The 57,671-nt window shown below is 47.8% G+C and carries 49 protein-coding genes and 2 pseudogenes (2 of these 51 only partly in view); 28 read left to right on the top strand and 23 right to left on the bottom strand.

Translation table 11 applies throughout. From position 1 onward, the window contains the following. The 4 genes in view from M1D30_RS08745 to M1D30_RS08730 are tightly spaced (at most 39 nt apart) and all read right to left on the bottom strand, a layout consistent with a single transcriptional unit that may run on beyond the window. Nucleotides 1-490, bottom strand: the start of a protein-coding gene (locus M1D30_RS08745) for an asparaginase (RefSeq protein ID WP_248503061.1). 590 nt of this gene lie to the left of the window's left edge; only the first 490 of its 1,080 coding nucleotides appear in the window; its start codon is at nucleotides 488-490; its stop codon lies off the left edge, out of view. Nucleotides 491-529: 39 nt separating this feature from the next. After that, nucleotides 530-1,576 (bottom strand): porin, encoded by a 1,047-nt coding sequence (locus M1D30_RS08740; protein WP_248503059.1) that lies wholly within the window; start codon nucleotides 1,574-1,576, stop codon nucleotides 530-532. 29 nt (nucleotides 1,577-1,605) lie between these two features. Continuing rightward, complete coding sequence (rlmD, locus tag M1D30_RS08735) at nucleotides 1,606-3,039, bottom strand: 23S rRNA (uracil(1939)-C(5))-methyltransferase RlmD (RefSeq protein ID WP_248503057.1); 1,434 nt, start codon at nucleotides 3,037-3,039, stop codon at nucleotides 1,606-1,608. Nucleotides 3,040-3,066: 27 nt separating this feature from the next. Further along, complete coding sequence (locus M1D30_RS08730; RefSeq protein WP_248503052.1) at nucleotides 3,067-3,372, bottom strand: Dabb family protein; 306 nt, start codon at nucleotides 3,370-3,372, stop codon at nucleotides 3,067-3,069. 210 nt (nucleotides 3,373-3,582) lie between these two features. On the opposite strand from M1D30_RS08730, the gene ppdK reads away from it, so the two are divergent. From ppdK to M1D30_RS08695, 7 genes are all read left to right on the top strand, one after another. After that, complete coding sequence (ppdK, locus tag M1D30_RS08725; RefSeq protein ID WP_248503050.1) at nucleotides 3,583-6,306, top strand: pyruvate, phosphate dikinase; 2,724 nt, start codon at nucleotides 3,583-3,585, stop codon at nucleotides 6,304-6,306. Between the two features lie 412 nt (nucleotides 6,307-6,718). Further along, on the top strand, nucleotides 6,719-8,182 hold the full coding sequence (locus M1D30_RS08720; protein ID WP_248503049.1) for a phage integrase SAM-like domain-containing protein: 1,464 nt from the start codon (nucleotides 6,719-6,721) through the stop codon (nucleotides 8,180-8,182). 422 nt (nucleotides 8,183-8,604) lie between these two features. Next, nucleotides 8,605-11,745 carry an InlB B-repeat-containing protein gene (locus M1D30_RS08715; RefSeq protein ID WP_248503047.1) on the top strand — a complete coding sequence of 1,047 codons (3,141 nt, stop codon included), beginning with the start codon at nucleotides 8,605-8,607 and terminating at the stop codon, nucleotides 11,743-11,745. A 5-nt stretch (nucleotides 11,746-11,750) separates the two neighbouring features. Continuing rightward, nucleotides 11,751-11,918, top strand: coding sequence for a hypothetical protein (locus tag M1D30_RS08710; RefSeq protein WP_248503044.1), 168 nt, complete (start codon nucleotides 11,751-11,753; stop codon nucleotides 11,916-11,918). A gap of 282 nt (nucleotides 11,919-12,200) precedes the next feature. After that, nucleotides 12,201-13,172, top strand: a complete 972-nt coding sequence (locus M1D30_RS08705) for a hypothetical protein (RefSeq protein ID WP_248503041.1) — start codon at nucleotides 12,201-12,203, stop codon at nucleotides 13,170-13,172. Next, complete coding sequence (locus M1D30_RS08700) at nucleotides 13,160-13,945, top strand: hypothetical protein (protein ID WP_237795333.1); 786 nt, start codon at nucleotides 13,160-13,162, stop codon at nucleotides 13,943-13,945. Before M1D30_RS08705 ends, M1D30_RS08700 begins: the two co-directional genes overlap by 13 nt. Further along, nucleotides 13,942-14,703 carry a metallophosphoesterase gene (locus M1D30_RS08695; RefSeq protein WP_248503038.1) on the top strand — a complete coding sequence of 254 codons (762 nt, stop codon included), beginning with the start codon at nucleotides 13,942-13,944 and terminating at the stop codon, nucleotides 14,701-14,703. The genes M1D30_RS08700 and M1D30_RS08695 overlap by 4 nt, the downstream gene beginning before the upstream one ends. A gap of 1,296 nt (nucleotides 14,704-15,999) precedes the next feature. Here M1D30_RS08695 and M1D30_RS08690 read toward each other — a convergent pair. The 7 genes from M1D30_RS08690 to M1D30_RS08665 form a co-directional block, all read right to left on the bottom strand. Next, complete coding sequence (locus M1D30_RS08690) at nucleotides 16,000-16,893, bottom strand: AraC family transcriptional regulator (RefSeq protein WP_248503036.1); 894 nt, start codon at nucleotides 16,891-16,893, stop codon at nucleotides 16,000-16,002. Between the two features lie 37 nt (nucleotides 16,894-16,930). Beyond that, nucleotides 16,931-17,440: a hypothetical protein gene (locus tag M1D30_RS08685; protein WP_248503034.1), complete on the bottom strand. Its 510-nt coding sequence runs from the start codon at nucleotides 17,438-17,440 to the stop codon at nucleotides 16,931-16,933. Between the two features lies 1 nt (nucleotide 17,441). Beyond that, nucleotides 17,442-18,188 (bottom strand): SDR family NAD(P)-dependent oxidoreductase, encoded by a 747-nt coding sequence (locus tag M1D30_RS08680; protein ID WP_223928262.1) that lies wholly within the window; start codon nucleotides 18,186-18,188, stop codon nucleotides 17,442-17,444. A 128-nt stretch (nucleotides 18,189-18,316) separates the two neighbouring features. Further along, nucleotides 18,317-18,493, bottom strand: coding sequence for a helix-turn-helix domain-containing protein (locus M1D30_RS13810; RefSeq protein WP_371874188.1), 177 nt, complete (start codon nucleotides 18,491-18,493; stop codon nucleotides 18,317-18,319). A gap of 1,380 nt (nucleotides 18,494-19,873) precedes the next feature. Next, a complete protein-coding gene (locus M1D30_RS08675) occupies nucleotides 19,874-20,149 on the bottom strand; it encodes a hypothetical protein (RefSeq protein ID WP_248503031.1) in 276 nt (91 codons plus the stop codon). A 279-nt stretch (nucleotides 20,150-20,428) separates the two neighbouring features. Next, complete coding sequence (locus M1D30_RS08670) at nucleotides 20,429-21,310, bottom strand: hypothetical protein (protein ID WP_248503030.1); 882 nt, start codon at nucleotides 21,308-21,310, stop codon at nucleotides 20,429-20,431. A gap of 213 nt (nucleotides 21,311-21,523) precedes the next feature. Beyond that, nucleotides 21,524-22,159: a porin family protein gene (locus tag M1D30_RS08665; RefSeq protein ID WP_248503027.1), complete on the bottom strand. Its 636-nt coding sequence runs from the start codon at nucleotides 22,157-22,159 to the stop codon at nucleotides 21,524-21,526. Nucleotides 22,160-22,326: 167 nt separating this feature from the next. Here M1D30_RS08665 and M1D30_RS08660 point away from each other — a divergent pair, with 167 nt between their 5' ends. The 3 genes from M1D30_RS08660 (at nucleotide 22,327) to M1D30_RS13805 (ending at nucleotide 24,433) form a co-directional block, all read left to right on the top strand. Then, nucleotides 22,327-22,809 carry a hypothetical protein gene (locus M1D30_RS08660; RefSeq protein WP_248503025.1) on the top strand — a complete coding sequence of 161 codons (483 nt, stop codon included), beginning with the start codon at nucleotides 22,327-22,329 and terminating at the stop codon, nucleotides 22,807-22,809. Continuing rightward, nucleotides 22,725-23,258 carry a VapE domain-containing protein gene (locus M1D30_RS08655; protein WP_248507792.1) on the top strand — a complete coding sequence of 178 codons (534 nt, stop codon included), beginning with the start codon at nucleotides 22,725-22,727 and terminating at the stop codon, nucleotides 23,256-23,258. Before M1D30_RS08660 ends, M1D30_RS08655 begins: the two co-directional genes overlap by 85 nt. Nucleotides 23,259-24,322: 1,064 nt before the next feature. Then, on the top strand, nucleotides 24,323-24,433 hold the full coding sequence (locus M1D30_RS13805; protein WP_371874059.1) for a smalltalk protein: 111 nt from the start codon (nucleotides 24,323-24,325) through the stop codon (nucleotides 24,431-24,433). A gap of 209 nt (nucleotides 24,434-24,642) precedes the next feature. Here the strand turns inward: M1D30_RS13805 and M1D30_RS08650 are convergent, their stop codons facing one another. The 4 genes from M1D30_RS08650 to M1D30_RS08635 are packed head-to-tail and all read right to left on the bottom strand — an operon-like array spanning nucleotide 24,643 to nucleotide 28,240. Then, the gene (locus tag M1D30_RS08650; RefSeq protein ID WP_371874058.1) at nucleotides 24,643-25,785 is read right to left on the bottom strand and encodes an alpha/beta hydrolase; all 1,143 of its coding nucleotides are present in this window, start codon (nucleotides 25,783-25,785) and stop codon (nucleotides 24,643-24,645) included. An 18-nt stretch (nucleotides 25,786-25,803) separates the two neighbouring features. Next, a complete protein-coding gene (locus M1D30_RS08645) occupies nucleotides 25,804-26,340 on the bottom strand; it encodes a flavodoxin family protein (protein ID WP_028911694.1) in 537 nt (178 codons plus the stop codon). Further along, nucleotides 26,337-26,915, bottom strand: a complete 579-nt coding sequence (locus tag M1D30_RS08640; RefSeq protein ID WP_248503020.1) for a cyclophilin-like fold protein — start codon at nucleotides 26,913-26,915, stop codon at nucleotides 26,337-26,339. The genes M1D30_RS08645 and M1D30_RS08640 overlap by 4 nt, the downstream gene beginning before the upstream one ends. A 2-nt stretch (nucleotides 26,916-26,917) precedes the next feature. Then, entirely contained in the window at nucleotides 26,918-28,240 is a 1,323-nt protein-coding gene (locus M1D30_RS08635; RefSeq protein ID WP_248503018.1) for an amidohydrolase family protein, read from the bottom strand. Between the two features lie 187 nt (nucleotides 28,241-28,427). Here M1D30_RS08635 and M1D30_RS08630 point away from each other — a divergent pair, with 187 nt between their 5' ends. Next, a complete protein-coding gene (locus M1D30_RS08630; RefSeq protein WP_248503016.1) occupies nucleotides 28,428-29,348 on the top strand; it encodes a response regulator transcription factor in 921 nt (306 codons plus the stop codon). A 404-nt stretch (nucleotides 29,349-29,752) separates the two neighbouring features. On the opposite strand, the pseudogene glmM reads toward M1D30_RS08630, so the two are convergent. Together glmM and M1D30_RS08620 are read right to left on the bottom strand one after the other, a co-directional pair. Beyond that, nucleotides 29,753-31,123, bottom strand: a pseudogene (gene glmM, locus M1D30_RS08625) (phosphoglucosamine mutase); the annotation flags it as partial. A 56-nt stretch (nucleotides 31,124-31,179) separates the two neighbouring features. Further along, on the bottom strand, nucleotides 31,180-32,085 hold the full coding sequence (locus M1D30_RS08620) for an AraC family transcriptional regulator (protein ID WP_248503013.1): 906 nt from the start codon (nucleotides 32,083-32,085) through the stop codon (nucleotides 31,180-31,182). Between the two features lie 200 nt (nucleotides 32,086-32,285). Between M1D30_RS08620 and M1D30_RS08615 the strand changes: the two genes are divergently transcribed. From M1D30_RS08615 to M1D30_RS08605, 3 genes are all read left to right on the top strand, one after another. Continuing rightward, complete coding sequence (locus M1D30_RS08615; protein ID WP_248503011.1) at nucleotides 32,286-33,449, top strand: hypothetical protein; 1,164 nt, start codon at nucleotides 32,286-32,288, stop codon at nucleotides 33,447-33,449. Nucleotides 33,450-33,498: 49 nt separating this feature from the next. Further along, a complete protein-coding gene (locus M1D30_RS08610) occupies nucleotides 33,499-34,086 on the top strand; it encodes a hypothetical protein (RefSeq protein WP_248503008.1) in 588 nt (195 codons plus the stop codon). Between the two features lie 542 nt (nucleotides 34,087-34,628). Continuing rightward, nucleotides 34,629-35,249, top strand: a complete 621-nt coding sequence (locus M1D30_RS08605; RefSeq protein WP_248503006.1) for a flavodoxin family protein — start codon at nucleotides 34,629-34,631, stop codon at nucleotides 35,247-35,249. Nucleotides 35,250-35,332: 83 nt separating this feature from the next. Here the strand turns inward: M1D30_RS08605 and M1D30_RS08600 are convergent, their stop codons facing one another. Next, nucleotides 35,333-35,737, bottom strand: a complete 405-nt coding sequence (locus M1D30_RS08600) for a DUF3127 domain-containing protein (protein ID WP_248503004.1) — start codon at nucleotides 35,735-35,737, stop codon at nucleotides 35,333-35,335. A 161-nt stretch (nucleotides 35,738-35,898) separates the two neighbouring features. Here M1D30_RS08600 and dnaN point away from each other — a divergent pair, with 161 nt between their 5' ends. From dnaN to coaBC, 3 genes are read left to right on the top strand one after another with little or no spacing between them, the layout of a single operon-like run. Then, nucleotides 35,899-37,023: a DNA polymerase III subunit beta gene (dnaN, locus tag M1D30_RS08595; RefSeq protein ID WP_248503002.1), complete on the top strand. Its 1,125-nt coding sequence runs from the start codon at nucleotides 35,899-35,901 to the stop codon at nucleotides 37,021-37,023. Nucleotides 37,024-37,047: 24 nt separating this feature from the next. Beyond that, complete coding sequence (locus M1D30_RS08590; protein ID WP_248502999.1) at nucleotides 37,048-37,914, top strand: 3'-5' exonuclease; 867 nt, start codon at nucleotides 37,048-37,050, stop codon at nucleotides 37,912-37,914. 55 nt (nucleotides 37,915-37,969) lie between these two features. Then, the gene (gene coaBC / locus M1D30_RS08585; RefSeq protein ID WP_248502997.1) at nucleotides 37,970-39,160 is read left to right on the top strand and encodes a bifunctional phosphopantothenoylcysteine decarboxylase/phosphopantothenate--cysteine ligase CoaBC; all 1,191 of its coding nucleotides are present in this window, start codon (nucleotides 37,970-37,972) and stop codon (nucleotides 39,158-39,160) included. A 107-nt stretch (nucleotides 39,161-39,267) separates the two neighbouring features. Here coaBC and M1D30_RS08580 read toward each other — a convergent pair whose 3' ends face one another. Then, the gene (locus M1D30_RS08580; protein ID WP_248502988.1) at nucleotides 39,268-41,610 is read right to left on the bottom strand and encodes a DUF3943 domain-containing protein; all 2,343 of its coding nucleotides are present in this window, start codon (nucleotides 41,608-41,610) and stop codon (nucleotides 39,268-39,270) included. A gap of 220 nt (nucleotides 41,611-41,830) precedes the next feature. On the opposite strand from M1D30_RS08580, the gene M1D30_RS08575 reads away from it, so the two are divergent. The 4 genes and pseudogenes from M1D30_RS08575 to M1D30_RS08560 form a co-directional block, all read left to right on the top strand. Then, nucleotides 41,831-42,730, top strand: a complete 900-nt coding sequence (locus M1D30_RS08575) for a DUF4835 family protein (protein WP_248502986.1) — start codon at nucleotides 41,831-41,833, stop codon at nucleotides 42,728-42,730. A gap of 33 nt (nucleotides 42,731-42,763) precedes the next feature. Then, nucleotides 42,764-44,422 (top strand): DNA repair protein RecN, encoded by a 1,659-nt coding sequence (gene recN / locus M1D30_RS08570; RefSeq protein ID WP_248502984.1) that lies wholly within the window; start codon nucleotides 42,764-42,766, stop codon nucleotides 44,420-44,422. Further along, nucleotides 44,419-46,086, top strand: a complete 1,668-nt coding sequence (locus M1D30_RS08565) for a tetratricopeptide repeat-containing serine protease family protein (protein ID WP_248502981.1) — start codon at nucleotides 44,419-44,421, stop codon at nucleotides 46,084-46,086. Before recN ends, M1D30_RS08565 begins: the two co-directional genes overlap by 4 nt. A 43-nt stretch (nucleotides 46,087-46,129) precedes the next feature. After that, nucleotides 46,130-46,543 (top strand): annotated as a pseudogene (locus M1D30_RS08560) (MgtC/SapB family protein); the annotation flags it as partial. Between the two features lie 128 nt (nucleotides 46,544-46,671). Here the strand turns inward: M1D30_RS08560 and M1D30_RS08555 are convergent. Beyond that, the gene (locus tag M1D30_RS08555; RefSeq protein ID WP_248502979.1) at nucleotides 46,672-47,421 is read right to left on the bottom strand and encodes a hypothetical protein; all 750 of its coding nucleotides are present in this window, start codon (nucleotides 47,419-47,421) and stop codon (nucleotides 46,672-46,674) included. 122 nt (nucleotides 47,422-47,543) lie between these two features. On the opposite strand from M1D30_RS08555, the gene M1D30_RS08550 reads away from it, so the two are divergent. Genes M1D30_RS08550 through M1D30_RS08540 form a run of 3 tightly spaced genes read left to right on the top strand, consistent with a single transcriptional unit; the run spans nucleotide 47,544 to nucleotide 51,740 of the window. Further along, on the top strand, nucleotides 47,544-49,601 hold the full coding sequence (locus tag M1D30_RS08550) for a M3 family metallopeptidase (RefSeq protein ID WP_248502977.1): 2,058 nt from the start codon (nucleotides 47,544-47,546) through the stop codon (nucleotides 49,599-49,601). Nucleotides 49,602-49,614: 13 nt separating this feature from the next. After that, nucleotides 49,615-50,037, top strand: coding sequence for a dCMP deaminase family protein (locus M1D30_RS08545; protein WP_248502975.1), 423 nt, complete (start codon nucleotides 49,615-49,617; stop codon nucleotides 50,035-50,037). Further along, nucleotides 50,034-51,740: a S41 family peptidase gene (locus M1D30_RS08540; protein ID WP_248502973.1), complete on the top strand. Its 1,707-nt coding sequence runs from the start codon at nucleotides 50,034-50,036 to the stop codon at nucleotides 51,738-51,740. Before M1D30_RS08545 ends, M1D30_RS08540 begins: the two co-directional genes overlap by 4 nt. Here M1D30_RS08540 and M1D30_RS08535 read toward each other — a convergent pair. After that, nucleotides 51,737-52,027: a DUF721 domain-containing protein gene (locus tag M1D30_RS08535; protein ID WP_248502971.1), complete on the bottom strand. Its 291-nt coding sequence runs from the start codon at nucleotides 52,025-52,027 to the stop codon at nucleotides 51,737-51,739. The genes M1D30_RS08540 and M1D30_RS08535 overlap by 4 nt on opposite strands. Nucleotides 52,028-52,054: 27 nt before the next feature. Beyond that, on the bottom strand, nucleotides 52,055-53,134 hold the full coding sequence (locus M1D30_RS08530) for a DNA replication/repair protein RecF (RefSeq protein WP_248502969.1): 1,080 nt from the start codon (nucleotides 53,132-53,134) through the stop codon (nucleotides 52,055-52,057). 141 nt (nucleotides 53,135-53,275) lie between these two features. Between M1D30_RS08530 and M1D30_RS08525 the strand changes: the two genes are divergently transcribed. The 3 genes from M1D30_RS08525 to M1D30_RS08515 are packed head-to-tail and all read left to right on the top strand — an operon-like array spanning nucleotide 53,276 to nucleotide 55,206. Beyond that, nucleotides 53,276-53,965 carry a tol-pal system YbgF family protein gene (locus M1D30_RS08525; protein ID WP_248502966.1) on the top strand — a complete coding sequence of 230 codons (690 nt, stop codon included), beginning with the start codon at nucleotides 53,276-53,278 and terminating at the stop codon, nucleotides 53,963-53,965. 3 nt (nucleotides 53,966-53,968) lie between these two features. Continuing rightward, complete coding sequence (gene ribH, locus M1D30_RS08520) at nucleotides 53,969-54,445, top strand: 6,7-dimethyl-8-ribityllumazine synthase (RefSeq protein WP_248502964.1); 477 nt, start codon at nucleotides 53,969-53,971, stop codon at nucleotides 54,443-54,445. 11 nt (nucleotides 54,446-54,456) lie between these two features. Continuing rightward, nucleotides 54,457-55,206 (top strand): exodeoxyribonuclease III, encoded by a 750-nt coding sequence (locus tag M1D30_RS08515; RefSeq protein ID WP_248502962.1) that lies wholly within the window; start codon nucleotides 54,457-54,459, stop codon nucleotides 55,204-55,206. Between the two features lie 25 nt (nucleotides 55,207-55,231). Here M1D30_RS08515 and M1D30_RS08510 read toward each other — a convergent pair whose 3' ends face one another. Further along, nucleotides 55,232-55,735, bottom strand: a complete 504-nt coding sequence (locus M1D30_RS08510; RefSeq protein WP_248502960.1) for a C-GCAxxG-C-C family protein — start codon at nucleotides 55,733-55,735, stop codon at nucleotides 55,232-55,234. Between the two features lie 996 nt (nucleotides 55,736-56,731). Here M1D30_RS08510 and M1D30_RS08505 point away from each other — a divergent pair. Then, nucleotides 56,732-57,671 carry the 5' portion of a type I restriction-modification system subunit M gene (locus tag M1D30_RS08505; RefSeq protein WP_248502959.1) on the top strand. The gene runs 644 nt beyond the window's last position, so only the first 940 of its 1,584 coding nucleotides appear in the window; it begins with the start codon at nucleotides 56,732-56,734; the stop codon falls past the right edge of the window.

Raw genomic sequence — 57,671 nt, 5'->3', positions numbered from 1 at the left:
GATTGCCTCGCATCAGATGGCCATTGAAGTAAATGCCTACCTCAGGCACCATGGCTGTGCCGTCTGCTCTTCTGGCTGCAGCTATCTCGATGCTGGTGATAAGATTCTCCTTGCCGTCGGTGCGCAGCTGGCCAATGGGTAACTGTGAACCAGTGAGGATGACGGGTTTAGTCAGTCCTTCAAGCATGAACGACAATGCTGAGGCAGTATAGGCCATTGTGTCGGTTCCATGTAGGATGACGAAACCATCATACTCGTTGTAGTGATCAGCAATGATATGTGCCAACTCCGTCCATAGCTTTGGCGACATGTCGCTGGAATCAATGGGTGGGTTGAACTGATAGGTGGCTATCTCGGTCTGGAACTGCGCTAACTCGGGCACGCGACTGAGTAGGTGCTCGAAGTCAAATGGCTCCAGAGCACCTGTCAGTGGATTTTGGTTCATGCCGATGGTACCACCTGTGTATATCAATAGTATCTTTGAGGTCATATATGCTAGCGAGACTAGTTATACTAGTTTGAACTAGGGTTAGAAACGGAAATCCAGTTCCACGTCAACCATGTTGTAGTTATGCTTGTCAGGGTCAGCGATGGTGCGTTCGTTAACGCGAGCATACTCAAAGTTTATCTGCAGGTTCTTTGTGAACATATAGTCGGCACCAACCTCATAAAGAGTCTTTGACTGGCCCCATTCCTTGGCTTCACGATAAAGGTCGTAACGGGCCTTTACATGGAACTTGTTCTTCTGAATAGGTGCGATGCAGAGAGCATAATAACCATCGGCTTTGTCGCTCGTGTGAGCTGCGTTCCAACCCTGACTGTGGATATATTCTGTGCGGAAAGTCCAGTCGTCCTGTGTGTATTCGCCAGAGAGGGCGTAGCGGTTCTTCTCGCCAACGCCTGCACGACTGCCAGTCCATCCGAAGGCACCAATGCGCATACCCTTGACAGGCATTACCCACATACCACCGATGATGTCCTTGCGGTTGTCTGCATCACCTGTATTGATGCCTTCACCATTGAATGCGCCTATCTGATAGTGCAGTAGGTTACGGCCCTCGGCATTCTTGAGGAAGTCACCTTGGAACTGCAAACCGATGTCGCGACCATTAGAGGCGTGTTCGCCTGTGCGATCAGCAAAACCAGCTAACTTGCTGACGTTCTGTGAGTAGCTCATGAAGCCCTGAGTGATAGGGTGCATGGGGTTCTCGAATGTGAAGGGGCGCTTAAACTGACCAGCCTTCACCTTGAAGAACTCGTACTTCTGCCACTCGCCAAAGAGATCTACCAGGCGGATTGTCATGTTGTTCTTCGTCTTTCCATCGGCCTTGGTGTCGAAAGCATTACCGTTAATCTGCATCTGAGTCTTCCAATAAAAATCAGTGTGAGCACGACCTTCCAATGCCATACGCACCAGACGCAGGTTGAAGCCATTGGTCTCGGCGCCGTCCTTGTCGCTGGCCTGATACTGTACCATACCGTATCCGCTGAACTTAACGTTCTGGAACCATTCACTCTGAGCATGTGTGCTCAGTGCTGCGCCCATCATGAGGGCTGCGATTAAAACTTTTTTCATTGTTTTTTTATTGTTATTATCTTTTTGTTCTATCTTTTGATCAATAATACGACGTTCTCCACGTGTGGTGTGTGGGGAAACATATCCACAGGTTGTACTTCAGCAACTTTGTACTGTTCGTCAAGGTCTTGCAGGTCGCGTGCCTGTGTGGCAGGGTTGCACGATACATAAACAATACGATCTGGAGCTGCACGAAGAATGGTCTTCACAACATCAGGATGCATACCTGCGCGTGGAGGGTCGGTGATAATGACATCTGGGCGTCCGTGCTCGGCAATGAAGTCGTCGTTGAGTATATCCTTCATATCTCCGGCATAGAACAGGGTGTTACCGATGCCGTTTATTTCAGAGTTTATTTTTGCATCCTCAATAGCTTCAGGAACATACTCAATGCCAATCACTTGCTTGGCTTTCTTGGCCACAAAGTTGGCAATGGTACCTGTGCCGGTGTAGAGATCGTAAACCATCTCGTTGCCTGTTAATCCAGCAAACTCGCGAGCTACACTGTAAAGATGGTAGGCCTGTTCGGTGTTGGTTTGGTAGAACGATTTAGGACCAACCTTGAACTTAAGGTCTTCCATGAGTTCGAAGATGTGATCTGTGCCTTTGAATACGAGGATGTCCTGATCGCCAATGGTATCGTTACATTTCTGGTTGTCCAAATAGAGTAGGGAGGTGATTTGTGGAAAACTGTCGGCAATGTGCTGCAACAGGTCTTTGGCCTCCTTCTCACCACCCGTCTCGTCGTAGTGAAACTGAATGATGACCATCAATTCACCGCTGGCGCTGTTGCGAATGATGATGTCGCGCAATAGGCCCACTTGAGCACGTAAATCGAAGAACGAGATGCCGTGCTCCATCGCGTAGTCGCGAATGTCGTTGCGAATCTTGTTATGCAGATCGTCCATGAGCCAACACTTCTCAATCGGCAGTATTTTGTCGAAAGCTCCTGTGATGTGGAAACCAATTGCAGGAATGTCCTTCAGACTCTGACTCTCGTCCTTGGGTAGGGCCGTTATCTCTTCCTTTGTCAAATAGCGTTTGTTGGCACAGCCAAAGTCCAACTTATTACGGTATTCCATAGTCTTCACTGATCCGAGAATGGTACGGAACTTAGGTAGCTCAACCTTGCCAATGCGATGCAGCTGGTCAAATACTTGCTGTTGTTTGAACTTTAGCTGTTCATCATAGGGTAGGTTCTGCCATTTGCAGCCACCGCAAACGCCAAAGTGCTTGCAGAAAGGTACAGCGCGAACTTTGCTTAATTCTACAAAGCGTACCACTTCGCCCTCGGCAAACGAATGCTTCTTGCGGCGAATCTGAATATCACAAACATCACCAGGCACACAAAACGGCACAAATACTACCAAATCGTTCCAGTGGAACAAGCATTTTCCTTCTGCTGCCACGGCCTCAATGGTGATGTTTTCTAATAGGGGTAATGGTTTCTTGCTTCTCGCCATTATCAATTTTCTGTTTTCGATTATCAATTAAATTTCAAAATCCAAGCATGCACGTTGTATGGTGTAAGGACGTACCTTGTCATTGGCCACTGCTACGTGTTCTGGATGAACGGCATAACCTTTTAATGCCTCTTCAGATTCGAGGGTGGAGTCGAGCATTACGTCAGCATTTGATGAGGCTAAACGTCCACTGATATTTACCTTGACGTCTAAGAGTCCAGGAACCTTGCCTACAAGACCTTCTAAGCCTTCTTTGATGCCGGCTTTGACTTGTTGTTTCTGCTCTACCGTGAGTTCGGGATTGAGCGTCCAAAGAATGATGTGTTTTACCATATTATATAAAAGATATGTATAATTAGTTTGCAAAGTTACAAAAAATTATCGATTCGCGTGTCATTATTATTTTTTTTTGCACTTTTTGCGCGTTTTCTTTGGCTGAGTGCAAACTTTTTTATAACTTTGCAAAATTCCAAAGGAAAAATCGAACAATAACCGAGATATTGAACAATACTTATATAATATTAATCTTAAATAATTTAACTGATGAGTCAAAAAAGAGTTTACCTGTTCGGTAATGGTAAGGCCGAAGGTAATGCAAAGATGCGTGAGGAACTCGGTGGTAAGGGTGCTAACCTTGCTGAGATGAACCACATTGGTGTGCCTGTTCCTCCAGGTTTCACGATCACTACTGACTGTTGTAATGAATATTATAAAGTTGGTCAGGAGAAGATTATGGAACTGCTGAATGACGATGTAATGGCAGCAGTAAAGCATATCGAGAATTTGATGAACTGCAAGTTTGGTGACGCCAAGAATCCTTTGCTGGTTTCTGTACGTTCAGGTGCTCGCGCCTCTATGCCAGGTATGATGGATACTATCCTGAACCTGGGCCTGAACGATGAAGTGGCTGAGGGTATGGCTGCTAAGACCAATAATCCTCATTTCGTATACGACTCTTACCGTCGTTTCGTACAGATGTATGGTGACGTTGTGCTCGAGATGAAGCCCGTCAACAAGACCGACATCGATCCATTCGAGGAAATTATAGAGAAGGTGAAGAAGGAAAGCGGTGTTGTACTTGATAAGGACCTTTCTGTTGAAGATTTGAAGAAGTTGGTTAAGCTGTTCAAGGCTGCCATCAAGGAGCGCACTGGTAAGGACTTCCCCAACGATCCTATCGAACAGTTGTGGGGCGCTATTTGCGCTGTGTTCCGTTCTTGGATGAATGAGCGTGCTATTCTCTATCGTAAGATGGAAGGAATCCCCGACGAGTGGGGTACAGCCGTATCAGTGATGGCTATGGTATTCGGTAACATGGGTGATACCTCTGCTACTGGTGTTTGCTTCAGCCGTGACGCTGCCAATGGTGAGAACCTGTTCAATGGTGAGTATCTGGTAAACGCACAGGGTGAGGACGTTGTTGCTGGTATCCGTACTCCACAGCAGATTACTAAGATTGGTTCTCAGCGCTGGGCAGAGCGTGCTGGCATCTCAGAGGCTGAGCGCGTAGCTAAGTATCCTTCTATGGAGGAGGCTATGCCTGAGATTTATGCTGAGTTGAACAGCATCCAGGATAAGCTGGAACACCACTATCACGATATGCAGGACATGGAGTTCACCGTACAGGAGGGCAAACTGTGGTTCCTCCAGACACGTAACGGTAAGCGCACAGGTGCTGCTATGGTGAAGATTGCTATCGACCTGCTCCACGAGGGTATGATCGATGAGAAGACTGCCATCATGCGCTGCGAACCTCAGAAACTCGACGAGTTGCTGCACCCTGTATTCGATAAGAAGGCCCTCTCACAGGCTAAGGTTATCGCTCAGGGTCTGCCTGCATCTCCTGGTGCCGCTTGCGGTCAGATTGTTTTCCATGCTGACGACGCAGAGGCTTGGCACAATGATGGTCATAAGGTAGTACTCGTTCGTATCGAGACTTCTCCTGAGGACTTGGCTGGTATGGCATCTGCTGAGGGTATCCTGACTGCACGTGGAGGTATGACCTCTCATGCTGCTGTGGTTGCTCGTGGTATGGGTAAGTGCTGTGTATCGGGTGTAGGTGCTCTGAACGTAAGCTATAAGGATAAGACCGTTGAGATTGACGGCGTGGTATATAAGGAGGGTGACTTCATCTCTCTGAATGGTACTACTGGTCAGGTTTATGCTGGTGAGGTTACTACCAAGGCTGCTGAGCTGTCTGGTGACTTCAAGGAGCTGATGGACCTGTGCGACAAGTACACCAAGCTGCAGGTTCGTACAAATGCTGATACACCTCGTGATGCTCAGCTCGCTCGCGAGTTCGGTGCCAAGGGTATTGGTCTGACACGTACTGAGCACATGTTCTTCGAGGATAAGAAGATCGTTGCTATGCGTGAGATGATTTTGGCTGACAGCGTTGCCGGACGTGAGAAGGCTCTGGCTAAGTTGCTGCCTTATCAGAAGGCTGACTTTAAGGGTATCCTAGAGGCTATGGACGGTCTGCCCGTGAACATCCGTCTGCTCGATCCTCCTTTGCACGAGTTCGTTCCCCACGATTTGGCTGGTCAGGAGACTATGGCTAAGGAAATGGGCGTAAGCGTAGAGGATATCAAGCGTCGTGTTGACTCACTCGCTGAGAACAACCCAATGCTTGGTCACCGCGGTTGCCGTCTGGGTATCACCTTCCCTGAAATCACTGCTATGCAGACAAAGGCTATTCTGGGTGCTGCTTGTGAGCTGAAGAAGGAGGGTAAGAATCCTATGCCTGAGATCATGGTTCCTCTGATTGGTACTATCAACGAGCTCAAGCAGCAGAAGGAAGTTATCCAGAGTGCTGCTAAGGAGGTATTCGCTGCTGAGGGTGTTGAGGTTGAGTTCGAGATTGGTACTATGATTGAGATTCCTCGTGCTGCCCTGACAGCTGATCTGATTGCTTCAGAGGCTCAGTACTTCTCATTCGGTACTAACGACTTGACGCAGATGACCTTCGGTTACAGCCGTGACGATATCGCTTCGTTCCTGCCTGTATACCTCGACAAGAAGATCCTGAAGGTTGATCCATTCCAGGTTCTCGACCAAGAGGGTGTTGGTAAACTGATTAAGCACGCCGTTAAGAGTGGTCGTGAGGTTCGTCCTGAGCTCCGTTGCGGTATCTGTGGTGAACATGGTGGTGAGCCTAGTTCTGTGAAGTTCTGTGCTAAGATTGGCATGAACTACGCATCTTGCTCTCCCTTCCGTGTGCCCATCGCACGTCTGGCCGCCGCGCAGGGCGCTCTGGAATGTGAATAATTTTCATATTTTTGAGATACTCAAAAATGCAAGTGCTTTATTATCAAGCACTTGCATTTTTGTTTCTCTTGAGAAAACGTGTTTTTCTGGTCAACACTTTTTAAATATGTAAACCACTGATATATAGGTAGTTGAAAAATTGTAAAATGCTCTTCTGTGTGCCAATAGGAAGTTCTGCATCAAATTTGTTTACCAAAAATTTAGCCTGTTTACCAAAAATCTGATTACATTTTTTGAAACCAATATTATAATGCTGATATGTACCAGATGTACCTTTGCTAGTTATTCTCTTCTATGTGTCAATAGGTAACATTATACCAAATTTGTTGTTAAATAGAGAATGTCTTCCAGAGTCTGAATTATATTATATGAATGCGCACTATTGCGTGTAATCATATAATATAAACTTAATATGGCAACATTAAAAGCTACTGTAAAATCAAAAAGGAAAGATGGTATGTATGTCGTGTACATACGTTTTGCCCACAATCGTAAAGTCTCTTATCTGAGAACCTCATGGATGGTTAACGATAAGGGGCTGAGTCGGAACAAAAAGGATATTCTTGATCCTTACGTTATTCAACAAACCTCTAAATTGATTGATCAATACTACAACACTCTGAATAGGATTGACACACAACACTGGACGATTAAGGAAATTGTGGACTATATTCAGAAAGGTAAGGATGGAATATCGTTCTCAATGTACGCTCGTAAGCATATTGAGAAGATGATAGTTAGAGGACAAGAAAGAACTTCACGTGATTATAAGTGGGCACTTTATAATCTGGAAAAGTTCGCTGGTGGTAACGAAGTGATGTTTTCACAACTAACTTTCTCATTTCTTTCCAGATGGATAGACTCTATTTCCCAGACGGCAAGGTCTAAAAACAAATACCCAATCAACATCAGACAGATTCACAAAGCTGCTATGTTGGAATACAACGATGAAGAAAGAGGTATTCAGTTAATCACAAACCCTTGGCCCAAAATTACAATCCCCAAGGAAGATACACCAAACAAGAGAGCAATAAGCCCCAATATGCTTCGCAGGTTCTTCGCCGTTGTTCCCGACTTCAGTAGATTCACGCATCCGCTCCAGGAACTTGGACAGGATATTGCGCTGATAAGCTTCTGTATGTGTGGCATCAACAGCATTGATTTGTTCTATGCGAAAAAGATCCAGTATCACAATGGCATTTTCCACTATAACAGAAGAAAAACAAGTAAATCCCGTTCCGATAATGCATACTTTGAGATAAGGGTGCCACAATTTATAAAGCCCACATTCGAGAAGTACTTGTCCAAAAACATAGAATCTCCCTGGCTGTTTGACTTTCAAGACCGTCTAAGCACATCAGACTCATTCAATGCCAATGTAAATGCAGGCATCAGCCAAATCTGTAAGAAAGTCTCGCCAGACTTCCATGCCAGCCTGTATTCCTTCCGCCATTCGTGGGCAACGATAGCACAGAATGGTTGCGGTGCGTCGCTTGGCGACATTGACTTTGCCCTCAATCACTCTACCTACAAGATGGCAAGAGTATATACGAAGATTGATTACTCACCGGCATGGGAATTGAATGAGAAAGTTATTGATTATATTTTCTTCAGTAATAAGGAACCGGATAACAATGAAGACTCAACAAAGTCTTTTGAGAGAATGTCGAAGTATAATATCATCAGAGGTGAAGTATTCATCAGTGGTGATTGTGTATCCATAATCGAAGACTCTGGATTTACAAATGTTGAACAGGTAATTACACAACTCCTTTCGGCCTTCCCTGAGGATGTCGAACGTCCAATCAAGGTACAGATAAGGATTACTAATATGGACAAGAAGCAGACTCAATTGTATCAGAGAATATTGCAGTAAGAAAGAGCTGCGAGTGTCGGCCTATACGGACTACTGAGGAACTATGAAAATGGTGATAGTGTGTGGCTGATGGTTACAATTTTGATGTACAAAGATAGCAAAATGTCAGGAATTCGACCACTTTTTGTCAATTTGTCGATGGAAATGAACAATAATTGAAAGAAAAAGTGTAACTTTGTAGCGTTTTTTTGAGAATTTAGGCATGAGAAGGATTGAAGTGATAACATTGTTTAACGCGAATTGTTTGGTGATTCCAAATAATTCGTTAACTCACTCACTCACTCACTCTAAGTCACGCGCGATTGAAAAGGCGCGGGCACCCGCGTAAATAATATACGGCTTTCTTTGCATTAATGCAAGGAAGGCCGCTGTGTTATTTATACCCTACGAGACAAATAAATAATCAAAAATAAACAATAACAATGGGAATTAAGAAAAACATTTTCGCGCCCTCGACCACGGGGCGGGGCGCAACGCGACGGGCAGCCATGCTGCTGCTTGTGATGATGCTCACGACTGCAACGGCATGGGCACAAACCACAATTACGCCAACCCCCCCTTCGCAGGATGACGACGGCTATTACCTCATCGGCACTGCTGCAGAGCTCTATGGTTTTGCGGAGCTTGTCAACAATGGCAATGCAACAGCCAACGCCAAACTGACCGCTGACATTGTGGTCAATGAAAACGTGTTGGACGCCAACGGCGAAGCCTACACGGGCGAATTCGTGCAATGGACGCCGATAGGAAATGATTATTTTGAGGGCAAGGTTTATTCCGGCACATTCGATGGGCAGGGACACACCGTCAGCGGACTCTATGTCAGCGGCAGTAGCTGGCGTGTCGGACTTATTGGTGCAGTAAGCGGTTCAGCCGTCGTCAAGAACCTCGGCATTGTGGATTCGTATTTCAGCAGTTCCAACAACTTACTTGGTTCGATAGTAGGTGGAGTCGCTAATAACTCTTCCGTTACTCTCGCCAATGTGTATAGCACAAGTACCGTAAAGGGCGACAACTGGATTGGCGGGCTTGCGGGCGGTGGCGATGGCTCCGTCTCTGTCGTCAATTCCTATTTTGCAGGAAAGACAAGTGCAAATTTCCTATCCGGACAATACGGCTCTCACCACGACGATCTTGTGGCGGGCGATTTTGACAGGTCCACTCTCACTGTGTGCAACGCTTTTGTCCTCGGTACTTCGCAATATGGCACATCGGTTACGGCAGGGCAACTTTCCGACGGCACAGTGGCTGCGGCTCTGCATTATTATCAGGACGCGCTTGCCGACGGCTCGATGTTTGGTCTGAGTGGTGGCAAGACGAATTTCTCCGGCACGATTGACGGCGTGAGCGTTACAACAGCCGACGTTACCCTACACACCTTTGACGGTGATGCAACGGCTTATTCGTCAAAATACATTGTTGGGAATACCACGCCGCTGCCCGTAAACGTAGAGCGTGAGGGTTACACATTCTTTGGCTGGTACGACAATGCCGACCTTGAAGGCGATGCCGTTACAAGCATTTCTTCTTCCGAAACCGGCAACAAGGAGTATTGGGCAAAATTTGAAAGAAGTCACGCTGTGTCGTTTGCCCTTGGTGGCGGCACAATCCGAAGCGGAGAAATCGACCATTACATTGAGGGGGAAACAACGGTACTTCCCACATATGTGACGAAGGTCGGTGCTTCGTTCGAGGGCTGGTACACGACGGAGGACTTCACAGGCAGCCGTTATTACTCCATTCCCTCCACGGCAACCGAGGATATGACGTTTTATGCGAAATGGGGCGAAGAAAAAACGACATTCTATCTTAGGCAGGGCGGCAGTCCTGAGCCTGTGAGCATCCTCTACGAAGGCGAGAGCATTGTCTGGCTCGACGAAACGACGACGGAAAGATATGTTATTTCCGATAACTCTTACAATTATTGGAGTCCTATTCCAGATATCAATGTGCCTTACACCGGCGGAGCATCCACATTCGACCATAACATAAGTGAGATAAGTGTTGCTCAAAGCGGATTCTATGTGTTCACTCTGACGGACATGGGCGGTGAAAGTTGGTTTGTGTCGATATTGAAGTCTATGCTGAACTGCGACGTGGCATCTATACCCACCCAGGTCTATACGGGCTCGGCAATCGAACCTGACGTGACCGTTAAAGATGGAGAAACAACGCTCACTCTTGGCACGGATTACGAGGTGGCTTACAGCAATAACGTCAACGCAGGAACAGCCACAGTCACCATCACCGGCAAGGGCAACTACTCGGGCGAGACCGCAGCGACGTTCACTATCATCCCGAAGGCTGTGACCAATGATGGCATCACTATTGCCGCCATCGCTGACCGGACCTACACTGGATCTGCCATCGAACCAGAAGTAACCGTAACCGATGGAGGAACAACCCTCACGCTTGGAACAGATTACACTATCGGGTATTCTGCCAATGTGAATGTGGGTACTGCCACTGCTACCATTACCGGCAAGGGCAACTACTCGGGCTCAAGAGAGGTTTTATTCACCATCGCTAAAGCTACGCCCACTGTCACAACTCCGACTGCTGTTGAAAACCTTATATATAACGGCTCGGCACAGGCGCTTGTGAATGCAGGCAATACAGACTTTGGAACCTTGCTTTACAGCCTTGACGGCCAGAACTATTCTGATGACATCCCGACAGGAACGGATGCCGGAACCTACACCGTATATTACAAGGTGGAGGGCAGCGATAACTGGAATGCGGTTGCAGCGCAGACAATCGAGGTGACAATCACCTATTTCGATGCTTCGCTGGCTGCCATTGTTGACAATTCCGATGTCATTAGCAACATCATTACTAACTATGACAGTAAAGCCGACGTGACGCTCTCTGATCGCACGCTCTACAAGGACGGTAATTGGAACACGCTGTGCCTGCCATTCTCGTTGAGTGCAGCGCAGATTGCTGCCAATGCGGACTTTGCAGGTGCTACGCTGATGACTATGGACGTGACTGAGAAGAACGGCTTCGATGCAGAAGACGGGACGCTGTATCTGTATTTCAAATCGGCGACGGAGATTGAAGCCGGAGTGCCCTATTTAGTAAAATGGGAAAAGGCGGCGGACTACGAGGGCAATGAGGCGAGCTACGACATCAGCAATCCAGTATTCGAGGGCGTGACCATCAGCAACTCGACGGCTCAGACTATGGATAGTGAAACTACTGGATTGGAAACGGTGCAGATGGTGGGTACGTACTCGCCAGTCAGTGTGACTGCTGATGACAAGAGCATTCTGTTCTTGGGTGACGCAAACACATTGTACTACTCAACAGTTGACCGCCAGATTCGCTCATGTCGTGCCTATTTCTCTGTGCCGTACATCAATGGACACGCTGAAGCTAAGGCACGTGCGTTTGCATTAAGCTTTGACGGTGAAGAAACAACAGGCATTTTTGAAGTCTCTGCAAATTCTAATGAAGTAAAGGATGATGTATGGTATTTGTTGGACGGTGTGCGCCTGAGCGGAAAGCCGACACAACGCGGAATGTATATCAATAAAGGTAAAAAAATACTTGTCAAGTAAGCGATATGAAGAAAGAATATATGAAGCCTTCAATGAAGGTGATAGAACTGCAGCATCTGACACAACTTCTGCAATCAAGTGTGACTGGTCTGAAATCCAGTGGCTGGAGTGATGTTGAAGACGAACTGGACATCAGTGACCAGGGCGGTGGCAGCAGCATTTGGGACAGATAGACGTTCTGTCTAAATCTGAGAAAAAAGTAGCGGCGTTAATTCTATAGCGTCGCTACTTTCATTTGTATATGGGATGTAAGGGTAAAGAGGTTTACCAAATAATAGTTACCTACTTGAACGAAAGTGCAAAGTGAAACACTTTTTTGAACTGTATATCTGCCAATTGAGGCATTAAGTATTCAAACTTTATTGCTAAAATCAAGAAAATCAGGAAAACCTTTGGTTATATCAGATTATTTTAATACTTTTGCATCGTTTTAATGGTATATAAAATGAAGCAGAATGGTTAAAACGAAAGATGTCTTCATATTGGGCAGACCTATACAGCTGCAAGAACGAAGCAAGGCGCAGATGAAAGGTGTCACCATCGGAGACTCGCTATCGTACAAGTTCTACGATGGAGAGTTTCATGGTATGCCATTGCTTTTCGCTGAACCCAAAGGTAAAGTTGCTGCACCTCGCATCTTGTCTGTCACGGCAAGCAATCTTACTTCATTATTCCAGCTTCCTGTAGTCTTTTTGTTGCCTGCATGTCCTGCATACGAACGACAGAGGCTTATTGACAAAGACGTTTATTTCGTCATCTCTGACAAATACGTTCATTTGCCAATGCTTCTGGCCAATGAGCGCATACGCAAAACAAAACAGGCGAAAATTATGACACCGGTAGCCCAATACCTGCTGCTCTATCATCTGCAGATAGAAAGCATAGATGGATTGGCAGCACGAGACATAGAGGATAGGATTCCTTATTCATACGCAAGCATTACACTTGGCATTACTTGCCTTGAAGACTTAGGGCTGTGCCGGAAAGAATCAGAAGGCTCAAAACGAAAGGTCATACACTTCCATAAGAAGGGGAGGGATCTATGGGATCAAGCTCAACCACTCCTGATTAATCCCGTTGAAGAGCGCATCTACTGCGATGAACTATTGACTGAAGACCATTTTGTGATATGTGGCATCAATGCCCTGGCACATTACACAATGCTCAATCCTGATCCCGAAAGGATAATCATGATGACTGCCAAACAAGTTAGAGACTTCATGGTATCAGGTGTCATAGTACGCCCCAATCAGTATGATGGCAACATTCTCATCGAAGCCTGGAAATACCCACCGGTAATTAATAATGGTGAAAAAGCCGAATGGGTGGACAGGTTATCATTGGTCATTTCTCTACGTGAGGATGCAGATCCGCGGGTGGAAGGTGAAGTTGAACGTTTAATAAATGAAACAGCATGGAAGGGTTAGATAAATTCCGTGAAGCTTTTGAAGCCTACTCTGAGAACTACGTCATCATCGGTGGCACGGCTTGTGACATTGCCATGACCGGCACGGCTGTTCGCCCTCGTGCCACGCATGACATCGACATGATAGTCATCGTTGAAAAGATGACAACCGACTTCGCTGAGCATTTCTGGCAATTCGTGCGTGAAGGTGGGTATCGTCCTGAGAGACGCAAACAGGAAGAGGGCGAGACTCCGAAGTACGAACTGTACCGCTTTGTCAATGGCAAACCTGACTATCCCGAAATGATTGAACTGCTGTCACGGCACCCTGACATCCTCGGCGAACCGAAGGGGCTGACCATTGAACCAATTCCCACCAGCGAGGACACATCCAGTCTGAGTGCAATCATCATGGACGATGATTTCTACCACTTCACAATCGAGCACAGCAAACTGACCAATGGACTACGCCATGCAGACTCTGCTGCGCTCATAGCTCTGAAGTCACGAGCATACCTCAATCTTCTGCAAGACAAGGCAAACGGAAAGCATGTCAACAGCAAAGACATCAAGAAGCATCGTTCTGATGTGCTGAAGAACGTGGTCATCATAGAAGATAGTCAAATTACTGCTCCAGAACCGATAGTAACTTGCATAAGGGAGTTTGTCTCTTCAATCAAGAAAGAATGGAATACTCTTTCTGAACCACTTTCCAAGGCTCTTGACCAGGATACATCATTCGTCGAAGCCTTGCTGGAACAATTGGACGGATTATTTGCCACAGAACAGCAATGAAGATACAATATGCCTCTGACCTCCATCTAGAGTTTGCCGACAACTGGAGATATCTGAAGGAGAATCCCCTGCAAGTAACAGGGGACGTTCTCGTCCTGGCTGGTGACATTGGCTACTTGGGAGATGAGAACTATAGTAAGCATCCATTCTGGGACTGGGCTTCGGAGAACTACCGTCAGGTGATTGTTTGTATGGGCAATCATGAGTTCTATAAGTTCTACGACATCGCCAAGCTTAACGATGGCTATTGCCTTGAAATACGTCCGAATGTCCACAGCTATTATAATGCTGTCGTACACATAGGGGACATTGACTTCATCATAACAACATTGTGGGCCAAGATTCCTCTGAAGGAGTCATATTATACTGAACAAGTGGTAAGCGACTTCCGACGTATCATCTTCAATGGCGAACTTCTGACGTTTGCGGACTTCAATGGCGAACACGAAAGGTGCTTGGCATTCCTGAAGGATGCCATTTCAAACAGTAGAGCCAGAAGAAAGATTGTTGTAACCCACCACGTGCCATCCTTCCAGATGCAATGTCCCAAGTTTGCCGATAGCCAAGCCAACGGAGCCTTTACGGTTGAACTGGAAGACTATATCAAGGATAGTGGTATCGATTACTGGATATATGGACACTCTCACTACAATGTGGATGTCAAGATCGGCAATACCAAGTGTGTGTCTAATCAATTGGGATATGTCTTTCATGGTGAGCATGAGTTTTTCAACCCAGGCAAAAGTCTCGAAGTGTAAACACATATCATCATTCCTAATCTGTAATGACGATGTCGGTCATAAAAAGATGAAGAAAGGTTATCTTTCCAAATCTCAAAAGGAAACTCGTGAATTTGCAAAATTTCTGCAAATCTGTGAGTTTTCTTTCTAAATCACGGAAGATAACTTTTTACGAGCATCAAGTTAATGTCGTCTGTGACTTCAAAAGTTTTTCTCAGTTAAAAGAGAAGAGGATTAGAAGGGGAGGGCATAAGAAGGTTCATTCTCTTTTAAAAGAAAAACGTGAATTTTGGGAAACACGAGGAAGTCCCGTTTCGCTAAGTTTAGGTTTACGTTTACCCATGTATATATACATGCACCTCTAAACTTAAAGATTAAACCTACAATCATCTGCTTCAGGTTTACTATACCTTATTATATATATAAGCATATTTAAACTTAAACCTAAACTTATGGCATTGAATTCCATCCATTTTTCTTTTAATCGAAACAAAAATTTGGTCACAGAATGTCGTTTCCACCTTAATTTATATTAAAATCATACACGTTCTGCAAGAAAAACGTGCAGAATGAACGTAAAGTCAGAATAAATCATTAACTTTGCAAACATAGTTTGCAGAGCGTGCTTTGGGGATTATTTCCCTTACTGAGTATGTGATGCAACTACAGTGAAAATGGTCAGTCAAGATGTTGACCAGATTGTTGACCAAATATAAAAGTAACTCTAAAGATTAAGATAGGATTAGATGATGACAGAATTAATTACGTAAGTGACAATTTTTGCAGAAGAATACGAGTCAGAAACGTGCAGAACGTGCAGAACGTGTATGATTTGCATTCGGAATGTTGACCAGTCCTTTCGTAAGTCATTGATAATCAGCTCCCGTTAGCCGCCGCCCAGGCAGCCGTAGAGGAATAAGTTAATTCTCTGACAATAAGCGAAGGGATCTGTCCGTTTGGGCAGGTCCCTTTTTTTAGTATCTCATTTGAGAGGATTTCTAAGTACAATCTTATCAGAGGCGAGGCATTCATCAGTGGTGAATGTGTTTCTATAATCGAGGACTCAGGATTTACAAATGTTGAACAGGTAATAACGAGACTACTTTCATCTTTGTCTGACGAGCTAGAACGTCCATCCAAGGTTCAGATAAAGATTACAAATCTTGATAAGAAGCAAACGCAGTTATATCAGAGGCTAATTCAGTGATAGACACATAAACGTTGGTACGATTGACCTCACGGAAACCCAGAAATCCTCAAATTTGGAATTTGAGTTGTATTAGATGAAGAAACATGCTAAGTATGTTCCCCGCATTATCCTATCTTTCGGAACTCCTGCGGGGTCTGGCCGATCTGCTTTTTGAACAGGCGGGAGAAGTACTGGGGGTACTCGAAGCCGAGGGCGTAGGCTATCTGGCTGACGGTGTCGGTGGTCGTGGTGAGGCGGTGGCGGGCCTGAGCGATGAGGTGCTGCTGGATGAGCTGCTGCGGACTATTGCCCGTCTGGGCTTTTACGAGGTCGCCGAAGTAGTTGGCCGAGAGGTTCAGCGCGTCTGCGAAGTAGCGCACGGTGGGCACTCCCTGACGTGCGGCTAGGCCTCGGGCAAAATAGTCGTCGAGCAGGACGGTGAAGCGCTGCATGAGCTGGCTGTCGACGGGTTCGCGGGTGATGAATTGGCGGTCGTAGAAGCGCACGCAGTAGTTCAGAATCAGGGCGACGTTCTGCGCTATCAGCTGGCGGGTGTGGCGGTCGATGCCGCGTTCCAACTCTGTTTCGATGTTGCCGAGGATGTCGTGCAGCTGCTGGCGCTCACGCTCCGATACGTGCAGGGCCTCGTTGACTGAATAGCCGAAGAAGGTGTAGGGCGACATCGATAATCCCTGCATCAGTGCCGGCGAGAAGATGAGCATCACGCCCTGGTAGCTCTGTTCGAGCGTGCCCAGCTCAACGTCGTGGTCGGGGGCGAAGAAGAGCAGCGTGCCGTTGTCGTAGTCGTACTCGTTGCGCCCGTAGCGCACGGTGCCGCAGCGTGCATCCTTGTAAACCACGCAGTAGAAGCCAAACGTATAGCGGGTGTTGCCAAACGAGCTGCAATCAGCAAGGTCGTCGAGATGGATGACCTCAATGAGCGGATGGCGGACATCGTCACGTCCGAGGGCATGCATGAATGCCGACACGGTGGGGAAATGGATTTGTCTTATCTTCATGGCGCAAAGATACAAATTTTTTCGCAGATAATGACTATCATCCTACATTTTCTATCTTCACGGTGTCCAACTCTTGCTGATAAATCACGCCACGCTCCTTCGAGAAGAAATCAATTGTCAGGGCGGCGAGGGCTACAAGAATGAGCGCAAGGGCAGATGCTCGGAGCCAGGGCTTATCGCAGAAGGTGAACACGCAGACAGCGATGACCATCATGACGGCAGAGACGATGATGGTCTGCGGATAGATCTTCATGAAAGCAGCCACGCGAGCCTTCTCGCTCTCCAGAAACTTCTCAGGCGACTCCTGGTATTGTTCCACGAACTGCTTGCTCCGCTGATGATTATTATAGGCTAATGCAGCTCCTCCTCCGATAAAGATTACCGCCACCACCGTCAATGGCAGAATGATGGCGCGAGCCGACTCCGACGAGCCCCAACGCCATGCCACAAGGGCCAGCAGGAGGCATACCACGCCTCCTGCAACCATTGCCAGATCCTCCTGAATTTCGCCAGTCAACCATTTGTTGGTATAGTCAATCAGTTCCATATTATCTACAATTATAACCGCCGTCAACGTTGAGGATGGTACCTGTCAGGAATTTGTTGTCGGGACTAGCCAGATAATAGATAGCCAGGGCAATGTCCTGCACCTCGCCCATGCGATTCATCGGATGGATGGCAGCAATGCCCTTCTCATCATAAGCCCCAGCCTCGATAGCGTGCTTCAGGATGTCGGTCTTGATGGCTCCGGGAGCAACGGCGTTGATGCGGATACCTTGCTGGGCGTAGTCGATGGCAGCAGCCTTGGTCAGTCCCACCACGGCGTGCTTAGTTGCGCAATATTGTGCGGTGTAAATCAGTCCGTTGAGTCCTGCGATAGATGCCAGATTGACAATCGTGCCACCGCCCGTCTTCAGCATGGCGCGGATGGCATACTTCATGCCGTAATAAACGCCCAGGACGTTGGTGTCCAGCTGCTGCTTGAACTCGTCCGTCTCGGTGTCAGCCAGCGGTGCGGCACCCAGCGAGATGCCAGAGTTGTTGACAATGCTGTCCAGCTTGCCGAACTTGGCCACCGTCTGCTCGATGACCTGAGCCACCTGCTCCTCGTTCGTCACATCCAACTGGAAGAAGGTCATATCCAACCCCTCGTTCTTGGCTTCCTCGACGAATGCCTGACCCTTCTTTTCACTTCTACTTGTAATAACCACATTCCAACCGTTCTTTGCAAACTGGTAAGCCGTAGCCTTACCGATACCTGTTGTACCACCCGTAATGATAATTGTTCTCTTCATAACCGCAATTTTTTTAAGTTATTAATACTGTTATTTATTCTCGGCTGCGAAGGTACGACGATTTCACCGAACCATCGCTAAACAAATTACTGAAAGGTGTATACAAATTACTGATGGGGTGATTTTCCCTATTTTTTTACGCTAAACTTTGCCTTATACTGGCTGGGAGTCATGCCAAGAACGCGCTTCACGTAGCGGGTGAAGTAATTGGTGGTGTTGAAATCCAGCTGATAGGCTACATCCGTAATCGATAGGTCTTCGCGCTTCAGCAGGCGGGCAATTTCTTCGGCAGTGAAGTGCTCGATGAAGGTTATGGTACCAAGTACAAACCGAATAGTGGAGATTTTGAGTCATATAATCGGATTACCTTGGGTAGATGAAGGCACAATAGTTACCATTGCAACCTAATTTCATCGTCTCACGAAAGTAGAAATGGGAGATTTAAGAGATCAGTTTTTTCAGTTAAAAGGAAAGTGGAATGAGAAGGGGAGAGAATAAATCGGTTCATCTTCAGTAAAAAGAAAAATGTGATTTTTGGGGAAACATCAAGTCGTTTCATTCTGCAAAGTTTAGGTTTACGTTTACCCATGTATATATACATGCCTCTCTAAACTTAAACATTAAACCTTCAATCTTCTGATTTGGGTTTACTACAACTTATTATATATATAAGAACATCTAAACTTAAACCTAAACTTATGGCATTGAATTCCATCCATTTTTCTTTTAATCGAAACAAGAAATTGGTAAATGGATGTGGTTATTGCCTTAATTTATATTAAAAACAGACACGTTCTGCAAGAAAAACGTGCAAAACAAACGTAATGTCATGAGAAATTATTAATTTTGCAAGCAAAATTTGCAGAACGTGCTGAAAAGTCGTAATGCAATCTGTGTTCTAACAATAGTGTTTAACAATTAAAATATCGAAAAGTAGTCGAAGTGGCAAAAATGGTCGGATATTTTGAGGAAATCGGGTGCAGAATGTGCAGTACATGCTCATAATGTTTCCCAAATGTTTCCCCAATTTGCCGTAACGTGCTGATAATCAGCTCTCGTTAGCCGCCGCGCAGGCTGCCGTAGAATGTGAATAAATTTCTTATTTTTGAGATACTTAAAAACGCAAGTGCTTGATAACAAAGTACTTGCGTTTTTTTTTGCGTCTCCCCCAAAGCGTGTTTTTTCTGGAAACATTTTTAAAATTACAAATGACTGATATACAATTAATTATATTTTTGAGAAATGCCATTCCGTGTGCCAATAGGTAGTTCTGCTTCAAATTTGTTTACCAAAAAACGAGCCTGTTTACCAAAAATTTGAGTGCGGTTATTGCGGCTGATTTTTTTGCTTTATATGCATAATGTACATACCATTGTGCAAACACTTTTCCGTGTGTCAATAGGTCGGTCTATAGTAAAATTTACCTAGATTTGAGCGAGCCTTATGAAACCTGAATTATATTATATGAATGCGCACTATTGCGTATAATCATATAATATACATTTGATATGGCAACATTAAAAGCTACTGTAAAATCAAAAAGGAAAGATGGTATGTATGTCGTGTACATACGTTTTGCCCACAATCGTAAAGTCTCTTATCTGAGAACATCATGGATGGTTAACGATAAGGGGCTGAGTCGGAACAAAAAGGATATTCTTGACCCTTTCGTTATTCAACAAACCTCAAAATTGATTGATCAGTACTACAACACTCTGAATAGGATTGACACACAAGACTGGACGGTCAAGGAAATTGTGGACTATATTCAGGTAAGAAAGTCCGGAACTTTCCGTAGGTGTCGGCAGTAAGTTCGGCTTCATTGCATCAATGGCATACTTCGCCGAGTCTATCATCAGGTGGTTGACAAATCCCATAGTCTGTAGGGCAGCATCATTCCCCGACAAGATTCCCTTGTCGTCCTGCTCTGTCTGCGCATTGGCTTGTAATGCACAGACCATGAGCACTAAGAATAACACCTCACGTCTTTTCACTCTTATTCTTTTTTATGTAACGGATAAGAGGGAAAAGTATTGCAAATGTTATGGCATAAATGACAAGTTTCATCCAATTCTGAATGTCACCACTCAACATCCACACTGCTACGCATATAATCAAACAGATAAATGCAAAGTGCACGAAATTTAATATAGTTCCCCAATGTTTCATAAATGTCATTTCTAATATTACTAACCTATGTCTTCCCATCTCATCTCATATCCCGCAATTAAAATTTATGCCTAATGAACGGACGAACTCTGCCACTTGATTTGATAGTCATATAGTTGTGGTAATCCATCAGATAAGTTAACTGTAGATTTCACATGAAAGACCATTTGCTGCTCGTCAAGCAAGTAGCCTATCTGCTCTTTAATCTCGTCAGATTCTATGCTTAATAGCAAGTTGTACGGTTCGAAACCAAAGAAACCAGTAGAGAAGAGCGGCATGAGGTCGAATAAGATGTCTCTGGGGTCGCTGCCTGGCATTGTGCCAACCAATTCAGAATAGCAATAGTTCCATATCATCGTCTTCTTTTGCTGTGGAATGGTGCAGGTTCGTCTCGTGATGTTCCCGTCCTGCCATTCCAGCGTGTATAGTTCCGTGTACCAAGGCGTTTCATTTATTTTGTCCTGATAAATATAATTGAAGTTGTCGTTCCTTATGGAGATGAGTTGTCCCTGCTCGTTGTAGTGGAACTTGAAAAAGAATCGGTTCGCTTGCACATGTCTTGATGACGGTCTATGACCAGCCAAGCTGTCTACCCTTCCATTGGCAAGAAAGAGAGTGTCGTAATGGCAGAAATCGCGTGTATAGTTGGAATCGTGCTCACCGTTTGGTAGTTGGGCGAACTCCCGGAACGTGACGTAAATGCAATCATTGTCGTAGAGGTAATCGGCTTGCTGCTTCACAAGGAACAACCCGGAATCAACTCGTTCTGCAAAGGCGACCCTTCCCTCTGAGTCGTAGGAAAATGCGAGGTGCTCGTTACCGCCGTCCATTGAGAGTAGTTTTCCTGTATTGAGGTACGTGTGAGGATGGTCAGGGGTCACAGTGATTTCGTCATTGTTGGAACAGGCAGCCAGCAGTGACGTTACGAAGATAATGACAAGAGAATATTTCATCGTTCCTTTTTTAATTAAAAACGCGTGTTGCACAACATTTATTATTCCAAAGGTCATTTGTAGACACTTCAATTTAGACTTTTTTATAACCACCACATTTCTTATGTCTTCGGTACTCCTTCACGCTTTCAAGTTGTGCCGATGCAGTAATTGGAAATACAAGAGCTAGTAGGAAGGTGATGATGGTTTTCTTCATATCTTGGCTATTCCTTGTTATAGCTCAAATCTGTACCCAACGGTCAACTGAACGACCCTGTTGTGAATCTTGACTGCATCAATTTTTGTAGCGTTCGTCAGGCCGAGGTTATAGCGGACATCTATCCGTATGGCACCTATCGTGTACGACAGGCCAATAGGGATGCTGAGGTCAAAGGTCTTGAACCAGGTGTCATCGCTCGATGTCACAGTCCAGTTGCCATGTTCATCAAGCATTTCCTCATGGATGTGCTTCTTCAGTGCAAAGCCTGGCTGTAAGCCCAAGTGAAAGGCAAAGTCGGGAGTGATGTAGAAGTTTGCCGTCAAGGGGATATTAAGGTAATGCAGCGTGGATGAAGAGTTATGGAATTGTGAATTGTCTTTCATCTTCGTTCCCTGGTTGGAATAAAGGAGTCCACCCGACAGGCTGAACCTTTCGCGCAGCTGATACTCTAATTCTGCACCAGCCACAAGCCCAGCCTTGCTGGTGTATTCCATTTTCTCCCCGTCAATGCCGACATAGATGTCCGGATCTGTCAACTTGGCGATGTTGATACCAACTTTTGGCGTCAGTGTCCAACTACCTACTTCTCGTTGTGCATTGCCAATCAACGGCATTGCAAGCATTGCTAATATGATAACGTTTCTCTTCATTATATTTTAAGTTATATCCATAAATATAAACGGAAAACCTACTGCTTTTATTGTACTGCAAGGATAGTAGTAGCACCCCTGACCTCCCATGTCATCTCATTTCATATTCTGCTATGAGCATAATGTTCTTCCCGTTATGCGTGATGGGATAGAAGAAACGGTAGCGGGTGGCTGGCGTGGGACTTTATCAGGAGGATGGCAAACCCGCACAGATTCTGCGTCGGGGCGATGTGCTGCAGATTCCCGCAGGGGTACGCCACTGGCATGGTGCCACAAAAGACAATTGGTTTTCGCAGGTGGTAATCTACGATTCGACTTGGAAACTCACAGAGGCATCTGATGACAGCGACAATTCTGTTTCGGACGAGTACTACAATGGATTGGATATGGTGGAGTATGCACATCAGCGGGCTATTGACAGTCTGATGTTCACTGCCCCAGACACGACAATGACGCTGCCGACTTTCAACGGTCCGATTCGTCTGGCGAATACTTTGGATGCTCAAAACGTAGCGGGTGCTCCAGGTCTTCACTATGTCGTGTTTGAGCCGGGTGTCATCAATGCCTGGCCTCGCTCTGCGCCACCGGCAACCAGGAGCGCTTCCTCACCGACGACACCGGCAACCGTCGCTGGCTCTGTTTCCGCGTGAACAACATCGACAACCCCCGCGCCTGGGACCTCGACTACGAGCAGCTCTATGCCCAGTTGCGCGACGAGTATTACGACGGCTTCAGCTACTGGTTCAACAAGCATGAAGAAGAGCGCATGAAGCAGCAGAACGAGTATTTCCGCATTGTGTCCGACGAAGAACAGCTGATCCGCTGTCGCTTCCGCCAGCCCAAGCCCGGCGAGCCCTTCAAGCGCCTCAACGCAGCCACCATCGCCCAGATGATCTCCTACGGTCGTCAGCCCATCACCTCGCGTCGCGTCTCCCTGGTCATGAAAGCCATCGGTTTCCACTCCGAGCGCAACAGCAAGGGCTGCTACTACAAGCTCTTCGAGATGGACACCAACGAGTCGCAGCGCGTCATCTCCGACATGCTCTCCGCCTCCGACCAGTGTAACGAATGTAGCGAAGAATTAGACCTTCCCTTCTAAGAAATATATTCACCTCCATCCAAATGCATTTCCATAACGCAATTTCCCATTTCTCATTACACTCATTACACAAATGTATTTATACATTTGAAAGAATCAGTTTAATCCGAACCATCCGTGGTCAATTAATAAACGAACACGGATCTAACAGATGAAACGGATAAACTGAAAATAATAATCCGTACAATCCGAGTAATCCGTGTTCAAAAATAAAAAGAAAAATGAAAGCAATGTACAAAAGTGAGCTAGCCAAGCTAGCCGGGGTCTCCCCCCCGCACCTTCCGCCGTTACCTCGCCACCCGTCGTCCCATCCTCACGGCCATGGGCGTCAGTCCCTTCGCCCGTAAACTTCCCCCTCCCGCCGTCCACTACATCTCTGAGGACTACTGCATCGACATCCCCGATAACACAGCGACTCTATCTAACAAAACGACCACGGATCTATCGGATTTAACGGATTACCCACCGCGCCAGCCGATAAAAACGATTCATCGCGGACCTGTGAGTCCCTTTCCAAGGGACGGCGCAAGCAGGGATGTAGGAAAGAATATCGCGTGTCCTGTGAGTCCCTTTCCAAGGGATGGCGAGAGCAGGGATGTAGGAAAGAATATCGCGTGTCCCGCGATACCAAAAAGGCACGGGAGTCGTCGGTCGTCCGCGACTCCCGTTTGCATCCTTCCCTTGGGGGAAGGCCTTGGATGGGGGAATGCTTCTTTGCTACTTTCTTCGCGCCGAAGAAACGTAGAAGAAAATATTAATAAATAATTTAAAGATTTAGGTTTGTAAAGCGGACAGAAAGGGACAAGACCCTTTCCAAATGTAGTACCTTTGCAAACGAAATCAAGCCCCACAAGGGACTCAGGTTTCGCCCCATCGAGATAATTCGAACGCCTCGTTCAGATAACTCGAACGAACGATCGAGATAACCCCTTAGGGGGTATCGAGATAACCCGAACAAATTGTTCGAATAATCTCAACGCCCCGTTGAGATAACCCGAACAAGTCAAAGAGACTATCCGGATAATAAAAAAATAATATGTTTAACTAAAAAATCCTTTTTAAAAATGAAACTATCCCCTTCATCCTGGAAGCAGCTGCTCCAGATCATCGCCACCATCATCACCACCATCGCCGGCACCCTCTGCGTGCAGTCCTGTGCCCTGAATTGGCATTAGCCAATTCCCCTTTCTGTGATTTTTTAGACCGCCACCGCGATAAAATTTTTCAAATTATTTTTTTGTAGCTATGCCACCCCATCTTTGAAAACAAAAAAGGGCCTTCGCACATCCTTGTACGAAAGCCCTTTACGCTTCACACGATATCCTTTAGATTGGATAAAATCTTGAGACACTGACATGTCCCCCCGGTCCGTTATCTTCTCATATTACTTCAAATTCTTGGTGAAAAACTCTGCCAGCTTATCCCACGGAATCATGTTCTTGGGTTGACCCTGACCTGCCTTTTCCTCGTAGCCGCCATCGTAGAGGTCGCAGTGAGAGGCATCTGGTATGATGAGCAGTTGTTTGTTCTCGGGGTTGGGATTTGGCTCGCCAACAAACTTATAACCATCGGCTTTGCCATCCACCATATAGTGATAAGCAGCCTCGCCAAAGTAGCGTGAATGGGCATCTGCACCATGCATCACGAGAACAGCAGAGCGGATCTCGTTGATGTAGTAGAGGAAACGGCTGTTGGCGTAGGCCTGTGTACCGATGACGCGCCAGCCGTCGTTAGAGTTGCCGGAGCGCTTGTGGTAGCCGCGTGGGGTCTTGTAATAGTCGTAGTAGTCGTGCACGAAGTTAGGCGCTTGTGGGGGAACGGTGTCCAGCACACCTCCAGCCATCGCGTTGGGGTCGGTGAGGCGTTGCTTTGAAAGGTTTTCGCGGTTCCTATGACGCCACTGCTCGTTGTCGAAAGCATCGTTATAGTCGTTGCCACTGACACGAGTCATATCATACATCGTAGAGGCTACGGTAGCCTTGATGCGAGTATCGGTAGCGGCAGCATTCAGTGCGATGCCACCCCAACCGCAGATACCGATAATGCCAATACGTTCGGCATCCACATTGTCCTGCTTCGACAGGAAATCGACAGCAGCCATAAAGTCCTCGGTATTGATGTCGGGCGAAGCTGTACGACGCGGTTCACCGCTGCTCTCACCCGTATATGAAGGGTCGAAAGCGAGTGCTACGAAACCACGCTCTGCCATTTTCATGGCGTAGAGTCCACTACACTGTTCTTTCACTGCTCCGAAAGGACCAGAGACGGCAATGGCAGGCAACTTTTCACTTTTAACTTTTAACTTTTCACTCGCCGCAGGCGTATAGAGGTCTGCTGCTAGTGTTAGGCCATACTGTGTTTTAAACGTCACCTTCTTGTGGTTCACCTTCTCGCTCAGCGGAAACACCTTGTCCCACTCCTGCGTCAATTCTAACTTCTGTTCCATATCGTTATTAGTATTTTGTTTGTTGTTACATGCTACGAGGATACTGCATATCAGTATCGTGGCGAAAAAAGACCTTTTCATTTTTCTCTACTTTCTATGTTATACCTTTTCTCCTAATTCAAATGCCTCTTGGAGTTTGGGATTACCCATTATCTCACGAGCTTCGTTCACGCCTCCACAGAATAGTGTGCCAGCCATGCGTGACTTAGGATAGCAATCCACCCATCCTTTCAGGCCTGCTTCTGCTCTCGTCGAAGTATCGTCCTCGTCTTCTGCTGCCGTTGACAGCATATAGACATCGCGGAACTGATAATCCTGTTCGTACATACCGTTCATGCGGTCTATGAGGGTCTTCATCTGACCGCTCATCTCATAATAGTAAATAGGTGTAGCCCAACATACTACATCGGCCTCCAGTACCTTTGCCATGATGTCGTTCACATCGTCGTTGATGACACAGCGGCCCAGCTTTTGGCAACCGAAGCAGCCTTTGCAAAACTGTATATTCTTACCTACAAGAGAAATCTTCTCTACTTTGTTTCCGGCAGCCTTTGCTCCTTCAACGAACTTGTCTGCTAACATGTCGCTGTTTGAGCCGTGACGCAGACTTGTGGAAATAACTATAACTTTTTTCATTGTTTTCTAATTATCTTTTTACCGTTTTGAATTATGATTCCTTTATGTCCAGCCTGAGCTAATGTGCCTTGTAGAGTATAGCATTTTTTATCTTTTAACTTTTCACACTTAACTGTATTGATGCCTGTGGACAGTGCAAGCGACAGGGTAACACTGATGTTGCTTTCGCCTGCTTTGAGGAATGTGCGAAGCTCATTTTCTGACAGTCCGTCGATATGTCCTAAACGAGTATAGCTCCAAGAGTTTGACTCGTAGAAGATGCATATGTTGCTGCCGTTATAAAGAACGATGTCTCCAGGTAGGGTTGTCATCTGCTCGTTTTTCGTTGTCAGCGATTTGCCTAAAGAACCCCATATCTCAAAATCGTTGTCGTTGAGAGTCACTGTTATGGGTGCGTTCTGAAGTGCAGCAACCAACTCGCGTGTGGCATCATTGTCCACAAGTGTCGCGCTTTGCGTTTGTCCATCGATAGTAATATAAATTTTATTCATAGTAGGTGTTTCTGCTTTCGCTTCATTGTCTGCAGAACAGCTGCAGAACAGCATGGCGGCTAAAAATAATAAATACTTATGCATCGTTATCTCTGCTTTTTGAATATCAGTTTCATTGTTTCTGGGTCGAGTGGCTTCATGGTAGGCAGTCTGAGGTCTTTCACCATGTGGAGTGTACCCTGCTTGTACTTCTGGAAGTGGTCGGTCTTGAGATGCTGCTGATAGGATTCATCGGAGGCATAGATTTCGAGGATGCGAATCTGGCATGAGTCTTCGGCACTCTGCATGGGATACAGGCAGATGACACCAGGCTCGCGCTCTATACTCAGGCGACCCACCTCGTTAGCAAAGGCGAGATATTCCTTCATATACTGCGGATAGACCTCAATCTCAGCAATGCGGGCAATCAGAGACCCTCCTCTTTGCCCCTCCCTTGTATGGAGGGGAGTAGATAGTGATTGGGTGAGACTTTTCGCATTCTTCCACAGAATCATCTCCTTGAATGGTGCCAGGTCGGGCTCTTTCGAGAGATAGTCTTTCATCCTTGCCAGACTCTGCGTGAGCACCTGTGGGGCCACGTAGGGATAGTCGGAACCATAGAGCAGGTGGTCGGGCGTGGTGATGGTGAGCAGCATGTGGATGACCTCTGGAGAGTGTGTCCCCGCAAGGTCGTAATAGAGGGTGCGGAGGTTGGCCTCGTAGTCAATCTCACCTACCATTTTGTTGGTCTGCATCACGGGTGTCAGCGACTTCATGCGTGGGATGGCAAGTGGCAGATAGGCACCGCAATGGGGCACTATTACCTTTATATTATTATAGCGGGCCAACACGTTGCGACTGATCATGTTCGATACGGCACGGGTAGTCTCTGAGAGATATTCCTGCATAGCCAGCGGTGTCTGTTGCATCACCTGCTTATTGACCGGTTCTGGGCGATGGGGATGCAGAATCACCACAGCCTTGCGCTCGTTCAAGACTGAGAAAAGCGTGTCGAGTTCGGGTGCACCCAGATACTGTCCGTTTACGTTTGTTGCCAGTTTAATGCCGTCAGCCTTCAATACATCAAGTGCATATTTCACCTCCTCAATGGCTTTCGAGACATCGGGTAGGGGTAGGGCAGCACAGAACAGGAATCGTCCAGGGTGCTCCTTCTTGATGCGAGCGGCAGCCTCATTGGTCTGTCTCACCACCTCTGCAGACGAAGGTTGTGGAGCCGCCAATGTCAATACCGATGTCTCCACACCAGCCTCGTCCATCCATCTGAGATGATTCTTCACATTGTACTTTGGCAAGGGGAATCCCTCGTCCATCAGTCGTCCCTCGTTTTCAAGAGTCGACATAAACTCAGGAGTGATGAGGTGTGAGTGCACATCAATCACGCCCTGAGCGAAACCGTTTGCTGCTATCATAAGACTTAGCAATAATGCTTTTGTTTTCAAATCTCTTTGTTTTAAGTTTCTGGGTGCAAAGGTACACATTATATATTATATAACTATTACACAAATTGGCTGATTATATACCAATTTCGCAGAAAACGCTAAAAAACCATTAAATTTCTACCATTATTAGACTATTTTGCGTACCTTTGCCACCGATATGAAGAATATTCTGAAGGTTGAAACTCCTAACGACTACGCTCGTTTTGTGGATGCACCAGTGTTGCACCCATTAATTAGCATCATCCATTACGACGAGCTGGCACCCTTCCGTCACAGTCTGAACAACTATGGCGTGTATGGGCTGTTCATTCAGCGGCAGTTCCCCCGTAATCTCTCATACGGCATGCGGAAATGGCAGGTGAGCGATGGTTCTATCATTGCAGTGGAACCAGGACAGATCGGTGGACTGGAGGACAACGGCGAACGCATCTCGTTATGTGGTTGGGTGCTGCTGTGGTCGCCCGAACTGTTGAACGGCACTGAACTGGAACGCCAGATAGACCGCTATCAGTTCTTCTCGTATTTCTTTGATGGTTCGCTGCGCATGGAGCCCGACGAATGGCTCTGTATCACGCAACTGGTGACCCAGATGCGACAAGAGTTGCAGACACACGAGGACTCCCCGTCTTTGAGAAATGTGCTGCTTGGCTATCTGCACCTGATACTGGAATACTGTAATCGTATCTATCAGCGCCAGCTTTTCGAAGAGGACAGGGGAGAGGCTGACCTGCTGAAGCGCTTTCACAACTTGCTTCAAACCTATTTTCGTGAGAACCGTCAGCTGATGCAGGGTTTGCCTACCGTCGCTTGGTGCGCTTCCGAACTGGCTTATTCGCCTCGTTATTTTGGCGATATTGTCCACAAGGCAACTGGTGGCACAGCTATTGGCTACATCCACAACTACGTTATCAATCAGGCGAAAAGTCTGTTGATGCAGGGTCACAACATCAGCGAGACCTCCCGCCTGCTCGGATTCGATTTCCCCCACCATTTTACTCGTCTCTTCAAGCGCATCACGGGACTTACGCCCAGCGAGTTCTTAGGGAAATCCGATTTTGAACTTGAGTACGAAGATTGACATTTTGGGAGACAGAACCATCGAGCCTGGCAAATTGTAACCATCTAAATTACCATTATATTGAGCATACTCGACATTATTGGCCAGTGAGGCAAACGTGCCATCTTGGGCCTGCATAAAATCTAGGTCGACAAATCCATTATCTCCTGCTCTCTCGGCTGGATAGGTTACAAGACATCCAATGTTTTCCTGAGGGTCAGTTAGAGTCATTGTGAAACTGGCAGACTTGCCTTCATTCAGGCAACATGCTACCTGCTAGCAACTGTGCACAACTGGAAAGGTTGACTACTTGCACTACTGGCGTCTCATAAACTCTCATTTTTTTTTCATAATGTTTGTGATGTTCTAAAATTGTGTGATATTAAGTTATTGTTTAATCCAAATTTATTAAGTACCAAGTCTTTCTGCATGTCGTAGAAGTAATGCATGAGCTCATTGCCCAGATGGTCAGCCTGCTCGATGGACTGCGCCTCACTATAGACACGCACCACAGGCTCGGTATTAGACTTGCGAAGATGTACCCAACGGTCGGGGAAATCAATCTTCAGACCATCAGTCTCACTGATGTGGGCACTCTTGTCCTTTGAAAAGCGGTCTTTCACCTTCTTGAGAATAGCATCAACATCTGTGTCGGGGTTGAGGTCGATAGAGTTTTTGGCTATCTGATAGTCGGGAAAGGTGGCTCGCAACTGGCTAACGGTGCACTGCCTTTGAGCAAGACTGCTAAGGAATAGGGCAATGCCTACCAAGGCATCGCGACCATTGTGGCACTCAGGATAGATGACGCCGCCATTGCCATCGCCTCCGATAATAGCACCCACCTCTTTCATCTCGGCTGTAATATTCGCTTCACCAACGGCAGAGGGATAATAGAGAGCACCTCGCTGCAGAGTAACATCACGCAAGGCACGAGTGCCACAGAGATTACTAACAGTATTGCCTGGCGTATAACTGAGCACATAGTCTGCCACACTGACGAGGGTATACTCTTCGCCAAACATCGTACCGTCTTCGCAGATGAATGCCAGTCGGTCTACATCAGAGTCAACAACAATACCAAGATCGAAGTGTTCTTGCTTCATGCGACCGATAATTCCCAGCAGATTGTTCTCTGTGGGTTCTGGTTTATGGGCAAAGACGCCCGTGCATTCACCATTCAAAACCTCATAGTCTACACCGAGAGCTTGAAACAGCTGGGGAAGGATGATGCCACCAACAGAATTGATGGTATCTACACAGACGCGGAACTTTCGCTGGCGAATGGCATCGACATCTACTAACTTCAGATTTAAGACGGCATCGATGTGGCGCTGGTTGAAGGTCTCGTCGATAGAGAGTTGGCCTAGTTGGTTGACTTCACTATAGGAGAAATTTCCGGATTCGGCAAGTGCTATCAGCTCTTTTGCATCGTAAGGCATGAGAAATTCGCCCTCACGATTAAGCAACTTTAAGCCGTTCCACTGGCTATGGTGGTGGGAGGCTGTAACGACAATGCCACCATCAGCACCAGTTATGCGTACAGCAAGTTCAGTGGTAGGAGTGCTGGCATAGCCGATATCAATGACATCATAACCCATGCCCATGAGTGTGCCTACAACAATGTTGCGCACCATCAGTCCCGACATACGACCGTCGCGGCCTACCACCATCTTTCTGCCATGAACATATTGAGCGAAGGCAGAGGTAAGTTTGACAATATCAAGGGGATTCAGCGTATCGCCAGGGCACCCACCAATGGTGCCATAGATTCCTGAAATGGATTTGATAAGTGTCATATGATTTTAAGCGTGTATTATATTGTGTTATGGTTACTTTATTTGTGTGTGTGGAATTATTCGTCTTCGTTGTTATTCTGATATTTCACGCGATACTCCATAGGTGTCATTCCTGAGTGCTCTTTGAAATACTTGCCGAAGAAGGAGGCATTGGGGAATTGCAGGTCGTCGGAAATCTGCTGCATTGTCATATCGGTAAAACGCAGACGGTTCTCGATAGCTTGGAGCGTGAAGAAATGAACCATCTCACTGGGGCGCCTATTCATAGTCTCCATCAACAGTTTTGAGAGGTATTTAGGAGTGACATGCAGCATCTTGGCAAACTCATCGACGCGACGTATGCGACCATCGCTCTGCTCTACCAGTTGCATAAAGCGGTCGGCAAGTTTCTTGCCATGCAGTCTTGAATCGCCATATGTTGTTTCGCACTTTGTTCGTTGTTCTCCTCTACGCAGCACAGAAAGCGTCTCTAAGAGGATGGTGCTGACAATGGAGCGCACGATGTCGGGATAGAGCACCAAGGAACTATTGCGCATGTGATGGCTGAGCTGCTGAAAGTAAGAATCAAACAGTGTAGCATCGGTATCGGATAGCGAAACCTTGGGATTCTGCTTCAATAGCTGCACGTCGGCAAGGCTGCTTTTAGTGAACATGTTCATGTTCCACATTTCGCCACGAGAGAACCATACTTGGCGACAATTGAAGTCGGGAGTAGACATAAACTTCTCCACAACAGAACTTACCATGTAGAGAAATAGGTCATTCTTGTTCAGCTGAATGGTCTGACCGTCATACTCGAACTGGGCAGCTCCTGCCGTGCAGATAACAATGATACCATGGTCCATAGGTTTTATTCTGCCAGCAGGCATACCGCCAAAGCAATCCACCAGCACCAACTCGTCGCTATCACCCATGCGAAGAGTTCCTGCTCCCTTTCTTGGTTTGAACTCAAAAATATCCATAATGTTCTGTTCTTCTCTTTTTCGGATGCAAAAGTAGACATAAAAAACGAAAAAACTATGTTCAATAAGTAACATTATATGTTCGACATGTATCATCGGTATTTTTAATTCGAAAAGTATGTGTATCTTTGCAACCCAAAATAAATAAGTAATCTATATTATATATAATGAAACCATTTATTTACCTATCTCTTGCAGCAATGCTGCTAACTGGAACAGCCTCTATGCAGGCACAAAACAAGACCAAAGCCAAGACACAGGCAAAGGCCAAGAGTCAGAAAACAAGCAATAAAGCGACCACAAAGTCGACAGCAAAGATACTATATGTGGAGCCAGAAGACCGTAACTATGCACAGAATCTGGGTGGCCACATGTTTTGGGACTATACAGCCAGAGAAGGTAATGCCTTGCTAACAGACTGGAAGATAAGCAAAGAGGATTATAAAAAGATGGTAGAAAAGTACACATATAAGACTTTTGAGGAGGCCTATAAGAATCTGCCTGTGCTGCCCGATCCATCGCAAGTTGATACACGTGAAAAGATGACAGAATACTCAGCAGGCGAATTAAAGGCACGCGTTGAAGCCGTTGATAACTATGAGCCAGAACCTGAGTTGAAAACAGAAAGTGACAGATTTAATAAAATCATGATGGACAATGCCAAGAAGGCACGCAAAGGACAGCCTTTCGACACCCTCTTTGTAGACAAGAAGTGGCCACAATATAATAAGGTGTTGGATAAAATGAAGGCTGCATGCACAAAGTTCTACGATTTAGATAGAGACATTGTACATTATAACGAGACGCCAGATCATGACCGAGGATGCTGGCTGCTCGAGAAGCAAGGTGGTGCGCCTCGTTTCTACTTTAACATTTATTCGCCACTGGTAAAGCAGATAATTAAAGAGTGGCTTGGCTCTGACGAGTGTAAGCGTGTGCAGGTCATAGAGGACGAATTGCGTGCACGTGTGGCCGCTGAAAATCCCAAGAAAACACCCGATTGGTTTGTGGAGGGTCGCAAGCGTGAGGCAGAGATTGTGGCTGAATACAACCGTAAGCTTTTACAGCGCTGGATGCAGAAATCGCCAGCATCGCTCTTGGCAGAATATAAAGCAGCTATGCTCAAGCTGATAGCATGGAACAAAGAGGTAGAGGCCATCCGTGGTAATGATCCTATAACAAAAGAATACATTTCTGCACGCTGGTCGGTAAGAGAAGGTATAAAATCGCTGTTCCATGAATATCTTTACCTGATGGATCTCTCAGACTTACCACTTGTACGCACACCAAAGACACAGGAGGGCGCCAAGAAGTTCAAGCTGGAAGATTCGCCCTGGAAGCTGTCATATCCTTATAATATATGAAGAGAATAATCAACATAACTAATAATTCACAATTAACAATTTAAACTTTATGAAAACAGTGTTCACTTACAAAAAACTAATGTTCGTTGCCATGGCTGCCATGGCGGTATTCACCAGCTGCACAAAAAACGAGGACGACTATATCGCCTCAAGTCTGCGTAGCAGCGACTGGCAAGGTAAGATTACAGAATATTATCAGAATCGCTGGGGCATTAATGGCTCAGAATATTCTACTGTGATGGGATTTGAGTCGAAAGATTATCACTACACCAGTGGAAGAGGCTATGAACTGGACTACAAGACCTCTTCACCCAAAGAGAACTATGCCTTCTGTACTTTTAAGTGGTTTATCGTAGATGGCGACATCACCATCATCTATGACGACGACAAGTGGAATCCCACATATATCGTAGACTACCAGTTGAGAGGCAACAGCTTCTATGGCTATATCTACAACGCTTCTGACCGTAGAGTACAGTTCGACTTGGAGAAGACCACATTTACAGAATGGGACTACTACAGAAAGCATGGTTCACGCTATCTAAACACAGACTATCGCGCTGCCAGACTGAATAATAAGGATGGCGTAAGCGTAGCCAATGGTATCTTCGCAGAAATACTGAAGAACAAGGAATAAAATCACTGGGACTTGGTTTCGATAACTCAAGTCCCAGATTTTTCCTGCATCTTTAGTTCCCATAAAGATGTAGGTTAATAGTAGGTTAGATGATTATGAAACATCTAACCCTCGAGAAACTCAATGTAGACTCAATCTTTATGGTTAGAGTTTACTTTACCTTATTATATATATAAGAACATCTAAACTTAAACCTAAACTTACATCGCAAGAATCTATCAGTTTTTCTTTTAACTGAGACAAATTGTATTAAGAAGGGATATCAATTCGTACATATATGTTAAAGAACAAACACATTCTGCAAGAAAAAACGTGCTAAATGAGCGTAAAGTCAGAAGAAATCATTAACTTTGCAAACAAGGTTTGCAGAGTGTTTCTAAGGGCTATGGTTCTATAGAATACATGAAACATTTACAGTTAACGATTGTGAGTGTTAGCCGCCGCCCAGGCTGCTATTAAGGAATAATTCCATACAATAATAAAAGAAGAGCTCTGCCAATACAGAAGGGTTCTTTTTCTCTATAAGAAAGAAGGAGAATAATATGAAGGTATTACTGATTAACGGAAGTCCAAGAGAGAATGGCAATACATTCACTGCTTTGAGCGAGGTGGCAAAAACATTAAATGCCGAGGGTGTTGATACTGAGATAATCAATATTGGTAAACATGCTGTGCAGGGGTGTATTGCTTGTGGAATGTGCGGCCGTAATGGTGCCAGGTGTACATTTCATGATGATTTGTATACAAAGGTATGGCGTGCTGTCAAGGATGGTGTCGACGGCTTGGTTGTAGGCTCACCAGTATACTACGGTGGTCCTAACGGCTCACTTTGTGCCTTGCTTGATCGCGTGTTCTATTCGCTTTCAGGTGAGTTGAGATTCAAACCTGCAGCTAGTGTTGTTGTTTGCCGCAGAGGTGGTGCTTCTGCTGCTTTTGACAGGCTTAATAAATATTTTACGATGTCAAATATGCCTTTGGTGAGCTCGCAGTATTGGAATATGGTTTATGGTCAGACTCCTGGACAAGCTGCCCAGGACGAGGAGGGCATGCAGACGATGCGTACGCTTGCTCGTAATATGGCTTGGATGATTCGAAAGTTGAATGTGAATGAAGATGGTCATCCTGCGTTGGAAAGTCCGCAACGTACCAACTTTATCAGATAAAAAAGAATTGAAATTTAATTCCTGCAAATAAAAAAAGCATCAGCGATTGAACTGATGCTTTTTTGTGATATTGCTCGACTATCTTAGAAAGGCAGATCGTCAGCCGCACTCTCACCAGCAGGCTCCTGTGCAGGAGGGAAGGGAGCGTTGGCAGCCTGAGGAGCTGCGTTCTGCTGACCAGCGAATGGTGTAGCTGCGGGTACTGCACCAGCTGCCTGACCACGCAGGATGTTCCATGCACGGATATCGTTAAACCAGCGGCCATTGTACTCGCGGGCATCGATATCAAACTGAACGGTAATCTCCTCGCCTGGCTGAATGTTGAACTGCTTAATCTTATCTTCACCAAAGATGTTGAACACCATTTTGCGGGGATACTGACCAGGAATCTCAATAACGTATTCCTGAGTCATCCATGGGTTACCTGTGCGGGCAGAAACACCACCTCTTGCCTCCATGATGGCAATGACTTTTCCTGTTAAATCCATATCTGAAAATGTTATTATTGTTTGTATTTTTGCAAAATCGCATGCGAAATTACTAAAATAGTTTGAAAAACAAGCAATTTTTTTGCAAATATTTTGTTGTTGACGTACTTTTTTTGTATTTTTGTACACCAAATTGAGAATAATAAACAATAATAAATAATATGAGATTTACTGTATCAAGCACAGCACTGAGCAGCCGATTGGTGGCTTTGTCTAGAGTAATCAATAGTAAGAACTCGTTGCCTATCTTGGGTGACTTTCTGTTTGAGGTTGTTGACGGACGTCTGAATCTGACAGCTTCTGATAGTGAGGTGATGATGAAAACTTCTATTGAGCTGACTGAAAACGATGGAAATGGTCGTTTCTGTGTTGGTAACCACGATTTGCTAGAGGCTGTGAAGGGTATTTCTGAACAGCCTATCACATTTGATGTGGACCAGGCAGCTAATATTGCTAAGATTGGTTACCAGAATGGTATGTTCTCTTTGCCTGTTGAGAATGCCGATGAATTTCCTCAGCCTCAGCAGATTGATGATGGCGCTACTACCATTAATATTGCAACTGCCACATTGGCTGAGAATATCAACCGTTCAATCTTTGCAACTGCACAGGATGAGCTTCGTCCTGTAATGAATGGTATTTATTTTGATTTGACTCCTGACTATCTGGCTGTTGTCGCAAGCGATGGCCACAAGTTGGTGCGCAATAAGGTTCTAAGCATTAAGAGTGATCAGCCTGCTGCCTTTATCCTGCCCAAGAAGCCGGCTTCATTGCTAAAAGGTGTACTCGGCAAGCAGGGTGGCGACGTGGTTATTCGTTTTGATGAGCGCAATGCTGAGATTAACTTCGAAGAGGGTGTCATTATCTGCCGCTTGATTGAGGGTCGTTATCCCAACTACAACTCAGTCATTCCTCAGAGCAATCCTAACCAGTTGACAGTCGACCGCTTGGGCCTATTGGCAGCTTTGCGTCGTGTGCAGCCTTTCTCAAACGATTCCAGCAATTTGATTCGCTTCCATGTTGAGAATGGTACGCTTCAGCTTGATGCTGAGGACTATGATTTCTCAAAGACTGCAACCGAAAAGATGTCTTGCGACTATAACGGCATGCCTATGAGCATTGGTTTCAAGGGTTCGTCGTTCATAGAGATTCTTAACAACTTTGACTGCGATCAGGTAGTCATTCAGTTGGCAGACCCCAGTCGTGCAGGACTGGTATTGCCCTTGGAGCAGCCTGAGAATCAGGATGTGCTGATGCTGATGATGCCTATGCTGATCAACGATTGATTTGAGATTTGAACTTGATTTTTCATGAAACTGAATTTAAATAAGCCACTGGTCGTCTTCGATTTGGAGACGACCGGTCTTGATTTGGTAAAGGACCGTGTTATCCAACTGTCGTTCATCAAGGTTTATCCTGATGGAAAAGAAGAGCGTGGTGACTATCTGATAAATCCTGAGTGTTATATTCTGCCTGTCATCACCCAACTGACAGGTATCTCTAATGAGGATGTGAAGGATAAACCCACCTTCAAGCAGTTAGCTAAGACACTTGAGGAAAAATTCACTGGCTGCGACTTTGCAGGATTCAACTCAAACTATTTCGATATTCCCATGCTGGCCGAGGAGTTCTTGCGTGCTGGTGTTGACTTCGATTTCTCTAAGTGTCGACTGATTGACGCCTGTACCATCTTTAAGAGAATGGAACGTCGCAACCTGGCTTCAGCCTACAAGTTCTATTGTGGTCGTAGGATGGAGGACGATTTCGAGGCTCACCGTGCCGACCAGGATACGGAGGCCACTTATCGTGTGTTGATGGGTGAGTTGGACTACTATACCGAAGAGAAGCAGCGCGCATTGGGCGAGGATCCTGAGGGTCGAGTGCTGACAAACGATATGGATTGTTTGGCAGAATTCTCGAAGACCAATAATAATGTAGACTTTTCTGGTCGCATCGTGTGGGGTGAGGTTCGTGATGCCAAAGGAAATGTAGTGCTCGATGAGAATGGTCAGCCTAAGATGACTGAGTACTTCAACTTTGGAAAACATAAGGGTAAGACCGTTGCCGATGTACTGCGTTTTGATCCAGGCTATTATGCTTGGATTCTGTCAGGCGACTTTACCTATAACACCAAACAGGTGTTGACAAGAATTCGCTTGCGCGAAGCGCAGAAATGATGTGAGATGTCTCATGTGGGATGTCTGAAGAAAAAACAGTTTGATATCATAAAATATGCTGAAGGGAAAGAAAATCGTACTGGGTATTACAGGATCGATAGCGGCCTATAAGTCGTGCTTGATTATTCGTGAGTTGGTGAAACGGGGAGCTGAGGTGCAGGTGGTTATCACACCTGCAGGTAAAGAGTTTATTACTCCCATCACACTATCGGCTCTGACACAAAAGCCAGTAATCAGCGATTTCTTCTCTCAGCGCGACGGCACCTGGCATAGTCATGTGGCTTTAGGTCTTTGGGCCGATGCCATGCTCATCGCGCCCTGCACGGCCTCAACATTAGGCAAGATGGCTAATGGCATTGCCGACAATATGCTTATCACCACCTATCTGTCTATGAAAGCGCCTGTGTTCATTGCTCCTGCCATGGATCTCGATATGTATGCCCATCCCACCACGCAGCAGAACATGGAGCGTCTGAAGGGCTTTGGAAATCATATCATTGAGCCCCAGAGCGGCTTCTTGGCCTCAGGACTTGAGGGTAAGGGACGTATGGAAGACCCAGAGAAGATTGTGGCAGCCCTTGACATGTTTTTCGAGAAGAAGGACTTGTTGGGTAAGCACATCATGATTACCGCTGGTCCAACCTACGAGAAGATCGACCCCGTTCGCTTTATTGGCAATTACTCAAGTGGAAAGATGGGTTTTGCCCTGGCCGAAGAGTGTGCTTGTCGTGGTGCCGAGGTTACGTTGATAGCAGGGCCCGTCAACGTACAATGTACAATGAACAATGTTCAGCGTATTGACGTGGAGAGCTGTCAGCAGATGCACGATGCCGCGATAGAGAACTTCCCACAGATGGATGCCGCCATCCTTTGTGCTGCAGTGGCCGATTTTCGTCCTGCAGAGGTGGCCGGTCAAAAGATCAAGCGGGTAGGGCAGACCATGGATATTCATCTGGTTCCTAATCCAGATATTGCTGCAGAGTTAGGAAGGATGAAGCGTGCTGATCAGGTGATGGTAGGCTTTGCCCTTGAAACTAATGACGAACAGCAGAATGCCCAGCATAAGTTAGAGAAGAAAAATCTGGATTTCATTGTCCTTAACTCATTGCGCAACGAAGGTACTTGTTTTAAGAGCGACGAGAATCAGGTTAGTATCATCTCTCGTGATGCCAAGCACGACTACGAGAAGAAGCCAAAGGCCGACGTGGCACGCGATATCATTGACGAACTAGCCGCCAGACTGTAGTTGTTATTCAATCGTGTCGTTGCCAATGTTGTCAGCCGTGACTTCCTGAGCTTTCACGCCAATCGCCATGATCCACAGCATGATGACAGATGTGACTATTCTGATGTTCATAGGCGGCAGGTTATTCCTATCTTGGTCTCAAACGTGTTGGCATGCACTTTGTCGTAGTATTTATAGAATGTGCGACGCGAGTAGTAAGCCCCTGATAGCGTGAGCGACCATTGCTTGTTAACATGCATCTCCATGATGGGGTTCACCACCAGCAAGGCCGCATTACTACGGTCGCCCTGCACGTTCAGGTAGTGCAGGTCCTTGGTGCCGTCGGCATAGGCCTGCAAGTCCTTGTCTTCATATCCCTTCCATGTGTAGAGTCGGAAGTACTTGGCATTAAGAATAAAACGTCCAAACTTACCAAAGTCGAGTTGCGTCTTCGACTTAATGCTGAAGCCGCTACCCATGTTATAGTCACGTTCAATGACGTTGAAATAGTCACTCTTGGTGCCACCCAATAGGATGCCGCTCAAGAACACGCGCTGTTCCAACTTCGACAGTCCTCCCATCTGCGGCAGCGACAGGATGAAGCCAGGTCCGAAGCCCGCTGCCTCGCTGATGCGATAGGGTGTCAGCTCAGAACCGTCCTCAATCGGTTTTGCGTCAAAGTAATTAAAATGCTGATAGATACCAAACTCACCAGCCATATCCTTCTTGTCGAGAATAGACGTGCTCCACAGTCGGCCCACAATCTGCAGGTTGTTCACCAATGGCTGTCCGCCACCCATGCTGATGGTGGCATCCACGTCAAAGAAATCGTATGGTGTCGTATGTCGTTCGCCGTCCACAGACGTGCCATACGTCAGAACCATGTTAAGATAAGGTGCGTGCACCCCACGGAACAGTGCTCCATCGTCTGCCAGATAGCGCCAGCCAGTCGAAAACGCCACGTCAACAGGAATCTTACTATAGTCGTGATAGCGATAATGATCACTGCGCACACGCCAGGCGTCGCCACTGATAATTCTGTGTAGGCCCTGAATAGGGTTGGCGATGGTAGCAACAGCCTCTCGCACGAATCGTCTGAAGCCGCGATCACGGTCGTCGAGCACAGTTCTGCTCAGTCGATGCGTCATCTCACCAATAGCCATACCACCCATCGAGGTTGCAATCACGTCGTTAATGGCAGGAGGCTCAGTCTCGCCCAGGAACTCCCACATGAGCGATCCGCCTAAGGCATAAGGCGCCGACTCCCAGAATGTCAGTCCGTTGGTTCGTGCTGCATTGAAATAAAGATTGCCGTGATAAGGATGTGCAAACAAGTTTGTGATGAAGAAGTCGTTGTCCCACACCATGCCATCAGTAAAATTGCGCTTCAGGGTGCGAAGTGTGGTCTGTGCGAAGTCCGATTTCAGCGCATAGCGGTCGAACAACTGCACACCCACGTTGATGGCTGTTGCCTCAGCCGCTGCCTGCCAGTAGCGCTTTTTCACAGGCAGTGCCATGGTCGAGTCGGCAAACACAATGGCCCTCCGCTTCTCTTCCCATGCCCGTTTCCAAGAGTCATGCTGGTCGCGAGCTTGGCGATACGTCAGTCCCATCTCAACCAGTGGTCTGTTTCTGTAAGTCTCGTTACGGTCGTAATAGCGTGTCAGTCCCCAGCCCACAGAGGCAAAAGCCCCCAACTTCCTGCTTATCTGATAGTCGGCATTGATGCGTGCCTGCAGCGAATACAGGCGTTCCGGCTTGTCGTTGTTGTTCTTCGAGAACGTCTCCACGTGATAGTAGCCGATATCGCCACTCAGACTCCATTTGGGCGACACCTGCGCATATTGTCCCAAGCGATAGAACACAGCGCCAGAGAACTTCGAGTCTAATCCCATGAAGTGCGTTCCCACGCCAAGGATATTATAAGTACTGCGATTGCGATAGCGCACGGCAATGTTTCCCTTTGTCGACGAGCCGCCATACATCATAATGTCAATATCGGTCGTGGGATTCACGTTCACCAAACCAATCTTATGGCCGATGGTGTCGTACGACAGGTTGATGAGTCCCACTTGCCATCCCTCAGGGCGCTTACGAGCCACGTTGAACACACCCACCTGTATGCCGTCCAGCGAGTCGGCATAGTTGACGGCTCCCCATTGCCATCCTCGCATCATCTCTGTCGACACGTTCAGAATGCCCGATAGCTGCAGACCACGTTCCATGCCCTGCGTGATGTTACTCACACCACCCAGTTGCAGGCCGTTGAATCTGTGGGCTGCCGTGTTCGATACACCAGCCAGCTGAACCCCATGTCCACCATCAGGAGCCACCGTCGAGATGACACCAAACTGTATGCTCTTCACGGAGTCTTGCACACTGACTATTCCCACTGGACTGTTCTGTGCCCAGATGCTATGATCTACGGCAGTGATCAAAAAAACTGCAACGATTGCTAGTGATTTTCTCATACGATGCCAAAACTCTGTTTGTAGTTAATAAATCAAATCCTGTTATGTCAGGTTAGTAATGTTTTCCATTAGGTTTCTTTTGCAAAGATAAATAAAAATTGTTAGATAACAAAAAAATACATTGAAATGTTTAGGATATAGTTGTACAATTCGAAAATAGTTCGTATTTTTGCAGACTAATAGAACGACTATCAAATTATTAATATTAATCCATTACACAATGAAACGACTTCTTTTCCTCTTGACCCTTTTCCTGCCTATCGTTATGCAGGCTCAGGAACTGCAGGTGAAGATTAATATTAATCACCAGCAGATTCAGGGCACGGACAAGTCCGTTTTCGATAACCTGCAAGAGACCCTCCAACAGTTTGTCAACGAGAAACAGTGGACAGCCCTGCAGTTTCAGGAGAACGAGCGCATTCAGTGTACGTTTAATATCACTGTGACCAAATACGATGCCTCCAACAACCATTTCACCTGTACGGCACTCATTCAGGCCAACCGTCCTGTGTACAACTCAGCCTATACAACGGCCCTGTATAGCAATCGCGACAAGAACTTCGATTTCGAATACGCACAGTTCGACCAGTTGAACTTCAACGAGGAGGTCATCGACAACCAGTTGATGGCCCTCATGGGCTATTATGCCTATCTCATCATTGGCATCGACCTCGACAGCTTCTCGCCCATGGGTGGGACAGACGTCCTGCAGCGCTGCATGAACCTGGTGAACAATGCCCAGAACCTCGAGTTCGCTGGTTGGAAGTCGTTTGATGACTCACGCAATCGCTTTGCATTCATCAACGACTATCTGGACGAAGCCATGAAGCCCTTCCGCCAGTTGCAGTACGACTACTATCGCAAAGGGCTCGACGAGATGGCACAGAATGCAGAGCGTGGCCGAACCAATGTGACGACAACCCTGGAAACCCTCCTCAAGCAGGCACACGAGGATAAGCCCCTGAGCATGCTTCCCCAGATTTGGACCGACTATAAGAAAGACGAGTTGGCCAACATCTATAAAGGCAAGGGCACCCAGAAGGAAAAAGAGTCTGTCTACGATGTCCTCTCTAGCATCAACGCCTCGCAGAGTTCCTCGTGGGACAAGATTAAGCAATGAACAGAACATAAGAAAAGAAACATATAAAGAAGAATGCTGAAGCAACTATATATCAAGAACTTCACGCTGATCGACGAGCTCGACATGGAATTCCATAGCGGCTTCTCTGTCATCACGGGCGAAACGGGTGCCGGCAAGAGTATCATCTTGGGTGCCATTGGTCTGTTGTTAGGCCAGCGTGCCGACTCGAAAAGTGTCAAGATGGGCACAGACCGTTGCGTCATCGAGGCCCATTTCGACCTCTCCCGTTATCAGATGGAGGACTTCTTTGAGCAAAACGAGATCGACTTCGATGCCGACGACACCATCATCCGTCGTGAACTGACGGCAGCAGGCAAGAGTCGCGCCTTTATCAACGATACCCCTGTGGCGCTCACCATGCTGAAGGAGTTGGGCGAGCGCTTGGTCGACGTCCACTCACAGCATCAGAATCTGCTGCTCAACAAGCAGGACTTCCAGCTCAGTGTAGTCGATGTTATTGCCAACGACGCTAAGGAACTCGACGATTACGCCACAACCTATGCCCGCTATCAGGAACTGAAGAAGGAAGAGCAGCGTTTGCGCGAGGAGATAGAACAAGGCCGTCAGTCTGTAGACTTCATGCAGTTTCAGTACGACGAACTGTCTAGCGCCCGCTTGTCGGATGGCGAGCAGGAAGAACTCGAGCAGCGCAGCGAAACCATGTCGCACTCCGAGGACATCAAGTCGGCTCTTTACGAGGCCGAAACAGCATTGTTAGGTGATGAAAATGGCTTGGTTAGCAACCTTAAACATGCTGTTTCTGCGCTGCAGGGCATAGAGCGCGTCTATCCAGACGTGGCCGAGTTGGCCGAGCGCATGAACAGTTGCTATATAGAACTGAAGGACGCTGCCGATGAGGTGAGCGCCAAACTTGAGACCGTCGACTTTGATCCTGCCGAACTCGATACTGTGAACGACCGTCTGGACCGTATCTACGCCCTGCAGAAGAAATATAAGGTCGACACCGTGGCTGCTTTGCTCGCTATCCAAGACGACCTGGAGCGTAAGCTGTCGAACATTGAGAATAGCGACGAGGCGCTGGCCGAGTTAGAGCGTCAGGTGGCAGCTGCCCAAAAAGCGGTGCAGTCAAAAGCCGATGTACTCACGAAGAAACGTCAGAAGGCCGCTCAGGAGATCGAGAAGCAGATGCAGAGCAGACTGGTACCCTTAGGCATGCCCCATGTGCGTTTCCAGATTGTGATAGAGCAGGAGCCCCTTGGCCGTTCAGGACAAGACAAGGTGTCGTTCCTCTTCAGCGCCAACACCTCAACGCCCCTGCAGCCTGTGGCTCAGGTAGCCTCTGGTGGCGAGATTGCACGCGTCATGCTGTCGCTCAAGGCCATGATCAGTGGCGCTGTGAAACTGCCCACCATCATCTTCGACGAGATAGATACAGGTGTTAGTGGTAAGATTGCCGAGCAGATGGCGCAGATCATGGCCGAGATGGGGCGCTGCGACCGTCAGGTCATCAGCATCACCCACCTGCCTCAGATTGCAGCCCTGGGCACCACCCATTATAAGGTCTATAAGGAAGAGACACCACAGGGCACTACCAGTCACATGCAGATGCTGACGCCCAACGAGCGAATCACTGAGATTGCCCAGATGCTTAGCGGCAGCGACGTGTCGGATGCCGCCATTCAAAATGCAAAAGAACTGTTGAAACTATGAAACGACTTTATATCCTGACCAGCCTGTTGATGCTGGCTGTATGTGCGATGGCTCAGCCCGATTGGGCCAAGAAAGCCTCTAAGTCGGTCTTCACCTTGAAGACCTTTGCTGCCGATGGTACGCTGATAGCCAGCACCAACGGCTTCTTTGTGCGAGATAATGGCGAGGCCGTCAGCTGCTTCTCGCCGTTCAAAGGCGCCTCGCGTGCCGTTGTCATTGATGCCTCTGGCAAGGAGATTCCTGTTGCGCTCATCCTGGGTGCCAACGAGACCTACGACGTGGTGAAGTTTCAGGTGGCCAAGACCAAGGTCCAGCCCCTCGCTCTTGCTGGCAAGTCGGCCGCTAAGGACGAGACCGTGTGGCTTCTGCCTTATCGCGAGACCAAGCGCGTGCCCCAGGGCACCGTTCAAAAGACAGAGACCTTTAATGGCAACTATGCCTATTATACCCTTGAACTCACCATGCCCGATAACAGCGTGGGCACACCCTTGCTCAATGCCAATGGCGAGGTCATCGGACTGATGCAGCAGCCCAATGCTGTTGGCGATGCCAAGAGCTTTGCCGTGAGTGCCTTGTTTGCCGATAGTCTGAAGGTGAATGGCCTGAGCATCAACGACCCCGTGTTGCGCTCTACGCAAATCAAGAAAGCCTTGCCCGACGATTTGAACCAGGCGCAGCTCACCCTTTATATGGGAGGCTCGTTGCAGGATTCGCTGGCTTATGTCACCCTGATTGAGGACTTCATCGCTAAGTTCCCCAAGGAGCCCGATGGCTATACCTATCGCGCCCAGATGCTGGCCGACGGTCATCACTTTGCTGAGGCCGACCGCGATATGCAGAAGGCGCTGAAGGTGGCCGAGAAGCCCGATGAAGTGCATTACAGCTATTCGCGCCTCATCCTTCAGAAGATGGTCTATAGCACAGACACCCTCTACAAGGCCTGGACGTTCGATCGTGCCTTCGACGAGGCAGCCGAGGCCTATCGCCTCAATGCGCAGCCCACCTACCGTCAGCAGCAGGCTTTTGTGCGCTATGTGCAGCAGAACTATGCCGAGGCCTACGACATCTACGAGAGTCTGTTCCAGTCGTCCCTGCGCTCTGCCGACCTCTTTTATTCTGCCTCATTGTGCAAGCAGCAGTTAAAGGACTCCACATCCCAGCTGGCCCTGCTCGATAGTTGTGTGGCCCAGTTCTCGCGTCCTTATCTCAAGGAGGTGGCCCCTTATCTGCTTTCGCGTGCCCAGTTGCTCATGGACCTGGGGCGCCATCGTCAGGCCGTCAGCGACCTCAACGACTATGAGGAAGTGATGAAGGCTCAGGTGAACTCAAATTTCTATTATATGCGCTTCCGTGTCGAGACGGAGGGACGCCTGTTTCAGCAGGCTCTGAACGATATCGAGAAGGCCATCACCATGACACCACAGTCGGATCTGTATTATGCCGAGAAGGCCTCGCTGCAGATTCGCGTAGGACTCTATGATGAGGCTGTTGAGACGGCCAAGACCTGCATCCAGCTGGCGCCAGAACACAGTGATGGCTATCTGTTCCTTGGACTGGCCCAGTGCCTGAAAGACCAGAAGGCCGAGGGCGTGAAGAATCTGCAGAAGGCCAAGGAACTGGGCGATGCCCAGGCTGACGAGCTGATTGAGAAATACTCGAAATGAGTATCCATTTGATATAACTATTGTAATTTTAAATCGTTTTGTGATGGCTTGGGAGTATGTGTTGACAATTTTCGTTGGTGCCATCTTGGGTGGTGCCATTGGCTTCGAGCGTGAGTATCGTTCCAAGGAAGCCGGCTTTCGCACCCATTTCCTTGTAGGACTGGGTTCAGCGTTGTTCATGGTGTTGTCTTTGCATGGCTTCGACGACATCGAGACACAGGCTGGTGTCATTATCCAGCGCGACCCTGCCCGTATGGCAGCCCAGGTGGTCAGTGGCATTGGCTTTATTGGTGCAGGCACCATCATCTTCCGAAAGAACGTGGTGAAGGGACTCACCACGGCTGCTGGCCTGTGGGTCACCTCGGCCATTGGCATGGCGGCAGGTGTGGGCATGTATGGCGTGGCCGTCGCAGCCACGGTGATGGTCATCGTCTGTCTTGAGGGCATGAACTTCCTGCATCATCGCATCTTCAATCATACGCATTCAGAGTATGATGCCGACGAGAAGGTGAAATAAGATGACTGGTGATACAAACAAAAAAAAGAGGCTTGTGGGCCTCTTTTTTATTGCTCTTAGTTGGGCGATTACAAGATGACGCGCTGTGTCAGCATGATGTAACCCACCTTGCGCTTCAGGTCCGACTGACCAGCAAAGCTGGTGTTGAAGAAGTTGTGCAAGGGCATTGAGAACTGCAGCAACAACTTGTTCTTCTCCTTCTTGTCAGTGGTCGAGAAAGCGAAGTCCAAGCCCAGACCGCCTTTCAGCATATCCTTATCCTTGTTGGCAATGCTGCCGCCACAACCAGTCACGATATCATAGAACACGCCAGCCTCGAAAGCATGCTTCTCGCCACCCACGATAAAACCAGCGCGAGGCTGAACATAGAAGCCACGGATGTTATCGTCAGTCTCCTTCAACACCACCTCCTGACTCTTGAAGTAGGTACCAGCATAGAAACCCAGGGCCGACTGCTTCCAAGAAGCGTCCACACCAATGGCATAGTCGCCAATGTGCTTGAAGGGGTTGCTGAAAGCACGATGATAAGGGCCGTAGATGTCGCCATAGACACCATCGTCGTTGAAGCCACTCTTACCCATGCCGATGGGGAACACCAGGTCAGGATCAGGGATGATATGATCAAATGCCTTTTCTGCTTTACTGTCGTCATCTGTTGCATATTCCTTCACCATTGACTCGGCTGCAGCAAAGATAAGGGTTGTAAAGTAGTTGGTACACCATGCACGAGAGTTCAGTGTCCACTCCTTGTCGCTTTGTGCTGAGGCATTGAGAGAAATGGCCAAGGCCAATGCCAACATTGTTAATGTTTTTTTCATGTTTTTGAGGTTTTAATTAATGATTTATAATTTCTGGGGGCAAAGGTACGTTTTTTTTTGTAAAAAACAAAGTTTTTCTTTTTTATTTCGTACTTTTGCAAACCAAAAGCATAGAATCAGATATGAACGAACATTCAGAGAAAAGAATAAATCCATTTTTCGAGTCATATAACACACCCCACGATACGGTGCCGTTCGACCGTATCCGCCTTGAGGACTTCGAGGAAGCCTTTATGGAGGGCATTCGTCGCGACAACGAACAGATAGAGAAAACCATCAACAATCCAGCCAAGCCCACCTTCAACAACACCATTATCAATATCGATGATGATACTGAAGGCTATTACGACTTGCTGGACCGTGTGTCAACCGTCTTCTTCAATCTGCTGAGTGCCGAGACCAACGACGAGATGGACGCCCTGGCACAGAAGATGCAGCCCATCCTCACGCAGCATGCCAATGATGTGCGCCTCAACGAAAAACTCTTTGAGCGTGTGAAGTACGTACACCGTTACCATGGTCTGCTGTCGAAGGAGGAGAAGCGTCTGCTCGACAACTGTTACGACGGCTTTGTGCGCAGTGGTGCCCTGCTCGACAAGGAAGGAAAGGAACGCCTGCGCCAACTCACTGAGGAGGCCAGTATGCTGAGTCTGCAGTTCTCGCAGAACCTGCTCAAGGAAAACAAGGCCTATACCCTGCATATCACTGATGAAGCCGATCTCGACGGACTGCCCGATACGGCTCGCGAGGCTGCTGCCGCCGAGGCCAAGGCACAAGGCAAGGAGGGTTGGGTGTTCACGCTCGACTTCCCCTCTTATTCGCCCTTCATGACCTATAGCACCCGTCGCGAACTTCGTCGCCAGATGTATATGGCCAAGAACACCGAGTGTATTCACGATAACGACTGCAACAATCTTGAGATCTGTAAGCGTCTCATCAACTTGCGTCGCGAGATTGCCCAGCTCCTTGGTTTCAAGACCTATGCCGACTATGTGCTGAAAAACCGCATGGCAGGCAATGTGCGCAGCGTCTATAAGTTGCTCAACAATCTGATCGACGCCTATAAGCCCACGGCTCAGAAAGAGATGAAGCAGTTGGGCAGCCGACTCGAGCCATGGGACATCTCATACTATTCGCATAAGCTCAAGCTGAGAAAATATAATATCGATGCCGAGATGCTCCGTCCTTATTTCCAGTTGGAGAAAGTCATCGATGGCGTGTTTGGCCTGGCCAACCGTCTGTATGGCATCACGTTCAAGGAGAACAAGGACATTCCTGTCTATCATCCTGATGTGAAGGCCTATGAAGTGTTCGATAAGGACGGCTCCTTCCTGGCTATGTTCTATGCCGACTTCCATCCACGCAAAGGCAAGCAGGGTGGGGCATGGATGACCCAGTATCAGGGACAGTATATCGACAAGAAGGGCGAGAACGTGCGTCCGCATGTGTCTGTGGTGATGAACCTCACCAAGCCCACCCCTGAGAAGCCTGCGCTGCTCACCCTGGGCGAGGTGGAGACCTTCCTTCACGAGTTTGGCCACTCGCTGCATGGCATGTTTGCCAACACGCGTTTCGAGAGTCTCAGTGGCACCAACGTATGGTGGGACTTTGTAGAGTTGCCTTCGCAGTTCATGGAGAACTATGCCGTCGAGAAGCAGTTCCTGAGCACCTTCGCCTTCCATTACCAGACGGGCGAGCCCCTTCCTGACGAGCTCATCCGTCGCATTGTGAGGAGTCGCAACTTCATGGCAGCCACAGCCTGTCTGCGCCAGGTGTCGTTCGGCCTGCTCGATATGGCCTACTACACCCAGAAGACAGAGTTCACTGACGATATCATCGCCTTCGAGAAGGAAGCCTGGCGAAAGGCCATCATTGGCAAGCAGTTGCCCGATACCTGCATGACGGTGCAGTTCTCGCATATCATGGCAGGAGGCTATGCCGCCGGCTATTACAGTTATAAGTGGGCCGAGGTGCTCGATGCCGATGCCTTCTCAGTGTTCAAGCGTCGTGGCATCTTCGACCAGGCCACGGCCCAGTCGTTCCGCGATAATGTGCTGTCGAAGGGTGGCACAGAGAATCCCATGGTGCTCTACAAGCGCTTCAGGGGCTGTGAGCCCACTATCGATGCGCTGCTCAGGCGCAATGGCATCAAGACCAAGAATAAATTAGTAGTCAAATAAATCATTAATCGTGATGGCAAACGAAAAACAACAAAAACTCGATTCGCGCTATCTGCGCATGGCTCGCATCTGGGCCGAGAACTCCTATTGCGTGCGTCGTCAGGTGGGTGCGCTGGTGGTCAAGAACAAGATGATTATCAGCGATGGCTATAATGGCACACCCACGGGTTTTGAGAATGTGTGCGAGGACGAGAACAACGTCTCGAAACCATATGTGCTTCATGCCGAGGCGAATGCCATCACGAAACTGGCCCGTAGCAGTAACAACAGCGATGGCGCCACTATCTATATCACAGCCTCGCCTTGTATCGAGTGCGCCAAACTCATCATCCAGGCAGGCATTAAGCGCGTGGTCTATGGCGAGAAGTACCGTCTCACGGATGGCATCGAGTTGTTGGAGCGCGCAGGTATTGAAGTTGTATATTTAGAAGTATGAACACCAAGAATAGATTCTCACCCCTTTGGTTGGCGTTGGCCGTGGTGGTAGGTATTGTCATCGGCACCTTCTACGCCCATCATTTTTCAGGTAACCGCTTGAGTATCATTAACTCAGGCAGTAACAAGCTGAACAACCTGCTGTATATCATCGACGACCAGTATGTGGACACCGTCGATATGGTAGACCTTGTTGAGAAGGCTATGCCGCAGATTCTGTCTGAGCTCGATCCGCATTCCACCTATATCTCGGCCAAGGATGTGCAGACTGCCAACGACGATTTGCGAGGCTCGTTCTCTGGTGTTGGCATCGAGTTCACCATCCGCCAGGACACCCTGCGTGTTCAGAACGTCATCAGCGAGGGTCCTGCCGAGCAGGCTGGCGTATTGGCAGGCGACAAGATTGTCACTGTCGACGACTCTGTCTTCACAGGCAAGAGTCTGACCAACGAAGAGGCCATGCATCGCCTCAAGGGTCCCAAGGGCACCAAGGTGAAGTTGGGCATCCTGCGCTATGGCGAGAAGTCGCTGCGCCATGTCACTGTGACGCGTGGTGAGATACCCATGAAGAGTGTCACAGCCGCCTATATGCTCGACGATCAGGCCGGCTATATCAAGATTAAGAACTTTGGCGAGAACACCTATCTGGAACTCCTGGTGGCACTGGCACAGCTGGCCGACGAGGGCTTCCAGCAGCTCACCATCGACCTGCGTGGCAACACGGGCGGCTATCTGCAGTCGGCCGTACAGATAGCCAACGAGTTTTTGCCCAAGAACAAGCTGATTGTCTATACCCAGGGCCGCCGTTCGCCTCGCGAGGAGTATCGCAGCGACGGACGTGGCAGTTACCAGCGCATGCCGTTGGTCATCCTCATCGACGAGGGCTCTGCCTCGGCCAGCGAGATTCTGGCAGGCGCCATTCAGGACAACGACCGTGGCACCATCATTGGTCGCCGTTCCTTTGGCAAGGGCTTGGTTCAGAAGCCAGTTGAGTTTGGCGACGGCTCTATGATGCGCCTCACCATCGCACGCTATTACACGCCCTCAGGCCGTTGCATCCAGAAACCCTATACCAGTGGCATGGACAAAGACTATGAGGAGGATCTGCTCATGCGCTATCAGCATGGCGAGTTCTTCTCGCAGGACAGCATCAAGCACGTGGGTCCTGAGTATCACACCAACAATGGCCGCGTGGTCTATGGTGGTGGTGGCATCACGCCCGATATCTTTGTGCCTGAGGATACAGTCGACTATACCTCTTACTATAAGGAGGCAGCCTATTCTGGACTTATTCTGCAGTTTGGCTATGACTATACCGACCAGAACCGTGGCCTGTTGCAGGAGTTCGACGACGAGGCTTCGCTACTGAAATATCTGAAGAAGCAGAACCTCGTTGAGAAGTTTGCACAGTATGCCGACAAGCACGGCCTGAAGCGTCGCAACCTGATGATTCAGAAGTCGCGCCACCTCCTGGAGCAGTATATCTACAGTCGTGTGATCTACAACATGCTGAGCGAGGAGTCATGGCTCATGTTCCTCAACGAGGACGATCCAGCCATTAAGGAAGCCCTGAACGTGTTCAAAGCAGGCGAGGCCTTCCCCAAGACCCCCAATCTGACAGATAAAAAACAGAAGAAAAAAGTAGCGATGACCTATGACTATCGGTCTGTTCGCCGATCGCATACGGTCATCGCCCGTGCTTAGCAGAATTTTATGTCGGCAATCACTTGACTGCCGACATATTCGTTTAATTTCTGTACGTATTCCTGACGGCGCATGCTTAAGTCGGCACGCAGGGCAGGCGAGGTCAGACCCACATACAGTGTTTGGTTGCGAATGCTCACGTCGGTGGTATAGCGCGCGATGAATTCGCTGGCCACCACGGGCCATGCCTCAATCAAACGTTTCTGCAACAGTGGTGTCTCCAGTCCCTGGGCACGCAGGTTGCGCATAACCAGTTCGCTTACGACTTTTTCTTTTCTTTTAAACATAAAATTTAGTTTTTGTTAATTAATTAGTTAATTAATTACTCCGTCCTTCACGTCATAGAGCTTATAGTCAAAGTCGCCATGACGCAAAATCTGGTCTATGTGTTCACGATTGGTGTCCGTAATAAAAATCTGTCCAAACTGGTTGCTGGCCACCAGCTTCACAATCTGCTCCACACGCTGCGAGTCCAACTTATCGAAGATGTCGTCCAGCAGTAGGATGGGGCACGAGTCGTTGCTTTTCAGCAGGTGGTGCATGGCCAGTTTCAGGGCAATGACAAACGTCTTTTGCTGGCCCTGACTGCCCTCACGGCGCATGGCGTGCCCATCGATGGTAATCTCCAGGTCGTCACGATGGATGCCATGCAGCGAATAGCCCACGGCACGGTCCTTGAAACGGTCGCGCTGAATCACCTCCAGCAGGGGGCCTCGCTGACAGTGCGATGTATAGTTGAGCGACACCTTTTCATGGCCGCCCGAGATAGTCTCGTAGAACTCCTGAAACAGGGGGATGATATGCTCCACAAATTCGTTGCGCTTCGCATAGATTTTCTCGCCCTCGCGCGCCATCTGTTCCTCCCACAGTGTCAATAATTCTGGGTCAGGCTCGCTGTCTTCCATCTTCAGCAGGGCGTTGCGTTGCTGCAGGGCTTTGTTATAGCGGTTCAGGGCCTCAATATAGCTGCGATCCAGCTGCGCAATCACCACGTCCATCAGTTTTCTTCGCTCCTCGCTGCTGCCCTCGATGAGGTACGAGTCGGCTGGCGAGATCATCACGATGGGTATCAGTCCGATGTGCTCCGACAGTCGCTGATACGCCTTCTTGTCGCGCTTAAACACCTTCTTGGCGCCACGCTTCATGGCACAGTGGATCATGAGTTTAGAGTCATACGTTCCTTCCAGCATGAAAAAGGCCTCGTCGTGATTAATCACCAGCGAGTCCTGCGTGGTCTGTGCCGAATGGCAGAACGACAGGAAGTAAACGGCGTCGAGCACGTTGGTCTTGCCTGCTCCGTTGTGACCAATGAAGCAGTTGATTTTTGGCGACAGCTCGAGTGTTGCCTCCTTAATGTTCTTATAATTTATGATGGAAAGACGCTCTAATATCATCCTTGGCTCCTGAAATTTGCTGCAAAATTACTGCTTTTGAACCTTAAAAACAAAAAAAGTCGGAAATAAATTTCATCATGTGCAATATTTTCTGTAATTTTGCGCCGCAATTAATATACGAATCTAAAAACAAAAACAATAATGGCAGACATTAAAAACAACAACGCTGCTCCCGCCTTTGGCGAGCAGAACAAGCACGAGGCTTTGATCCTCAAGTACAAGAACGTGATTATCGGTGGTCTCATCGCCATCATCGCTGGTGTAGGTATCGGTTTCTTCGTCAAGAACTGCTCTACCACTAACTTCAACGAGGCCAGCACCGATATGGCTAAGGCTCAGGAGTATTTCGCCGAGGCTGTGATGACCAACGATAGCGTGGCTTTCCAGAAGGCTCTGAAGGGCGACAGCATCAACGCTGGTTTCCTCACTGTGATTGAGAACGACGGTTCTGGCAAGGTGTCAAACCTCGCAAAGCTCTATGCAGGTATCTGCTACGCTCGTCTGGGCAACATGCAGGAGGCTGCTAACTACCTCGAGCAGTTCGACTCTAAGGACGACGCTATGATCTCACCTGCTGCTCTGGGTGCCCTGGGCAATGTGAAGGCTTCTCTGGGTCAGCTCGACGAGGCTGCTGCTACACTGATCAAGGCTGCCGAGCAGGCCGACAACAACACCCTGTCACCCCAGTTCCTCATTCAGGCTGGCGAGATTCTCGAGAGCCAGGGTAAGAAGGCTGAGGCTCTGAAGCTGTACGAGCAGATCAAGGAGAAGTACGTTGACTGGCAGCGTTACAACACCATTGATAACTATATTGAGCGCGTTAAAGAGTAATCTATGGCTACTGCTCTTCATAATCTGAGCGACTACGACTTCAATGCTGTGCCCGATGCGTCGAACATGATCTTCGGCATCGTGGTGGCAGAGTGGAACCCAGATATTACAGGTGCACTGCTTGAGGGTTGCGTAAGCACCCTCGAGAAGCACGGTGCGCTGCCCGAGAATATTCATGTGAAAACGGTGCCAGGCTCGTTCGAGCTCATCTACGGCGCCCATCAGATGACTCTCAACGACGGCTATGATGCCGTGATTATCTTAGGTAGCGTTATTCGCGGCGAGACACCTCACTTCGACTATATCTGTCAGGGTGTCACCGCTGGCATCGCTCGCCTCAATGCCACCAGCAATATTCCCGTTGTCTATGGTCTCCTGACCACCAACGACCTGCAGCAGGCGCTCGACCGTGCAGGCGGCAAGTTGGGCAACAAGGGCGACGAATGTGCTGTGGTGGCCATCAAGATGGCAAAGTTTTAACACCTAACAGTATGAAACTCGTTAGTTGGAACGTTAATGGACTCCGTGCATGCGAGTCTAAAGGATTCAGCGACATCTTCAAGGAGATGGGCGCTGATTTCTTTTGTTTACAGGAAACGAAGATGCAGCCAGGACAGCTGGATCTGCAGTTCGATGGGTATGAGTCGTATTGGAACTCGGCCGAGAAGAAGGGATACAGCGGAACAGCTGTCTTCACCAAGCACAAGCCGCTCAGCGTTGCCTATGGCATCGGTATCGACGAGCACGATCATGAGGGGCGTGTCATCACGCTCGAGATGCCCGATTTCTTCCTGGTGTGCTGCTATACGCCCAACTCGCAGGACGGACTGCGTCGTTTGGACTATCGCATGACGTGGGAGGACGCTTTCCGTGTCTATCTCATGCGTCTTGACCAGCAGAAGCCTGTCATCCTTTGTGGCGACCTGAACGTGGCGCATCAGGAGATTGACCTGAAGAATCCTAAGACCAACCGCATGAATGCTGGCTTCACGGATCAGGAGCGCGAGAAGTTCTCAACGCTCTTGGCCAGTGGCTTTACCGATACGTTCCGCTGGAAGTATCCTGAGCAGGTCACCTATTCGTGGTGGTCATACCGCTTCCAGGCGCGCCAGAAGAACGCTGGCTGGCGTATCGACTATTTCGTGGTGAGCAATCGCCTGCAGGAGCGTGTGGCCGATGCAAAGATCCACACAGAGGTTCTGGGCTCTGATCACTGTCCTGTTGAGCTTGATTTGCTCTGAGGTTAGCTCGATGCAAAACTAACCTTTATCCTTTCAAATATTCTGCAAACACACGTGCTGCGCTCTCTACCTTGGCTGCGCAAGGGCGTGTCTTGTAGTATTCTGCCGTGCGTGGCGAGGCCACATAGCTGGAATGGGCTTTTTCGTGGCCCTGAATGCCCAACAGCTCTGCGCAGATAATACTGCCGTTCTCCTCTTTCGACTTGTTCAGCAGTTCCTGAACCACCTTATAACAGGCTGACTTCCCTTCGCGGTCGCTGCCTTCCGTCTGGCCGCAATCCAGTCCCACCAGGATCACGATGCCCGACACGGCGCCACACATCATCCTCATTCTGCCCACGCCGCCGCCAAAGCCGGCGCCAATGCGCTTGGCCATCGTGTCGTCCAGTCCGTAGAGGTCGGCAAACGCTGCCACCACGGCCTGACAGCAGCCGTAGCCCGCCATGAAGTTGTCTACTGCTTTACTTACGCGCTGGTCCAACTCCTCGCTGGTCAGGCGTCCTCTCATGCTATTCTGTCCTTGTTCCATGTCTCTCTGTATTTCCCTACAAAGGTACAAAATTTCAGATGGAAATGCAAGTTTTTTGGCGAAAACATGGGGGGACATAGTAGTAAAATAGCCAACAAAAGCCCCTCTGAGATTTAAAAATTCTCCACCAAAAAATTTTCGCGCGCGTACAGCCCACGTACGCGCATATTAGTAAGGTATTGACAGTTAGAGGCTTATAAAAACACCTCCAAAAGTGTAAAGAATCAGAAAGCGTTCGCATATTCGTTTAGGGTGCAACGGAGGCTGTTTTACCCTGCAACTCATGCTGAGTTACCATGTAAAACAGCCTCCGTTAGGGTGTAACTCAGCCTCCGTTGCATCGTAAAATCGATAGGGGTGCAAAAACAACGAAAATCAAGCCGAAACCACCCCAAACACACCCCCTTTCGCCGCTCTAGTTTGTCCATTCTCAGACCCCCCAATTTTTGGCACTTTTTCTTTACATGTATAATTATTTATGGCATATCGGCATATCGGCATATCGGCATATCATTTCGATTTTTCATTTTCATGATAGGGAGCGTGAAGAAGGGTAGTATAATAACTATATTTAATATATATTATAATATATATAAATATAGAATATATATATATTTTCCGTCGATGCGCCATAAAAATATCGATTTCCCAAATGATATGCCGTTATGCCGTTATGCCGTTATGCCACAAACCGAAAAACCACCCAATCGTTTTATTGATTTATTCCTGACAACGAAGAGAAGTCTTGCGTCCCGTTGGTAGCAAGCGTCCTTCGGCCGAGCGCTCGACAAGCTCGACATGACAAAAGTGACTGTGTCCCCCCATGTTTTCCCCAAAAATGTTGCAAATTCACCTTTTTTATATTAACTTTGCAGTCATCTTCCTGTGCGCGCGATATACATGCGTGGATGCGACCAAGACCTTAAGCGTTTTAGCAGTTGTAACGGTGCTATGGAAGATAAGATTATTGACCTGGAGAAAATATTAAAACTATATATGGCAACACAACAAGAGCGTGCAGAATTGCACAAGACAATATGGAAGATAGCCAACGAACTGAGAGGTGCTGTTGACGGATGGGAATTCAAGGCGTATGTCTTGGGCAGCATCTTCTATCGCTTCATCTCAGAGAATATCTGCGACTATATACACCAGCTGATGGCGGCTGCTGGTCAGCCCGACTTCGACTATACCACCATCAGCGATGACTTTGCTGAGAACATTCGCCAGAAGATGGTGGAAGAGAAGGGTTATTTTATCTTGCCCTCACAGCTGTTTCAGAACGTGGTGAAGACAGCCGAGAAGGACGAGAACCTGAACGAGCGACTCACCAATATCTTCCGCAGTATTGAGGCTTCTGCCGTTGGCACACCATCAGAGGATGACCTGCGAGGTTTGTTCAGCGACTTCACTGTAGATAACTCAGCACTGGGTTCAACCGTCATCAAGCGCAACCAGTTGTTGGCACGCGTGCTGCAGGCTGTTTCCCAGATGGACTTAGGTTCGAAGTACAACGACACCAACAACGATACGTTTGGCGACACCTACGAGTTTCTGATGCAGATGTATGCCTCGCAGGCAGGCAAGAGTGGTGGTGAGTTCTTCACCCCTCAGCAGGTCAGCGAACTCCTGGCGCAGTTGGCATCATGGAACAACGCGAATATCAACAAGGTTTACGACCCTGCCTGTGGATCAGGCTCGCTGCTGCTGAAGTTTGCCAAGACCATCGGCAAGCAGAATCCCAATCTGAAGTACTTTGGTCAGGAAGTGAATCCCACTACCTACAACCTCTGTCGTATCAACATGTTCCTTCACAATGTGAACTTCGACAACTTCGACATTCGCTTGGAGGACACCCTGCTGAAACCTCAGCACATGGACGAGGCGCCCTTTGATGCCATCGTGAGCAATCCTCCATACTCGCTGAAGTGGGATG

It is taken from the genome of Prevotella sp. E15-22 (assembly GCF_023204875.1).
Taxonomy (GTDB): Bacteria; Bacteroidota; Bacteroidia; order Bacteroidales; family Bacteroidaceae; genus Prevotella.
This window is presented reverse-complemented; position numbering and strand designations above follow the sequence as displayed.

Coding starts and splice junctions, on each gene's coding strand:
- M1D30_RS08740 (WP_248503059.1), bottom strand. CDS start 1,576: ATGAAAAAAGTTTTAATCGCAGCCCTCATGATGGGCGCAGCACTGAGC.
- rlmD (WP_248503057.1), bottom strand. CDS start 3,039: ATGGCGAGAAGCAAGAAACCATTACCCCTATTAGAAAACATCACCATT.
- M1D30_RS08730 (WP_248503052.1), bottom strand. CDS start 3,372: ATGGTAAAACACATCATTCTTTGGACGCTCAATCCCGAACTCACGGTA.
- ppdK (WP_248503050.1), top strand. CDS start 3,583: ATGAGTCAAAAAAGAGTTTACCTGTTCGGTAATGGTAAGGCCGAAGGT.
- M1D30_RS08720 (WP_248503049.1), top strand. CDS start 6,719: ATGGCAACATTAAAAGCTACTGTAAAATCAAAAAGGAAAGATGGTATG.
- M1D30_RS08715 (WP_248503047.1), top strand. CDS start 8,605: ATGGGAATTAAGAAAAACATTTTCGCGCCCTCGACCACGGGGCGGGGC.
- M1D30_RS08710 (WP_248503044.1), top strand. CDS start 11,751: ATGAAGAAAGAATATATGAAGCCTTCAATGAAGGTGATAGAACTGCAG.
- M1D30_RS08705 (WP_248503041.1), top strand. CDS start 12,201: ATGGTTAAAACGAAAGATGTCTTCATATTGGGCAGACCTATACAGCTG.
- M1D30_RS08700 (WP_237795333.1), top strand. CDS start 13,160: ATGGAAGGGTTAGATAAATTCCGTGAAGCTTTTGAAGCCTACTCTGAG.
- M1D30_RS08695 (WP_248503038.1), top strand. CDS start 13,942: ATGAAGATACAATATGCCTCTGACCTCCATCTAGAGTTTGCCGACAAC.
- M1D30_RS08690 (WP_248503036.1), bottom strand. CDS start 16,893: ATGAAGATAAGACAAATCCATTTCCCCACCGTGTCGGCATTCATGCAT.
- M1D30_RS08685 (WP_248503034.1), bottom strand. CDS start 17,440: ATGGAACTGATTGACTATACCAACAAATGGTTGACTGGCGAAATTCAG.
- M1D30_RS08680 (WP_223928262.1), bottom strand. CDS start 18,188: ATGAAGAGAACAATTATCATTACGGGTGGTACAACAGGTATCGGTAAG.
- M1D30_RS08675 (WP_248503031.1), bottom strand. CDS start 20,149: ATGGTCTGTGCATTACAAGCCAATGCGCAGACAGAGCAGGACGACAAG.
- M1D30_RS08670 (WP_248503030.1), bottom strand. CDS start 21,310: ATGAAATATTCTCTTGTCATTATCTTCGTAACGTCACTGCTGGCTGCC.
- M1D30_RS08665 (WP_248503027.1), bottom strand. CDS start 22,159: ATGAAGAGAAACGTTATCATATTAGCAATGCTTGCAATGCCGTTGATT.
- M1D30_RS13805 (WP_371874059.1), top strand. CDS start 24,323: ATGAAACTATCCCCTTCATCCTGGAAGCAGCTGCTCCAGATCATCGCC.
- M1D30_RS08650 (WP_371874058.1), bottom strand. CDS start 25,785: ATGAAAAGGTCTTTTTTCGCCACGATACTGATATGCAGTATCCTCGTA.
- M1D30_RS08645 (WP_028911694.1), bottom strand. CDS start 26,340: ATGAAAAAAGTTATAGTTATTTCCACAAGTCTGCGTCACGGCTCAAAC.
- M1D30_RS08640 (WP_248503020.1), bottom strand. CDS start 26,915: ATGCATAAGTATTTATTATTTTTAGCCGCCATGCTGTTCTGCAGCTGT.
- M1D30_RS08635 (WP_248503018.1), bottom strand. CDS start 28,240: ATGATAGCAGCAAACGGTTTCGCTCAGGGCGTGATTGATGTGCACTCA.
- M1D30_RS08630 (WP_248503016.1), top strand. CDS start 28,428: ATGAAGAATATTCTGAAGGTTGAAACTCCTAACGACTACGCTCGTTTT.
- M1D30_RS08620 (WP_248503013.1), bottom strand. CDS start 32,085: ATGGATATTTTTGAGTTCAAACCAAGAAAGGGAGCAGGAACTCTTCGC.
- M1D30_RS08615 (WP_248503011.1), top strand. CDS start 32,286: ATGCTGCTAACTGGAACAGCCTCTATGCAGGCACAAAACAAGACCAAA.
- M1D30_RS08610 (WP_248503008.1), top strand. CDS start 33,499: ATGAAAACAGTGTTCACTTACAAAAAACTAATGTTCGTTGCCATGGCT.
- M1D30_RS08605 (WP_248503006.1), top strand. CDS start 34,629: ATGAAGGTATTACTGATTAACGGAAGTCCAAGAGAGAATGGCAATACA.
- M1D30_RS08600 (WP_248503004.1), bottom strand. CDS start 35,737: ATGGATTTAACAGGAAAAGTCATTGCCATCATGGAGGCAAGAGGTGGT.
- dnaN (WP_248503002.1), top strand. CDS start 35,899: ATGAGATTTACTGTATCAAGCACAGCACTGAGCAGCCGATTGGTGGCT.
- M1D30_RS08590 (WP_248502999.1), top strand. CDS start 37,048: ATGAAACTGAATTTAAATAAGCCACTGGTCGTCTTCGATTTGGAGACG.
- coaBC (WP_248502997.1), top strand. CDS start 37,970: ATGCTGAAGGGAAAGAAAATCGTACTGGGTATTACAGGATCGATAGCG.
- M1D30_RS08580 (WP_248502988.1), bottom strand. CDS start 41,610: ATGAGAAAATCACTAGCAATCGTTGCAGTTTTTTTGATCACTGCCGTA.
- M1D30_RS08575 (WP_248502986.1), top strand. CDS start 41,831: ATGAAACGACTTCTTTTCCTCTTGACCCTTTTCCTGCCTATCGTTATG.
- recN (WP_248502984.1), top strand. CDS start 42,764: ATGCTGAAGCAACTATATATCAAGAACTTCACGCTGATCGACGAGCTC.
- M1D30_RS08565 (WP_248502981.1), top strand. CDS start 44,419: ATGAAACGACTTTATATCCTGACCAGCCTGTTGATGCTGGCTGTATGT.
- M1D30_RS08555 (WP_248502979.1), bottom strand. CDS start 47,421: ATGAAAAAAACATTAACAATGTTGGCATTGGCCTTGGCCATTTCTCTC.
- M1D30_RS08550 (WP_248502977.1), top strand. CDS start 47,544: ATGAACGAACATTCAGAGAAAAGAATAAATCCATTTTTCGAGTCATAT.
- M1D30_RS08545 (WP_248502975.1), top strand. CDS start 49,615: ATGGCAAACGAAAAACAACAAAAACTCGATTCGCGCTATCTGCGCATG.
- M1D30_RS08540 (WP_248502973.1), top strand. CDS start 50,034: ATGAACACCAAGAATAGATTCTCACCCCTTTGGTTGGCGTTGGCCGTG.
- M1D30_RS08535 (WP_248502971.1), bottom strand. CDS start 52,027: ATGTTTAAAAGAAAAGAAAAAGTCGTAAGCGAACTGGTTATGCGCAAC.
- M1D30_RS08530 (WP_248502969.1), bottom strand. CDS start 53,134: ATGATATTAGAGCGTCTTTCCATCATAAATTATAAGAACATTAAGGAG.
- M1D30_RS08525 (WP_248502966.1), top strand. CDS start 53,276: ATGGCAGACATTAAAAACAACAACGCTGCTCCCGCCTTTGGCGAGCAG.
- ribH (WP_248502964.1), top strand. CDS start 53,969: ATGGCTACTGCTCTTCATAATCTGAGCGACTACGACTTCAATGCTGTG.
- M1D30_RS08515 (WP_248502962.1), top strand. CDS start 54,457: ATGAAACTCGTTAGTTGGAACGTTAATGGACTCCGTGCATGCGAGTCT.
- M1D30_RS08510 (WP_248502960.1), bottom strand. CDS start 55,735: ATGGAACAAGGACAGAATAGCATGAGAGGACGCCTGACCAGCGAGGAG.